The 57,671-nt window shown below is 70.7% G+C and carries 45 protein-coding genes and 3 pseudogenes (1 of these 48 running past the window's edge); 28 read left to right on the top strand and 20 right to left on the bottom strand.

The features are described from left to right. The 5 genes from ACFU53_RS05490 to ACFU53_RS05470 form a co-directional block, all read right to left on the bottom strand. Positions 1-262 carry the 5' portion of an S-4TM family putative pore-forming effector gene (locus ACFU53_RS05490; protein WP_383986305.1) on the bottom strand. Its footprint begins 662 nt before the window's first position, so 262 of the gene's 924 nt are visible here — the first part of the coding sequence; the start codon lies at positions 260-262; its stop codon lies beyond the left edge, outside the window. Positions 263-583: 321 nt separating this feature from the next. Further along, positions 584-1,930 carry a UDP-glucose dehydrogenase family protein gene (locus tag ACFU53_RS05485; RefSeq protein ID WP_383986303.1) on the bottom strand — a complete coding sequence of 449 codons (1,347 nt, stop codon included), beginning with the start codon at positions 1,928-1,930 and terminating at the stop codon, positions 584-586. An 84-nt stretch (positions 1,931-2,014) separates the two neighbouring features. Then, entirely contained in the window at positions 2,015-3,205 is a 1,191-nt protein-coding gene (locus ACFU53_RS05480; protein WP_383986301.1) for a nitrous oxide reductase family maturation protein NosD, read from the bottom strand. Positions 3,206-3,237: 32 nt separating this feature from the next. After that, on the bottom strand, positions 3,238-5,187 hold the full coding sequence (locus tag ACFU53_RS05475) for a right-handed parallel beta-helix repeat-containing protein (protein WP_383986299.1): 1,950 nt from the start codon (positions 5,185-5,187) through the stop codon (positions 3,238-3,240). Then, complete coding sequence (locus ACFU53_RS05470) at positions 5,184-6,434, bottom strand: glycosyltransferase family 2 protein (RefSeq protein WP_383986297.1); 1,251 nt, start codon at positions 6,432-6,434, stop codon at positions 5,184-5,186. Before ACFU53_RS05470 ends, ACFU53_RS05475 begins: the two co-directional genes overlap by 4 nt. Positions 6,435-7,167: 733 nt before the next feature. Here ACFU53_RS05470 and ACFU53_RS05465 point away from each other — a divergent pair. The 3 genes and pseudogenes from ACFU53_RS05465 to ACFU53_RS05455 form a co-directional block, all read left to right on the top strand. Continuing rightward, positions 7,168-7,606, top strand: a pseudogene (locus ACFU53_RS05465) (hypothetical protein); the annotation flags it as partial. Positions 7,607-7,794: 188 nt separating this feature from the next. Continuing rightward, on the top strand, positions 7,795-8,121 hold the full coding sequence (locus ACFU53_RS05460; protein WP_383986295.1) for a trypco2 family protein: 327 nt from the start codon (positions 7,795-7,797) through the stop codon (positions 8,119-8,121). 32 nt (positions 8,122-8,153) lie between these two features. Then, a complete protein-coding gene (locus ACFU53_RS05455) occupies positions 8,154-12,863 on the top strand; it encodes a tetratricopeptide repeat protein (RefSeq protein ID WP_383986293.1) in 4,710 nt (1,569 codons plus the stop codon). 372 nt (positions 12,864-13,235) lie between these two features. Here the strand turns inward: ACFU53_RS05455 and ACFU53_RS05450 are convergent, their stop codons facing one another. From ACFU53_RS05450 to ACFU53_RS05425, 6 genes are all read right to left on the bottom strand, one after another. After that, entirely contained in the window at positions 13,236-15,698 is a 2,463-nt protein-coding gene (locus tag ACFU53_RS05450; RefSeq protein ID WP_383986291.1) for a SpoIIE family protein phosphatase, read from the bottom strand. A gap of 92 nt (positions 15,699-15,790) precedes the next feature. Further along, positions 15,791-16,840, bottom strand: a complete 1,050-nt coding sequence (locus ACFU53_RS05445) for an ABC transporter permease (RefSeq protein ID WP_383986289.1) — start codon at positions 16,838-16,840, stop codon at positions 15,791-15,793. After that, positions 16,833-18,383, bottom strand: coding sequence for a sugar ABC transporter ATP-binding protein (locus ACFU53_RS05440; RefSeq protein WP_383986288.1), 1,551 nt, complete (start codon positions 18,381-18,383; stop codon positions 16,833-16,835). The genes ACFU53_RS05445 and ACFU53_RS05440 overlap by 8 nt, the downstream gene beginning before the upstream one ends. Before the next feature lie 45 nt (positions 18,384-18,428). Continuing rightward, entirely contained in the window at positions 18,429-19,472 is a 1,044-nt protein-coding gene (locus tag ACFU53_RS05435) for a sugar ABC transporter substrate-binding protein (protein WP_383986286.1), read from the bottom strand. A 39-nt stretch (positions 19,473-19,511) separates the two neighbouring features. Beyond that, positions 19,512-20,282, bottom strand: coding sequence for an SDR family NAD(P)-dependent oxidoreductase (locus ACFU53_RS05430; protein WP_383986284.1), 771 nt, complete (start codon positions 20,280-20,282; stop codon positions 19,512-19,514). After that, on the bottom strand, positions 20,279-21,631 hold the full coding sequence (locus ACFU53_RS05425) for an L-fuconate dehydratase (RefSeq protein WP_383986282.1): 1,353 nt from the start codon (positions 21,629-21,631) through the stop codon (positions 20,279-20,281). Before ACFU53_RS05425 ends, ACFU53_RS05430 begins: the two co-directional genes overlap by 4 nt. 130 nt (positions 21,632-21,761) lie before the next feature. Between ACFU53_RS05425 and ACFU53_RS05420 the strand changes: the two are divergent. Both ACFU53_RS05420 and ACFU53_RS05415 read left to right on the top strand, forming a co-directional pair. After that, positions 21,762-21,974, top strand: a pseudogene (locus ACFU53_RS05420) (hypothetical protein); the annotation flags it as partial. A gap of 427 nt (positions 21,975-22,401) precedes the next feature. Beyond that, entirely contained in the window at positions 22,402-22,980 is a 579-nt protein-coding gene (locus ACFU53_RS05415; protein ID WP_383986280.1) for a TetR family transcriptional regulator, read from the top strand. A gap of 49 nt (positions 22,981-23,029) precedes the next feature. Here the strand turns inward: ACFU53_RS05415 and ACFU53_RS05410 are convergent, their stop codons facing one another. From ACFU53_RS05410 to ACFU53_RS05400, 3 genes are all read right to left on the bottom strand, one after another. Beyond that, positions 23,030-23,725, bottom strand: coding sequence for an HAD family hydrolase (locus ACFU53_RS05410; protein ID WP_383986278.1), 696 nt, complete (start codon positions 23,723-23,725; stop codon positions 23,030-23,032). After that, positions 23,718-24,884, bottom strand: a complete 1,167-nt coding sequence (locus tag ACFU53_RS05405) for an acyl-CoA dehydrogenase family protein (RefSeq protein WP_383986277.1) — start codon at positions 24,882-24,884, stop codon at positions 23,718-23,720. The genes ACFU53_RS05410 and ACFU53_RS05405 overlap by 8 nt, the downstream gene beginning before the upstream one ends. A 228-nt stretch (positions 24,885-25,112) precedes the next feature. Continuing rightward, a complete protein-coding gene (locus ACFU53_RS05400) occupies positions 25,113-26,069 on the bottom strand; it encodes a ScbA/BarX family gamma-butyrolactone biosynthesis protein (protein WP_383986275.1) in 957 nt (318 codons plus the stop codon). 182 nt (positions 26,070-26,251) lie between these two features. On the opposite strand from ACFU53_RS05400, the gene ACFU53_RS05395 reads away from it, so the two are divergent. After that, positions 26,252-26,917 carry a ScbR family autoregulator-binding transcription factor gene (locus tag ACFU53_RS05395; RefSeq protein WP_383986273.1) on the top strand — a complete coding sequence of 222 codons (666 nt, stop codon included), beginning with the start codon at positions 26,252-26,254 and terminating at the stop codon, positions 26,915-26,917. 31 nt (positions 26,918-26,948) lie between these two features. On the opposite strand, the gene ACFU53_RS05390 is transcribed toward ACFU53_RS05395, so the two are convergent. Next, the gene (locus ACFU53_RS05390) at positions 26,949-30,437 is read right to left on the bottom strand and encodes a BTAD domain-containing putative transcriptional regulator (protein WP_383986271.1); all 3,489 of its coding nucleotides are present in this window, start codon (positions 30,435-30,437) and stop codon (positions 26,949-26,951) included. Between the two features lie 174 nt (positions 30,438-30,611). On the opposite strand from ACFU53_RS05390, the gene ACFU53_RS05385 reads away from it, so the two are divergent. From ACFU53_RS05385 to ACFU53_RS05365, 5 genes are all read left to right on the top strand, one after another. Next, positions 30,612-31,202: an SDR family oxidoreductase gene (locus ACFU53_RS05385; protein WP_383986269.1), complete on the top strand. Its 591-nt coding sequence runs from the start codon at positions 30,612-30,614 to the stop codon at positions 31,200-31,202. 79 nt (positions 31,203-31,281) lie between these two features. Next, positions 31,282-32,529: an MFS transporter gene (locus ACFU53_RS05380; RefSeq protein ID WP_383986267.1), complete on the top strand. Its 1,248-nt coding sequence runs from the start codon at positions 31,282-31,284 to the stop codon at positions 32,527-32,529. Positions 32,530-32,833: 304 nt separating this feature from the next. Further along, positions 32,834-33,130: a hypothetical protein gene (locus ACFU53_RS05375; RefSeq protein WP_383986264.1), complete on the top strand. Its 297-nt coding sequence runs from the start codon at positions 32,834-32,836 to the stop codon at positions 33,128-33,130. A 328-nt stretch (positions 33,131-33,458) separates the two neighbouring features. Then, positions 33,459-34,655 carry a transposase gene (locus ACFU53_RS05370; protein ID WP_383986263.1) on the top strand — a complete coding sequence of 399 codons (1,197 nt, stop codon included), beginning with the start codon at positions 33,459-33,461 and terminating at the stop codon, positions 34,653-34,655. A 25-nt stretch (positions 34,656-34,680) separates the two neighbouring features. Beyond that, positions 34,681-35,370 carry a response regulator transcription factor gene (locus ACFU53_RS05365; RefSeq protein WP_383986261.1) on the top strand — a complete coding sequence of 230 codons (690 nt, stop codon included), beginning with the start codon at positions 34,681-34,683 and terminating at the stop codon, positions 35,368-35,370. Positions 35,371-35,546: 176 nt separating this feature from the next. Here the strand turns inward: ACFU53_RS05365 and ACFU53_RS05360 are convergent, their stop codons facing one another. Continuing rightward, positions 35,547-36,299 carry an arylmalonate decarboxylase gene (locus ACFU53_RS05360; RefSeq protein ID WP_383986259.1) on the bottom strand — a complete coding sequence of 251 codons (753 nt, stop codon included), beginning with the start codon at positions 36,297-36,299 and terminating at the stop codon, positions 35,547-35,549. 208 nt (positions 36,300-36,507) lie between these two features. Here ACFU53_RS05360 and ACFU53_RS05355 point away from each other — a divergent pair, with 208 nt between their 5' ends. From ACFU53_RS05355 to ACFU53_RS05300, 12 genes are all read left to right on the top strand, one after another. Further along, positions 36,508-37,659 carry an isopropylmalate synthase gene (locus ACFU53_RS05355; protein WP_383986257.1) on the top strand — a complete coding sequence of 384 codons (1,152 nt, stop codon included), beginning with the start codon at positions 36,508-36,510 and terminating at the stop codon, positions 37,657-37,659. A gap of 42 nt (positions 37,660-37,701) precedes the next feature. Further along, positions 37,702-37,887 (top strand): lysine biosynthesis protein LysW, encoded by a 186-nt coding sequence (locus ACFU53_RS05350; protein WP_383986255.1) that lies wholly within the window; start codon positions 37,702-37,704, stop codon positions 37,885-37,887. Between the two features lies 1 nt (position 37,888). Then, complete coding sequence (locus ACFU53_RS05345; protein WP_383986253.1) at positions 37,889-38,749, top strand: RimK family alpha-L-glutamate ligase; 861 nt, start codon at positions 37,889-37,891, stop codon at positions 38,747-38,749. Beyond that, positions 38,746-39,801, top strand: coding sequence for an N-acetyl-gamma-glutamyl-phosphate reductase (gene argC, locus ACFU53_RS05340; RefSeq protein WP_383986251.1), 1,056 nt, complete (start codon positions 38,746-38,748; stop codon positions 39,799-39,801). The genes ACFU53_RS05345 and argC overlap by 4 nt, the downstream gene beginning before the upstream one ends. Beyond that, the gene (locus ACFU53_RS05335; protein WP_383986249.1) at positions 39,798-40,601 is read left to right on the top strand and encodes an acetylglutamate kinase; all 804 of its coding nucleotides are present in this window, start codon (positions 39,798-39,800) and stop codon (positions 40,599-40,601) included. The genes argC and ACFU53_RS05335 overlap by 4 nt, the downstream gene beginning before the upstream one ends. Before the next feature lie 11 nt (positions 40,602-40,612). Beyond that, a complete protein-coding gene (locus ACFU53_RS05330) occupies positions 40,613-41,176 on the top strand; it encodes a type 1 glutamine amidotransferase (protein ID WP_383986247.1) in 564 nt (187 codons plus the stop codon). A gap of 66 nt (positions 41,177-41,242) precedes the next feature. Next, entirely contained in the window at positions 41,243-42,391 is a 1,149-nt protein-coding gene (locus tag ACFU53_RS05325; protein WP_383986245.1) for a Glu/Leu/Phe/Val dehydrogenase dimerization domain-containing protein, read from the top strand. After that, positions 42,388-44,127, top strand: a complete 1,740-nt coding sequence (locus tag ACFU53_RS05320) for an AMP-binding protein (protein ID WP_383986243.1) — start codon at positions 42,388-42,390, stop codon at positions 44,125-44,127. The genes ACFU53_RS05325 and ACFU53_RS05320 overlap by 4 nt, the downstream gene beginning before the upstream one ends. Positions 44,128-44,378: 251 nt before the next feature. Then, positions 44,379-45,662 (top strand): pyridoxal phosphate-dependent aminotransferase, encoded by a 1,284-nt coding sequence (locus ACFU53_RS05315; protein WP_383986241.1) that lies wholly within the window; start codon positions 44,379-44,381, stop codon positions 45,660-45,662. Between the two features lie 27 nt (positions 45,663-45,689). After that, on the top strand, positions 45,690-46,592 hold the full coding sequence (locus tag ACFU53_RS05310; RefSeq protein WP_383986239.1) for a fumarylacetoacetate (FAA) hydrolase: 903 nt from the start codon (positions 45,690-45,692) through the stop codon (positions 46,590-46,592). A 12-nt stretch (positions 46,593-46,604) separates the two neighbouring features. After that, on the top strand, positions 46,605-47,966 hold the full coding sequence (locus tag ACFU53_RS05305) for an NtaA/DmoA family FMN-dependent monooxygenase (protein WP_383986237.1): 1,362 nt from the start codon (positions 46,605-46,607) through the stop codon (positions 47,964-47,966). Beyond that, entirely contained in the window at positions 47,963-49,204 is a 1,242-nt protein-coding gene (locus tag ACFU53_RS05300; RefSeq protein WP_383986235.1) for an LLM class flavin-dependent oxidoreductase, read from the top strand. The genes ACFU53_RS05305 and ACFU53_RS05300 overlap by 4 nt, the downstream gene beginning before the upstream one ends. Before the next feature lie 256 nt (positions 49,205-49,460). Here ACFU53_RS05300 and ACFU53_RS05295 read toward each other — a convergent pair whose 3' ends face one another. After that, positions 49,461-50,030 carry a PQQ-binding-like beta-propeller repeat protein gene (locus ACFU53_RS05295; protein WP_383986233.1) on the bottom strand — a complete coding sequence of 190 codons (570 nt, stop codon included), beginning with the start codon at positions 50,028-50,030 and terminating at the stop codon, positions 49,461-49,463. A gap of 670 nt (positions 50,031-50,700) precedes the next feature. Between ACFU53_RS05295 and ACFU53_RS05290 the strand changes: the two genes are divergently transcribed. Beyond that, entirely contained in the window at positions 50,701-51,003 is a 303-nt protein-coding gene (locus ACFU53_RS05290) for a hypothetical protein (protein ID WP_383986231.1), read from the top strand. Here the strand turns inward: ACFU53_RS05290 and ACFU53_RS05285 are convergent. Then, positions 50,954-53,695, bottom strand: coding sequence for a tetratricopeptide repeat protein (locus tag ACFU53_RS05285; RefSeq protein WP_383986229.1), 2,742 nt, complete (start codon positions 53,693-53,695; stop codon positions 50,954-50,956). The genes ACFU53_RS05290 and ACFU53_RS05285 overlap by 50 nt on opposite strands. A 237-nt stretch (positions 53,696-53,932) precedes the next feature. Between ACFU53_RS05285 and ACFU53_RS05280 the strand changes: the two genes are divergently transcribed. Further along, the gene (locus ACFU53_RS05280) at positions 53,933-54,322 is read left to right on the top strand and encodes a hypothetical protein (RefSeq protein WP_383986226.1); all 390 of its coding nucleotides are present in this window, start codon (positions 53,933-53,935) and stop codon (positions 54,320-54,322) included. Between the two features lie 88 nt (positions 54,323-54,410). Here ACFU53_RS05280 and ACFU53_RS05275 read toward each other — a convergent pair. Together ACFU53_RS05275 and ACFU53_RS05270 are read right to left on the bottom strand one after the other, a co-directional pair. After that, positions 54,411-54,494, bottom strand: a pseudogene (locus ACFU53_RS05275) (IS5/IS1182 family transposase); the annotation flags it as partial. Positions 54,495-54,607: 113 nt separating this feature from the next. Next, the gene (locus ACFU53_RS05270) at positions 54,608-55,039 is read right to left on the bottom strand and encodes a winged helix-turn-helix transcriptional regulator (RefSeq protein WP_383986224.1); all 432 of its coding nucleotides are present in this window, start codon (positions 55,037-55,039) and stop codon (positions 54,608-54,610) included. Positions 55,040-55,151: 112 nt separating this feature from the next. Here ACFU53_RS05270 and ACFU53_RS05265 point away from each other — a divergent pair, with 112 nt between their 5' ends. The 3 genes from ACFU53_RS05265 to ACFU53_RS05255 all read left to right on the top strand — a co-directional run bounded on the left by ACFU53_RS05265 (position 55,152) and on the right by ACFU53_RS05255 (position 57,623). Continuing rightward, a complete protein-coding gene (locus ACFU53_RS05265; RefSeq protein ID WP_383986222.1) occupies positions 55,152-55,787 on the top strand; it encodes an FMN-dependent NADH-azoreductase in 636 nt (211 codons plus the stop codon). 317 nt (positions 55,788-56,104) lie between these two features. Next, on the top strand, positions 56,105-56,785 hold the full coding sequence (locus ACFU53_RS05260) for a DsbA family protein (protein WP_383986220.1): 681 nt from the start codon (positions 56,105-56,107) through the stop codon (positions 56,783-56,785). A 205-nt stretch (positions 56,786-56,990) separates the two neighbouring features. Continuing rightward, the gene (locus tag ACFU53_RS05255) at positions 56,991-57,623 is read left to right on the top strand and encodes an NAD(P)-dependent oxidoreductase (protein ID WP_383986218.1); all 633 of its coding nucleotides are present in this window, start codon (positions 56,991-56,993) and stop codon (positions 57,621-57,623) included. The last annotated feature ends 48 nt before the right edge of the window (positions 57,624-57,671 follow it).

Genomic DNA, 57,671 nt, shown 5'->3' with positions numbered 1-57,671 from the left:
GACGGAATTCGCGCTCCGTCCAAGAGGCGGAGCCGATCGCGTAGACCGCAGCCCACAGCGAGCCCAGGAGCGTCACCGGGGTTCCCGCCGCGGACACGAACACTGACACCAGCGCGGCACCCGCCAGCAGCACCGACACAGCGACATGAGACGAACCCAGTCTGGTGGCGCGTGCGTGCGACGCCGACATGGCACACAGAAGCGTGATCATCTCGGGAGCGTTCTGACGTACGACGATCGGGTCCGATGCCGGTGCGCCCAAGGCCAGCCCCCTAGCAAGACATCGCTACCCAGCAGTCCTTACCGTTCTGCCCTGGTGGGACGACTGTCAAGCATCAGCGCGGCACGAGCCATCGGCGTCGGCACAAGCCACCGGATGTCACTCGCGAGCGCAGCCGTGCGCAACCGCTGCTGTCGCAACAGGCACAGCGTCGGCCGGCGGAGACCGGGGCGGGCGGCGACAACACGTCGAACGCCTCGGCGCAGCAACCGACCGAGCAGCTCAGCCGCGCAATGACGACGTAGCGCGGCGCCCACTGAACGTTCGCCCCGGCAGGCGTACAGCGCGCATCGGGGCGTGCGTTCAGGGTCGGCCCAGCGCGCGGTACTCCCATCCCGCGGCGCGCCACTGTGCGGGGTCGAGGGCGTGCCGCCCGTCGACGATCCGGCGCTGGGACACGACCGCGCCCATGGCACGCGGGTCGATCTCCCGAAACTCGGCCCACTCGGTGAGCAGCACCACCACATCGGCCCCGGCGGCTGCGGTAAGAACGTCCGTGCCATAGGTCAGGTCCGGGTAGGCGCGCCGGGCGTTCTCGGTGGCCGCCGGATCGATGACGGTCACCTGGGCACCGGCCTGGTGCAGGGTTCTGGCCACATCCAGCGCCGGAGCGTCACGGATGTCGTCGGAATTGGGCTTGAACGCCGCCCCCAGCGCGGTCACTCGGGCGCCGGCCAGCTCTCCGCCGGCCAGTTCGCGGACCAGGTCCACCGTGCGTGCCCGGCGCCGCTGGTTGATGGCGTCGACCTCGCGCAGGAAGGAGACGGCCTGGCCGACGCCAAGTTCCTCGGCGCGGTGGCTGAAGGCCCGGATGTCCTTGGGCAGGCATCCGCCGCCGAAGCCGAGGCCGGGCTTGAGGAACCGGCCGCCGATCCGGTCGTCGTAGGCCAGTGCCTGTGCGAGACCGGTGACGTCGGCGCCGGTCGCCTCGCAGACCTCCGCCATGGCGTTGATGTAGGAGATCTTGGTGGCGAGGAAGGAGTTGGCGGCGACCTTGACCAGTTCGGCGGTGGGCAGGTCGGTGACGACCACCGGGGTGCCCTGGGCGATCACCGGGGCGAAAGCGGCGCGCAGCTGTTCCTCGGCCCACTCCGATGCCGTGCCGAAGACCAGTCGGTCGGGTCGCAGGGTGTCGTCCACGGCGTACCCCTCGCGCAGGAACTCCGGGTTCCAGGCGAGTTCGACGTCCGACCCGGCCGGAGCCGTCCGCTGGACGATTTCCGTCAGCCGGGCGGCGGTACCCACCGGGACGGTGGACTTGCCGACCACCAGCGCGCGCCTGCGCAGGTGCTGGGCGAGTTCTCCCACCGCGCTGTCGACGTGGCGCATGTCCGCCGCGTACGAGTCCTGCTGCTGGGGCGTGCCCACGCAGACGAAGTGGACGTCACCGAATTCCCCGGCCTCGGCGAAGCTCGTGGAGAACCGCAGCCGGCCGGTGTCGAGGGCCTTCGCGAGCAGTTCCGGCAGTCCGGGCTCGAAGAAGGGCACCTCGCCCGAGTTCAGCCGCTCGATCTTGACCGGGTCGACGTCCACGCCCAGGACGTCGAAACCCAGGACGGCCATGCAGATGGCGTGGGTGGCGCCGAGGTAGCCGGTGCCTATGACGGTGAGGCGGGGCGCGCTTGTGTGGGTGTCGTCCGAAGAGGTCACGGTGGTCTCCAGAGATGTGTCGGGGCATGTCTGCCCGCCGCACGAGCCGGTGGTGGCCTGCGGAAGCGATGGGGATGGAGGTTGTCAGGAGGCGCAGTCGACGTTGGCGAGGCCCTCGGCCGCGTCGTTCGCCTTGTTGTCGCAGGTGACTTTGTTGCCGTCGGACGTGAGGTGGAAGCCGTAGCCGGGTCCGTCCACGTTCGCGGTGTTGTCCTTGAAGATGTTGCCGGTGCCCCAGCCGTTGACGAGCTTGTGGGTCTGGAAGCCGTCCTCGGGGGAGTGGCTCCCGGTGTTGCCCTGGAGCAGCCAGCCGTTGCCCTTCACGTCGACCCAGGAGTCGTTGTTGTGGGAGCCGCTCAGCTTCGATCCGTCGAAGGTGTTGTCGAGGACCTTGCCGTCGCTGGTGCCTTCCTTGATGTCGATGGACTCGGCGGTCGTGTCGCTGATGTGGTTGCCGAGCACCACGTTGCGGTCGCTGTTGTCCGTCTTGCAGTCGCTCACGGTGCACCAGTTGGACTTGGCGGTGCCGATGTAGATGCCCTCGCCGTACTTCTCGCGGCGCAGGCCGGTGTTGCGAATGGTGTTGTCCCGGACCATGTTGTCCGAGCTGAAGTTACGCAGGTGGACGGCCTCGTCACCGATCTGTTCGACGGTGAGGCCCTGGATGACGGTGCCCACCACGCCGTCCGCCATCACGCCCTTCTGGGCGTTGCGGACGGTGAAGCCCACCAGTCGCCAGTTGCTGACGCGGTCCAGGTGGAAGGCGTAGCCGTCGTCCGTGTCGCCGCCGTCGACGACCGCTCCGGAACCACCGCACAGGAAGATGGGCTTCGCGCCGGTACCGGAGACCTCGGCGGTGAAGTTGCCGACGTAGGTGCCGTTGGCCAGGGCGATGCTGTCTCCTGGTCGCGCCTGGGCGAGGGCCTGTTCGAGCGTGGTGGTGTCGCTCACCTTGACGGTGGCGGCCGGGCAGGTCACCGCGGCGTCGGGTACCGAACCGCTGGTGGCCTGTTCGGTCGGGGCCGCTTCGGTGACCGACCGGGTCGGCAGGGCCGACGGGTCGTCCGCTGTCGGTGACACCTCGGACGTCCTGGGCCCCGCGGTGGTGGCCCCGGCCGTCACCTTCGGTTCCGATCCGCCGTCGCCCGTCACCGCCACGATGAGAGCCGTCAGGGCGAGGAGGAACGCACCCCCCGCCAGCCAGAGGGCCGGCTGCCGTGAGGGACCGCGCTCAGGGGTGGGCGGCGGGTTCGACGTGGTCGGTTCGGAAGACATGGGAAACAACTCCGGTTAGCGGGTACGCGCCGTCATCGGGGCGGACGGGCGGCTGGGACGGACTGGGGAGTCAGGGCGCGCAGGCTGGTGGTCTCCTCGTCCTCCTTGGAGAACCAGCTGCGCTCGGGCGCCTGACGGACAGGGACCTCGACGACGGACGCGCTGTTGGTCACCGACTTCTTGTCCTCGTACGGGTGCCTGCCCAGGCGCTGTCCGCCGCCACGGTGCCCCTTGCGGCTCTGGCGTCGGCCCAGAACGGCCGAGAACAGGATGAGCAGCAGGATGAACGTCCAGAGCAGTGTCATCGGGCTGGCGTAGTGCCGGAACTTGACCCAGAAGGAGCTGGTGTCGTGCCAGGCGAACGTCTGGTTCTGCGTGACGGCGATGTCACCGTGGGCCCGGGTGGTGTCCACGGCGCTCGGGCCGACCCCGGAGATGACGTTGTACGTGATGATCGATTCCTCGACGCCGCCGACGAGGGTGATCCCGTGGTTGGTGCCGTCCTGGATGGTGTTGCCACGTATCTCGCCGACCGAGTCCCGTATGTAGATGCCGGTTTCGGTGCTTTCGACGATGTTGCCGGTGACCGTCGCGGCGGTCACTCCGTCACGCACCGAGATGCCCTGCCGTGACTGGCCGACGAGCCGGTTTCCGGTGATGGCGACCTTGGTGGCGTCCTTGCGGGCCACGATGCCCATGTCGCCACCCTCGACGCGGTTGTTCTGCACGCCGACGTCCTTGCCACCGAAGATCTCGATGCCGTAGTGGCCGTTGTCCCTGGCGACGCTGTCGGACACGGAGTTGGAGCCGTAGCTGCTGATGGACTCGCCGGATGCGGAGGGGCCGCCGGCGAGCGGCCGGCCGCTGAGCGTGAAGCCGTTGCCGCCGTTGCCCTCGGCGGTGGAACCGCTGACCCGGACCTGTTCGGTGGCACGGGCCAGCACGAACCCGTCGCCGCCGTTGTCCTTGGAGACGGTCCGCTCGACCACGGCGTTGGTGACGAACCGGTGCAGGACCAACCCGTGTTCCAGGCTCTTCTGCACGGTGCTGTCGCTGATGCTGACGCCGTTGGCGCCGGACAGGAACAGCCCGAAGGCGTTGCCCGTGAGGGTGGAGTGTCCGATCTCGGCGGAGACGTAGGAGAGGCTGGGCACCGAGAACCGGGTGTCCGGCGTGGCCAGCGAGCCGGAGGGCTGGGCCACCACGCCGCCGCTGCCGCCCTTCGAACCCGGCGCCACCGTCGAGTCCTCGATGTTGCCGGTGTCGGGGCGGTCGGTTCCGGTGAGGCTCAGGCCACCGGTGCGCCCGCTCCAGAACCCGAGATCGCCGACCTTGGCGTACGTCATGGAGAACTGGCCGCCGATGGCGCGGATGTAGGCCCGGCCGTCCCGCACGTCCGTGTCCGGCTTCTTCTTCTTGTCGTTCCAGCTGGTGATCCGCAGGGGCGCCTGCGGGGTGCCCTCCAGGGAGAGCCGGCCGCCGAAGGAGACGATGCTGACGAAGCCCTTGTTGCTGCTGGCCATCCGCAGCGTCAGTCCGCCGGGGTTGGACAGCTTCAGCTTGGCGCCCGCGTTGAGGTAGATGTTCTCGGTCAGCAGGTAGGCGCCGTCCGGCTGGCGGACGAACGTCTGCGGAGCCAGTTCGAGCAGGTCCGAGACGGTGTAGGCGTTGCTGCGCTGGGTGAGGACCAGGGTGTAGCCGTCCCCGGTGTCCAGCCGGTACGGCTCCTTCCACTCACCGCCCTTCAGGGGGGCGACGGCGGCGACCGCGCGGACCTGGTCGAGACGATGGTCCTCAGCGGCCACGAGCGCGGTCTCGTTCTCCGCATCAGCGGCATTGACCTGCGGCTTGTCGTCTCCGTCGGCGGCCGGGGCGCCGGCCGCCGAGGCGAAGAGCAGACCGGCGGAGAGGGACAGCACTACCGCGCCGCCCCGAAGCATCCGCGGTACGGAACCGACGGGCGAAAGGTGATGACGCGTCATGACTGCTGCACCTCCGGCCACGAGGCCGTGGCGGTCCGCGCCGCGCCGCCGAGGGACGCCGAGTTCTGTCCCTCGCCGCCGATGCTGTTGCTGGTACGGGTCAGCCAGCCCTGCTTGTTCATGGTGACGAAGGCGAACAGCTTGATCGGCAACGAGATCATGATGACGACGAGGGACAGCAGCGGCAGCAACAGCACCTCCTGCGGATGTCTGCGCAGATGGGAGTATCCACGGATGCCTCGTCCCACGAGGAGCCAGATCAACACGAGGACCACGCCCCGGCCGGTCAGTTCCAGGCGGCTGAACACCAGATACCCCAAGGCCATGCCCATCGTCACCGGCGTCAGCAGGATCTGCAGCACGGTGATCTTGGTGACCAGGGGGACCCTCCAGAGCCAGCCCTTGTACAGCGCGGTCAGATAGCAGCGGTAGGAGTTCCGGCTCCAGCGCACCCGCTGCTTGACGAAGGCGCGGAACGAGGAGGGGAACATCGACATCGCCCGCGCGGAGGACTGGTGCACGGTCTTGTAACCGGATGCCAGCACCAGCCAGGTCAGCCGCCCGTCGTCGCCGGCGACGCAGCGCCGGCCCAGGAAGAACTCGTTCTCCAGGTTCTCCAGCACGGGCTCGATCGCGGCCCGTCGATAGGCCGCCGTACGACCGGACAGGCAGGCCACGGCGCCCGCGCGACCCATGGCCGGGACGTAGTCGTAGTAGCGGAGGTTGACCAGCCAGTCGGCGATGCGCCGCCAGACGCTGGTCCCGCGCTGGTAGACGTTCTGCTGGGTGCCGACGCCGCCGACCGCGGGGTCGACGAACGGCATCTGGACGGCGGCCAGCAGGCCCGGCTCCCAGCGGGTGTCCGAGTCCACCAGCACCACGAGTTCGCTCGTCGCGGCGCGGATGCCCACTCCCAGCGCCGACCGCTTGCCACGGTGCTCGAACGCCAGCACCCGAACCCGGGGATCCTGCACCTGCGCCAGCCTGCGCAGGACCTCCTTGTCCTGCACGTCCGGGACGATGATGACCTCGGTGGGATCCTGGGCCAGCCAGGTGTCCAGGCAGTCCACCAGGATGTCCGCGTCCTCGCGGTACGCCGGAACCACCACCGACACCGTGGTCCGGTAGTTGTTCACCACGGGCTTGGCGAACCGGGAGAGCACCGCCCGATAGAGCCACAGCCCCCAGACGAAGATGCCGGCGATGCCCAGCGGCATCAGCTCGCGCCATGACGTCTCGGCGGACACCGTGACTATCCATGACCAGAAATCGTCGAAGAAGCTCGACACGAACCCAGACCCCCCAGCCGGAGCGTTGCCCAAACACATGGGCGAAATGTGCGATGTTCGCGGTCTACACGGCGAAATCTAGGGCCGAAAGGACCCCTCTCGACACACAGGCAACACAAAATTCACCTGCCCAAGCCACAAAACGTTCACAGAATGACCGGGCCACGGCGAACAGCCCCCGCCGTAGCACACAAAGCAGGCCGCAGCCCAATGACCTGTTTTATCGTCACATACGGTCCGCCGTACGGGCTTCGACCTCACCCCGGGCGGACTTCACCCCCCTCCGCCACCCCTCACGACCAAGCCCCCACTGTGTTCACAGAAGCAAAGCATACGTGATGTACATCACATGCCCTGGATCCGAGCTGGTGACCACATGTCACCCACAGCTCATCGAACCGCCATACCGCGCAGAGCTCCTGGCAAGCCGAGGACCGGGGGCCGGAACCGACGGCGTCGGCCGCGCCGAGCGGGAAGAGCGGCCACGGCGCTGATTCGTCGCCATGGCGATTCGCCCCAGGGCAGCGGGCGCCAGGAAGCCGAAAGTGGTCGCACGGTCGTCGTGGTCGATACCGACGTGAGCCGACGGAGGATGCCCACGTCGCCGCACACCGTCACCGGCCTTCCGCACGCATCCGCGCCACCACGCCACCACGCCATGGCGGGCCGTCAGGCTGGTCAGCGGGGAAACATGGACATACCGCCGTGCCTTTCAACGGGCTTCCTGAACTTCGTGACCGATACCGGGATACGCGAGGTCATCGTCATCGGCTCCGACCCGTCGGATGCACCGCCACCTCTCCACACCGCCCGCGCCGAGCTCAAGCCGCTCGTCTTCGGCGGCGCGAGCTTCGTCGTCGGCACGCTCACCACGACCGCCGAGATCGCGACCTTCCCCTAGGACATCGGCGGCCCGGATCGGATGACGAACATGCGGGCTCCGGCAGAAGAATCCGGTGCCGAGATCGTCGAGGACGAGACCGTCTCCGTCGACCTCACCGACGACATACGAGGGAGGAGGCACCTTCCTCACCCGCTTCGCCGGGTCCGTCACCGTAGTACACCGGCGCTCGACGCTGCGGACCTCGCAAGTCATGCGGAACAGAGCCTTCGCCGACGGCGAGATCTCCCGTCGACGTCCATCTCGATCGAGTCGGTACGGCCTGACAGTCCGGGTCTTCCCGGCATCGTTGTTCTGGGTGAATTCAGGCGAAGTAGCCCACGCTCTCAAGATCTTCAACCTATCGTCAGGCGTTCCCGCAGGGGCGGTCCGCGACGTGGCGTCGTCTCAGCCGGGCTGACAAAGGGGGCGGGGTCCATGGACATCGAGCTGGCAGATGCAGTGGCCGTACTGCGCGATGGCTTGCTGGCGGCGGTCGCTCAAGGGGCGGATCAGGATCTCAGCTTCGAGGTGGGGCCGATCGAGCTGGAATTCCTTGTCGAGCTGCGGCAGGACGTAAAGGTGAAGTCCGGCTTCAAAGCGTGGGTGATCACCGGTGACGCCGAGGCCGGCCTGGCACGGGGACGTACGCACCGGGTGAAATTCGCCCTGACCCCACTACACCGGGGACGCGGGCCCGTGTGGGTCGCCGCTGAACCGGACCGTACACGGCCGAGTGACACGACCGAATCCATCGGCCGCTGACCACGCGGACGTACGACAGCAGGGGGCCACAAGTGAAGATTTTCAAGCGTCCGCGAATAGTGGGAGTCTCGGCCGGCACCGCACGCGGGTCGGGTTTTGTGATCGCACCGCGTCTGATCCTGACCTCGGCTCATGTGGTGGGGCAGGCGGGGACAGCGGTGCAGGTGTCCTCGCTCGTCCAGAGGGGACACCAGGAGGGTGTGGTCGTGTGGCGTGGCACGCCCGGCGCCCGGGACGACGCGGCTCTGGTGCACATCAAGGACACAACCTGGACCGCCCCCGAGGGCGTAGTGCGCTGGGGCCGCATCGCCACGGAACGCCCGGGCCTGCCGTGCGAGGCCTGGGGCCACCCCCGACTCGCATCGGAGTCGGGAGGGCTGGAACACGCGTCCGGCACGCTGAACCCGGGGAACGGGCTTGTGACCGACCGGTATGTGATGAGCCTGGGCCAGCATCCGCCCGAGGAACCGAGTGCCCAGCAGTCACCGTGGGGTGGGATGTCGGGGGCCGCGTTGCTCTGCGGTAATGACGGTGAGTTCCTGGTCGGTGTGGTCGCCGGCGACCAGAGAGGCCGCCGGCATACCCAGTTGGAGGCGACACCCGCCTATGTCCTGCACCACGATGATGCCTTCCGCGCCGCGCTCGACCGCTACGGCGGGGCGAAGGCACGGGTGCTGGAGCCCGTGGAATACGCAGGCCTGGCTGACCCCGAGCAGACTCCGAACGGGTATCCGGCGCCCGGCTCCCCAGCTGAGCTGCTGCACCCGCGCCGTGAGGTCGTACCCTTCCATGGCCGAACCGGACTCCTCGATGACTTACGGGCCTGGGCGACACGGCCGGGTCCCGGCGTACGGCTGGTCCACGGCCCGGGCGGGCAGGGCAAGACCCGCCTGGCCCGGCAGCTGGCTCACGAGTTGGCCGGGGATCGCTGGGCCGTCATGTGGCTGCGGCCCGACGCCACGGTGGACGAATTGCGGAACATACCGACGCCTGCGGTTCCCCTGCTGATCGTCATCGACTACGCCGAGGCCCGTGTCGAGCAGACCACCGCCGCCTTGAACTTCGCCGACAGTTGCCGACTCACCCAGGTCAAGGTCCTGTTGCTGGCCCGTGCCGCTGGGACGTGGCTGGACCGTGTACGCGAATCATCAGACACCGCCGGAAACCTCCTCGACGGTGCCCGGTTGACCGCCCTGCCGGCCCTGGAACCGGAGGCAGCAGGCAGGGAACGGGCCTACCGGGAGGCGGCCCGGGCCTTCGCCTCTGCGCTGCCTCAAGTGGACGGCCCGCAGCCGCATGCCTGGACCGCTCTCGCCGGGAGTCTGCCCGGACCCGCGACGCGTGATCCGGGTCTGGGTTCCGCCCTGACCCTGCACATGACCGCGCTGGCCGACCTGCTCGATGCCGCCGTCAAGGCGTCCGGTGCCGCTGCTGATGCTTCGGCCGCGGGCGGCAACGCGTATTTCGGCGCGCGGGACGTCGAAACCAGGCTGCTGGATCACGAGCGCGGGTATTGGACGACCGCGGCCAGGGCTCGTCACCTGTATCCGGCCCTGAGCACGGAAACCCTCGTCGACGCGATGGCTGCCGCCGTCCTGCTGGGCGCGGACGATCGGGCTCAGGCCGCCGACCTGCTGCGGCGGGTGCCGGGCCTGGCCGACCAGAGTTTCGACCGACGCCGCAACGTCCTCATCTGGATCCAGTCCCTCTTCCCTACCGCCACCGGCCGACCCTGGGGCACTCTCCAACCCGACCGGCTGGCCGAACGGTTCATCGGCCTCCATCTGCACACCGAGCCCGAACTCGCCGACGAACTCCTGCCCGGGACCACCCCTGCTCAGGCATCCCGATTCCTCACCCTCGTCACACGAGCAGCCGACCATCCCCCGCTGCGCGGTCTCCTCGACGACGACCTGGCGGCCCTGTGCGCACGCCACCTGGACATCCTGGGCCTGCCGGCCATCGGTGTCGCCACCCAGGTGGAGAACCCCCGGCCCTTGCTGGAAGCCCTGCGCAAGGTGACCGACTCCCACGACACCCCCCTGGCCGATCTCGAACGGCTGGCCGATCATCTCCCGCGGGCCACGTACAACCTCGCTCCCTGGGCCCTGCACCTCGCGCAACGCCTCACCGATATCCATCGCACCCTGGCCGAGGACAACCCCGGCCACCTACCCGAACTCGCCGTGCATCTTCGCCAACTCTCCAACCGCTTGGGGAACATGGGGCAGCAGGAGGAGTCCCTGAAGGTGATCAGCGAAGCCATCGGCCTCTGGCGTCCGCTGGCCGAGGACCGCCCTGACAGCTTCCTTCCGGAACTGGCCGCCTGCTTGAACAACTACTCCCTTCGCCTCGGCAGTCTTGGGCAGCGGGAGGAGTCTCTGGCCCCGGCCACCGAAGCCGTCGAGATCTACCGGAAACTGGCCAGGTCCGACCCCGATGGAAACCTGGTCAATCTCGCACGCGCGCTGACCTCCCTCTCCAACGCCACAGGGGAGCTGGGGCTGCCGGAGAAATCCCTACGGGCCATTACGCAGGCCGTCATCGTCCAACGCCGTCTTGTCCAGGACTATGGGGACGACTTTCTGAGCGACCTGGCGGCAGGCCTGAGCAATCTGGCCATCCGCCGACTTGCACTGGGCCGACGGAACTGGGCGTTGAAAGCTGTCCAACAAGCCGTCGACATCTGCCGGCCGCTGGCCGAGGCCCGCCCCGACGCGTTCCGTCCCCTGCTGGCCACGAGCCTGGGCACCCTCTCCAGCTGCCTGGGGGACATGGGACGGCGGGAGGAAGCCCTGGACGCGATCGAGGAAGCGGTCGGCGTGGAGCGGCAGATGGCCGAGGACCGCCCCACGGTCTTCCTCGCCGGCCTGGCCATGAGTCTGAACACGCTGGCTATCGATCTCGGGAACGTCGGGCGGCAGGAGGACGCGCTGAAGGCCATCAAGGAAGCCGTCGAACTCTATCGCCCGCTGGCCGATGAACACCCCGCCGTCCACCGCCCCCACCTGGCCATGAGCGTGCATACCCTCGCCAACAAGCTCGGGGACGCGGGGCTCGTCGATGACGCTCTGGAAGCTGCGAGTGAGGCCGTTGGCATCTACCACTCGCTGGCCCGGGCCAGCTTCGACACCTTCGGTCCCGACGTGGCCATGAGCCTTCACACGTACTCCAGTTGCCTGGTCGACGTGGGGCGGCAGGAGGAAGCCGCGGAACCGATCCGCCGGGCCGTCGACATCTACCGCTCGCTGGCCGAGCACCGCCCCGACGCGATCCGCCCCCACCTGGCGAGGAGCCTGAACAATTTGTCTCTCCGTCTGGACGCCACAGGGCGACCGGCGGAAGCCCTCGACGCGATCAACGAGGCCATCGGCATACACCGCGAACTGGCCCTCACCAATCCTGGAGCATTCCATCCTCTACTGGCCCTCAATCTGGGCATCCAGGCCTCGTTCCTGCTTGCCACGGGCCGACGGGAGGACGCCGTACTGGCCCTGGAAGAGGCACTGCCCCTTCGCCGTCGCTTGGCTGAAGCCACACCCGCTGTCCACCGTCCTCAACTGGCCGGGGCCCTGACCGCTCTTGGAGCCGTTCTCGGTCAGGCGGGACGGCGAGACGAAGCCCTGCGCGCCACCGAAGAAGCAGTGCCCATGCGTCGTCGGCTGATGCAGGAGAATCCGACCGCCCATGAACACCCCCTCGCTGAGGCGCTGGACGTCCTCGGCGGCCAACTGTCCTGGGCAGGCCGACGTCATGAAGCGGTGATGGCCTCAGAGGAGTCGGTGGCCCTTCGGCACCGAATGCTGATCCGGACCGATTCCGCCGCGCACCGTGCCGAACTGGCCATGTCACTGGTACACCTTGCCCTTCGCCTCATGGAGGCAGGACGACGTCCGGAAGCCCTGTCTGCCATCGCCGAAGCAGTCACTTACCAGCGCGGACTCGCCGACGTCGATGCCACCACGGACGACCCCACCCTGGCGTTGTCACTGACCCTCCTCGGCATGCTGCTGTTCACCGCGGGGCGAAGCGACGAAGCGTTGAAGACCGGCGAAGAGGCCGTGAAGATGTACCAGCGCCTCGCCCAGGCCGACGCCGCACACCAGCCCGGCCTGGCCACATCACTCAACAGCCGCGGGATCCACCTGGCAGAGCTGGGACAGCTCGAAGAAGGACTGCTCGCCCTCAGACAGGCAGTGGACATCCATCGGCCTCTCGCCCAGGTCGACCCCCTCACCCACCAGCCCACGCTGGCCGGGTTCATCAACAGCCTCGGCTACTACCTGGCAACAGAGAAGGAACGGCACAAGGAGGCTCTGCCGGTCGTCGAAGAAGCGGTCGAGATCCATCGTCGGCTCGCCCAGGCCAACCCCACCGTCCACGAACCCGGCCTGGCCCTGTCACTACCGAACTACGGCCTCCGCCTGGCCGAGGCGGCACGGCATGACGAGGCCTCAGCCGCCACCAGAGAGGCTGTCGACCTCAGCCACCGCCTCGCCAGAGCCCACCCCGCCGCACACCAGCTCCACCTCGCCTTCTCCCTCTACTCATACGCCAAGGTCCGGTTGCTCGGGGACCGCCGGCTGACCGAAGCGTTGAAGGCCGTGGATGACGCGCTGACCATCATCCGGGCGCTCGCTGATCACGAACCAGGCCTCGTCGACCAATACCTGCGCGACGCCCAGGAGACCCGCGCCCGGCTGAGGGAGAGACTCGGAAACGATGACGCCGCCGCTTCCTGACGCTGCTCCTCTGCTGACCTCAAGCCCTGGACCGGACCAGCGTTGCGGCTACCTCCTGAGTCGAATTCTCCGTCCGACCCCGGCCGCGGCCTGTTCCGCGCACCGCCGACTCTTATGTGGTCTCGGCGTTCCCGGAATGTCCCCATTCGGGGCAACGCCTTTCACGCAGGGCGTTCACCTGCGAAAACACGGATTCGGGCGATGCCGTCCAGCACCGGTCCAGCACCGGTCCCGCACAGGTCCAGCACAGGTGGCCACGGCATCTCGGCATGCGCGGGGTGTGGGGCTCGAGAAGTCCTCGCCTCAGGTCGAGCGGCGTACGGGTATTCGTTGACAGCGCCGCCGAGGAGGGGCTCGCAAGCACCCGGGCCGTCAGCGCCCGCCCCCGTTGCCCACCCGCCCCGGGAGGTCCTGCTCGGCCCAGATGATCTTTCCGGCCCGGGTGTAGCGCGTACCCCAACGGCGGGTCAGCTGGGCGACCAGGAACAACCCCCGGCCGCCCTCGTCGGTGGTCCGGGCATGGCCCATCCGGGGCGAGGTGTTGCTGGCGTCGGACACCTCGCAGATCAACTTGTCATGCCGGATCATGCGCAGCCTGACGGGTCCGGTGCCGTGCCGGATGGCGTTGGTGACCAACTCACTGACTACCAGTTCCGTGGTCATCACCAGGTCGTCCAGCCGCCATCCGAGCAGCTGGCGGACAGCCAGCTCCCTGGCGCTCGCGACGATCGCCGGATCCGTCGGCAGGTCCCACGAGGCGACCCGGTCGGCGCCCAGCGCATGCGGCCGGGCCAGGAGCAGAGCGACGTCGTCGGTCTGCGGGCCGGTCAGCAGATTGTTCACGACCGCCGAGCACAGCTCCTCCGGCGGCAGGCCGGACTGCGCGAGCACATCGCTGAGGCGGGACAGCCCGACGTCGATGTCCTGGTCGCTGGTCTCGATGAGGCCATCGGTGTAGAGGGCGATCAGGCTTCCCTCGGGGAGGGACATCTCGGCGGACTCGAAGGGCAACGAGCCGAGGCCCAGCGGAGGGCCCGCCGGAAGGTCCGGGAAGGCGACCTTGCCGCCCGGGGTGACCACGGCGGGCGGCGGATGTCCGGCCCGGGCCATGGTGCACAGCTGGGTGACCGGGTCGTAGACGGCGTAGAGGCAGGTGGCGCCCAGTACCGCGGTGGCGATGGGCTCGTCGTCGCCGCCCTTCTCCTCCGTCAGACGGATCACCAGGTCGTCCAGGTGGGCCAGCAGCTCATCGGGCGGCAGGTCCATGTCAGCGAGCGTCTGTACGGCGGTACGCAGCCTGCCCATGGTCGCTGCGGCGTTGAGGCCGTGCCCGACGACGTCACCTACGACCAGGGCGACCCGGGCGCCGGACAGCTGGATCACATCGAACCAGTCGCCGCTCACCCCTTCCCGGGCGTCGGCCGGCAGGTAGCGCGAGGCCACCTCCATGGCGGTCCCGCCATTCAGCCCCTGCGGGAGCAGACTGCGCTGGAGGGCCAGCGCCGCAGCGTGCTCACGGGTGTAGCGGCGGGCGTTCTCCACCCACACCGCGGCCCGGCTGACAAGCTCCTCGGCGAGCAGCAGATCGTCCTCCTCGAACGGCTGCGGATGCTCCGTACGGATGAAGGTGGCCACTCCCAGCACGGTGCCGCGCGCGGACATCGGCACCCACATCGCCGAGGGCGCCCCGAACTCCTTGATGCTCGCGGCCCGGGCCGGGTCCTCAGCGACCCACGGAGTGGTGTCGGGGTCCAGGCACGGTTCCAGAATCGAGGTGCCGTTGACCATGCTCTGGATGTACGGCGACGACATGGGGGCGGCGATCGGGTCACCGGTGGCGATCACCGATTCCGGACAGCCCTCGTGGATCGACTGCTGCCCGGCACGCCGCGCCGGATAGGTGCTGTCGGGCGGCCGCGAACCGGGTTCCTCACCGTGCAGCACCGCTTCCAGAAGATCGACGGTCACGAAGTCGGCGAGCCTCGGCACCGAGAAGTCGGCCAGCTCCTGGGCGGTCCGCATCACGTTCAGCGTGCCCCCGATACAGGCGCTGGCCTCGCTGAGCAGGGCCAGGCGCTCCCGGGCCCGCCATCTGTCGGTGACGTCCATGCCCATGTAGCACACGCCCAGCGGGCTGCCGTCCGGAGCGTCGAGCCGGAAGAAGGAGGTGGAGTAGGCGTGTTCCCGGTGCGGATCCGCCCAGGTCCAGCCCCGGTACTCGTAGTCGATGACCGGCACGCCGGTCTCCAGCACCCGCCGCATCTGTGCTTCGAGCGCCTCGGTGTTCAGGCCCGGCAACGAGTCCGACATCCGGCGCCCGAGCCGCTCTTCGCGCGGCACACCGCCGTAGCGCTCCAGGGTGTCGTTCATCCACACGTACCGCAGGTCCGGGCTGAGCACGGCCATGCCGAGCGGTGAGCGGGTGAGAAAACCTTCCAGCACCTCCCCGCTGACCGCCCAGGTCGGAGCCTTCGACACGTCGATCGCCGATACGAGCCAGGCCTTGCGGTCGTCGGTGTCGGACATCGCGGTCACCCGCAGCCCGACCTCAAGACGGCGGCCGTCACGATGCCGGGCGCCCACCAGGCCGCCCCAGCTCTCCCGGGTCCCGCACTCCTCGGCGACCTCGGCCGCCCGTGACGCGTCTTCGGGCTGCGCCAGCAGAGTGGCGGCGGAGCGGTCGAGGACCTCCGCCGCGCCGTATCCCAGGAGCCGCTCAGCGGCCCCCGTCCAGCCGATGACCGTGCCCTTCGCGTCGATCACCGCGGCAGCCACGTTCGCCATCTCGAACGGTCCATGCGTTCCGTCCGGTGTTGCCTCCTTGGGGAACATCATGGCGGCCGTCCCATCTGGCGGATGGCATATGGGTCATTCTATGAGGTATCGACCGGCGCTGCTCCCCCCTCGGACCGCTCCTGGGCCTCGCTCTACTCCTGGCCCTCGCCGGTGGTGAGCCGGGCGATCATCAGCGCCACCAGGATGATCGCGCCGTAGATGGCCTGGATCCAGAAGGACGACACCTGCGCCAGGGTGAGCAGGTTCTCCAGCATGCCCAGCAGCAGGACCCCGAGCAACGCCCCGGCCAGGGATCCCTTGCCGCCGTTCAAGCTGATGCCGCCGATGACGGCGGCCGCGAACACGGTGAAGATCAGGCCCTGTCCCTGATTGGCGTTGATCGCCCCGACCCGTCCGGCGATCACCAGACCGGCCAGCGCGGCCAGCGTCCCGCCGATGACCAGAACCCCCCAGGCCACCCGGTCGACCCGGATGCCCGCCGCCCGCGCCGCGGGGGCGTTGCCGCCCACCGCGTATACCGCGCGTCCCAGCCGGTGGTAGCGCAGCGCCCACCCGGCGACAGCGAAACAGGCGCCGGTCACCCACACGGAGACGGGGACGCCGAGCCAGGTGTCGGACCCGAGGGCCAAGAACGCGGCGGGGGCGTCGAACAGGGTCTTGCCGGACACCATGCCGACCAGGACTCCGCGCAGCACGATATTCATCGCCAGGGTCACGATGAATCCGTTGAGCTGCAGCTTGACGATCAGCAGACCGTTGACGGCCCCGATCAGCGCCCCGGTGAGCGGAATGATCAGCAGGCCGAACCAGGTGGGCAACTCGCTGCCGAACCCCGCCGAGGCGGCCGGGATCACGGCCATGAAGCCGAGGGCCGGGGCGAGCCCCGCGATCGACTCCAGCGAGAGGTCCATCTTGCCGCTGATCAGGATCATCGCCTCGGCGAGCACCAGCAGTCCGAGCGCCGAGGAGGCGCTGAGCACATTCAGCAGGTTGTCCCGCTCAAGGAAGCTCTCGTTGCTGACCGCACCGATGACCAGCAGCAGGAGCACCGCGGGCAGCAGTGCCAGGTCGCGGATCCGGCCCAGGGCGATCGCGCGGACGGGGCGGCGCACCGGTCTGTCCGGCCCGCCACCGGGCGTCGGGCCTCCGTTCGTCAGGCCGTTCGGCGCGGTGTCATTCATGGCCGGTGCCGACCCCTTCGATCGAGGCCACCAGTTCTTCGTCGGTCCAGCCGACGGTGTACTCGGCGGCGAGAGAGCCGTTGAACATCACCAGGACGCGGTCGCAGGTCCGCAGGTCGGCCAGTTCGTCCGAGACGACGAGCGCCGCGCGTCCCGCGGCCCTGGCTCGGTCGACGACCGACAGCAGCGCCCGCTTGGACTGCACGTCGACGCCCGCCGTCGGATTGATGAGCACCAGTACCCCCGGGTCGGTGGCCAGCGCCCGGCCCATGACGACCTTCTGCTGATTACCGCCCGACAGGTCCTTGACCGGCTGGTCCGGGCCGTCCGTCGTGATGTCGAGACCGGTGATCGTCCGCCGGGCGAAGGCGTCCCGGGCCGGGCGCGAGATCACGCCCAGCCGCCCCAGCCGGTCCATGATGGTCATGGAGGCGTTCTCAGCCACCGACAGTTCCGGTACCAGCCCTTCATGGTGCCGGTCGCGCGGCACACAGCCCACGCCCGCCGCGAGCGCCGAGGGGACGCTGCCCGGCCGCGTCGGACGGCCGAGAACCTCGATCCGCCCGCTGTCGGGCCGGTACAGCCCGGCCAGCGCCTCGGCGACCTGATGGCTCCCGGAGCCCGCGAGTCCGGTCAGCCCCACCGTCTCGCCGGACCGGATGGCGAAGCTGACGTCCGTGAAATGCGGGCCGCCCAGCCGGTGCACCCGCACCGCCACGGGCGCGTCCGACGACCGCGACCGGATCGCGCCGGAGCCGGGGGCCGCACCCGCGCCCCGCCCTCCGGTCATCGCCTCGACGAGTTCGGTCCGGCCCAGCTCGCCCACGGGCGCCGTGGTGATCCAGCGGGCGTCCCGCAGGACGGTGACGACCTGGCAGACGGCGTAGACCTCCTCCAGATGGTGGGAGATGTAGAGAAATGTGATCCCGGCCCGCTGCAACCGCCCGATATGGGTGAACAGACGGTCGATCGCCCGGCTGTCCAGCTGGGCGGTCGGCTCGTCCAGAATGATGAACCGGGTTCCGCGCGAGATCGACCTCGCGATCTCCACCATCTTGGCGTCCTCGACGGTGAGCCCGCCGGCCGGCACGTTCTCGTCGACCTCCACACCCCATTCGTCCAGCAGCTCGCGGGCCGCCGCGCGCATCCGCCGCCAGCTGATCACCTGGCCGCGTCCCGTGGGTTGCCGGTTGACGTACAGGTTCTCGGCGACAGTGAGATCAGGGATGATCGTCGACTGCTGGTAGACGCAGGCGACCCGCCGCTGCCACGCCTCACGGTCCGCCAGGCCGGGCGCGGGTTCGCCGTCGAACAGAACAACGCCACGGTCCGGCCGCTGCAGTCCGGTCAGGACGGCCACCAGGGTCGACTTGCCGGCCCCGTTACGGCCGACCAGGGCGTGCGACTCACCGGCCCGGACGGCGATCCGCACGTCGTCCAGGGCCACGGTGGGCCCGTAGCGCTTACGGATCCCGTGGGCCTCGGCCACCGCGCGGCGGCCGGCGGCATCGGCGCGGGGGTCGGTCAGTGGCGTCTGGTTCATCGCGGTCTCGCTTCCCGGGGGCCGGGGAGACGGTCTCCCCGGATGTCAGGAGCTCTTGCCGATCCGGTTGCCCCACAGCGACGCGTCGTCGACGTTGTCCTCGGTCACCAGCGGTGCCGGGAGCTGGTCCTCCAGGATTCCGCTGGGCAGCCGGACGATGGTGCTGTCGTGATCGGTCGGGCCCGGGTGGAAGGTCTCGCCCTCCATCGCCCGTTTGATGTAGTAGATGCCGTATTTGGCGTACTGGTCGGCCGGCTGGGAGACGGTCGCATCGATCAGGCCCTCGCGGATCGCATCCAGCTCCTGCGGGATGCCGTCGTTGGAGACGATCACGACGTGCCTGGGATCACCGGCCGCCACCAGCGCGTTGTGCCGCCGCAGCGTGCTCAACGTGGGGGCCAGATACACGCCGCCGGCCTGCATGTAGATGCCCTTGATATCGGGGTTGGCGGTGTACAGCGCCTCCAGACCGGCCGCCGCCCTTTCCGCCTTCCAGACGGCGGGAATGTCCAGCACCCTGATGCCCGGGTAGTTCTTCTTGATGCACGCGCTGAACGCCTCCGACCGGTCCCGCCCGTTGACCGACGCCAGATCGCCCTGGATCTGTACGACCTTGCCCGTCTTCACCGCGTCACCGATGTGCCGACAGGCCTTCTCCCCATAGGCGCGGTTGTCGGCCCTGACCACCATCGCGACCTTGCCCTTGTCCGGCGCCACATCGACGGCGACCACCGGCACGTCCTTGCGCTGCGCGGCATTCAGCCCGGCGACGATCGCCGCGGAGTCCAGCGGCGAGACGACCAGGCCCTTCACGTCCTGGGCGAGCAGATTCTGGATGTCGGTGATCTGTTTGCTCGGATCGGAGTCGGAGTTCACCGTCTGAAGCAGGCGGACGTCCTGGGCGGCGGCCTGCTCGGGGATGTAGGAGTCGTACGACTCCCAGAACGGTGAGGTGAGCAGCGGCAGCACCACCCCGGCCTTGCCCGAAGCGGTGTTGTCGGTGCTGCTCGTGCCCCCACCGCAGGCGGTGACGGCCGGCCCGCAGCCGAGTGCGAGGGCTGTTCCGACAGCGGCGATGCGTCGCTTCATGGTGCTCGGCTCCGAGTCAGTGGTCAGTAGGTGGTCATGTCAGTGGAAGGAGTCCGGACGTCTGCGGCGGATGCCCTGTATCCCTCCGTCCACGGCGAGTGCCGTCCCGGTGGTGGCACCGGCCAGCGGCCCGGCGAGATACGCGATGGCATCCGCGACCTGCTGGGCGGTGACCAGGCGGCCGGTGGGCTGGCGGGCGATGAGAGCGGCGCGTTCGGCCTCCGGGTCGTCGGAGTGTTCGAGCAGGCGGCGGACCCAGGGGGTGTCCACGGTGCCCGGGTTGACGCAGTTGACCCGGATGCCCTCGCCGATGTGGTCGGCGGCCATCGCCAGGGTCAGCGCGAGCACCGCGCCCTTGCTGGCCGCGTACAGCGCCCGTTGTGGCAGCCCGGCCAGCGCCGCGACCGAGCAGGTGTTGACGATGGCCGCGCTGGGAGACCGGCGCAGATACGGCAGTGCCGCCCGGCTGGTGCGGACGATGCCGAGCACATTGATGTCCAACACGTGGTGCCATTCTTCGTCCGCGTTGTCCTCGACGGTGCCCAGCGCGCCGATGCCCGCGTTGTTGACCAGCACATCCAGGCCTCCGAACAGGTCCGCCACCCGGCTCACGGCGTCGGCCACCGATACGGCGTCCCCGACATCGGCCTGTACCGGGTGCAGCCACGCGGGCACGGGCCCGGGAACCCGGTCGAGCACCGCCACCCGGCACCCCCTCGCGGCCAGGGTCTCGGCGGTGGCCAGGCCGATCCCGGACGCCCCGCCGGTGATGACCGCGGCCAGCCCCTGGAATTCCTCCCCGGGGTTCATGCCGGGGGGCCCTCGGCCGGGGGCACGTCGTACGGGGCCTGCCAGGCGGCGCCGCCGGGGAACGCGTACGCGGCGAGCGACTCGGGTCGCATCGCCGAGCTGAAGCCGGGGGCGGTCGGGGCTGCGTACCGCCCCCGGACGATCACGACCGGGTCGAGGAAGTGCTCGTGCAGATGATCCACGTACTCGATGACCCGGTCCTGGAGGGTGCCGGAGACCGCCAGATAGTCGAACATCGCCAGATGCTGCACGAGCTCGCACAGACCCACCCCGCCCGCGTGCGGGCACACCGGGATCCCGAACTTGGCCGCGAGCAGAAGGATCGCCAGGTTCTCGTTGACTCCCCCGACCCGGCAGGCGTCCAGTTGCAGAAAGTCGATCGCGTCCGCCTGGAGCAGTTGCTTGAACATCACCCGGTTGTGCACATGTTCGCCCGCCGCCACCCGCACCGGCGCCACCTCCCGGCGGATCGCCGCGAGACCGAGAATGTCGTCGGGGCTGGTCGGCTCCTCGATCCAGTACGGGTCGAACTCCGCCAGCCGCCGGATCCACCCGACCGCCTCGGCGACCCCCCAGCGCTGATTGGCGTCCAGCGCCATCCGCACCCCGGGGCCGATCGTCCCCCGCGCGGTACGGCACCGCCGCTCATCGTCCTCCGGATCGGCGCCGACCTTGAGTTTGATCTGCCCGAACCCACTGTTCACGGCCTCCCGGGCCAACCCGGCGACCTTGCTGTCCGGGTAACCGAGCCAGCCAGGAGACGTGGCATACGCCGGATACCCCTCAGCGAGCAGCCGCGCCTCCCGCTCCCCGATCCCGCCTCGCGCCCGCCGCAGAATCGCCAGCGCCTCATCGGGGGTCAGCGCGTCTTCCACATAGCGGAAGTCGATCAACGCGACCACCTGCTCGGGTGCAAGGTCGGCCAGCAGCTTCCACAGCGGCTTCCCCTCCCGCTTCGCGTACAGATCCCACACGGCGTTCACCACGGCCCCGATGGCCATGTGCACGACGCCCTTCTCCGGCCCCAGCCATCGCAGCTGGCTGTCGCCGACGAGCGAGCGACTGAACCCTCCGAGGTCGGACAGGACCTCTCCCAGCCGCAGCCCCACCACATGCGGGCGCAACGCGTTGATCGCCGCCACCTCGACCTCATTGCCCCGGCCGATGGTGAAGCAGAAGCCATGCCCCTCCAGCCCGTCCCCGGCATCGGTTCGGATGATCACATATGACGCCGAATAATCCGGATCGGGATTCATCGCGTCCGACCCTTCAAGCCGACGAGACGTGGGAAACCGGATGTCGTAGGCGTCCAGCGCCGTGATCCGCCCCCGCGTCGGGTGGGGCCTCATGACAGGCGGCTCATCGACGTCATCGGGAGGACTCCAGAGAATCAGGCCTGACGGCAGGCATGGACACCCAAATGACTGTATATCGCCCAAAAGCCCCGGCGCGCTACCGCACGTCTGTGTCTCCGAGGGCATGGCCCTGCAAAGGTGCTTGTCGCACTGCTGGCCTGCTTGGTCATTGGTGTGGTTATGGGTCGGAACCTTGCCGATGCGGGAAGACCCACGTCGGTCGGCGTTCGCCCACGTTCGGAACCGGATCGAGCGGGACGCCGACGAGGTCCTGGACGACACACGCGGTTACGCCGTCGAGCCCCTCGGAGACCGCGATGCCGTTCTGACCGTCGATGCGCCTGCACCGCTGCCGGTCAAAGAACAGATCGGAACAGGCGTCCCAGTCGAAGTCGTCGCGGTGCGCGGGCAAGTGACTGTGCGCGGTATCGCTCGTGGCGATGTCGTCCAGTTAGCCGGGCGCATCCTCGATCGCCAAGTGCAAGCCCATCTCCTCTGTGTTGCACGAGGGTTGGGGCCACGCCGTGCTCCAGAGGGATGGCCCCCGACGCCACGGGGCTGAAGTTGCCCGGCGTGTTCCGCGCATCCGCGAACTGCGCCTCGTAGGGCCGTAGGGCCGTAGGGCGCACCGTTCCTGCCACAGCGCCACGGCCATGTGAGCCTCTCCCTCTCCCAGACTTGTAAGCGGCCCACCAACAGGAAAAGATTCGTTAGCGACTGTTATTGCGATAGTGCGAGTGCCCAAGCGTCGACGGAGGACAGGCATGGCGAAACAAGAGAGGGCATCGCGGACTCACGAGCGGTTCCTGGACGCGTCGGCCGAGGAGTTCTCGCGCTATGGCTACACGGGCGCCAATCTCCAGCGCATCGCGGCCCATGTCGGCATGACCAAGGGCGCGCTGTACGCCCACTTCCCGTCCAAGGACGCCCTCGCCACCGTGTTCACCTCGTCGTTCGACCGGGTGGGGCACGAACTGCTGCAGGAGATCGGTGAGGGGGATCCGCCGCTGACGAGCCTGCGTCATGTCACGGTCGGCTTCGTGTGCCGCATGCAGTCGGACCTGCGGTTCCGCGCCGGCCTCCGGCTCGCCTTCGAGGAGGCCTGTACTCGGGGATGCGCGCCGGCCGTCATCACCGACCTGTCAGTGGCCCTCGCCCGGCTCGTCGGTGACGCCCAGGAGAGGGACGAACTGACCACCCTGCAGCGTCCGGAACTGATCAGTTCCCTCGTTGTGGCCCTGATGTGCGGGATGTACTACACCGCACCGTCGGACGGGCTCGGTGACGGCGCCGAACAGGTCGGCCAGTTCTGGCAGTTGTTCTCCTCGCGCGGCACGGAGTGAGAGCGCGACGACGACAGCCACCGAACGCCGCCCGCAGGGTCCCACGGGTTCAGACCGGCCCGGTCGCCGGCAGCACACGGGCGCCGGAGATTTCCGCCACCAACTCCCGGCTGCCGCCGACGACGACCGGGTGTCCGACCGCCGACAGCATCGGTAGGTCCGACACGTGGTCTCCGTAGCCGTAGCAGTCGGACAGGCTGATGTCCGGGTAACACTCGGCCAGTTTCCGTACGGCCCTTCGCTTGCCCTCTCCGATGCAGGGCTCTCCGACCACGGCACCGGTCAGGATCCCTTCCCGCGTCTCCTGGCGGGTGCAGAGCACATGGTCGGCTCCGATGTCGACCGCGACGGGATCCACCACCGCGGGGAAGGAACCCGACACCAGGACGACAGCGTCACCGGCCTTCCGGTGCGCGCGCAGCGCCGCGCGCGTGGCAGGCACGTAGAAGCCCGGCGTGCCGCTTCGCCGGGCGAACCAATCGGTCCCCCAGGCCGTCACGTCGTCCAGCCGTTCGCCCTTCCACGCCTCGTAGTACACGCGGTTTCCCACCTCGCGCGGGGCGCCTGCGGCCACCAGGGCGGCGATGCGGCGTCGGGCCCTCGCCGCGTGCCGGGCTCCGTCGGCGCCGTGCAGCCCGGCGAAGTAGAAGTCCAGGAAGTCGAACAGGCTCTTGCCGCTGAGCAGCGTCTCGTCGACGTCGCTGAACACCAGCCGTCGGGGCGCCGGCCCGGACGGGTCAGGCATCGTCGGCTCCGCCGGTGTCGAGGGAGCGGGCGAAGGCCTCGGCGGCCGGTTCCAGACGCAGTGCGCCGTGGGAGGCGACGGCCAGGACGTCCATCCAGTGGTGGTGCAACTCGCCTTCCGGGTCACGGAGATGGGCTCCACCCGTACGGACGAGCCGGTCGACGGCCGTGGCCAGCCAGTCAGCGGCCACAGCGGCATCCCGGCGGTTGGCGGCGACCAGCTCCGCAGTGACCGGCTCCGCGTCCGCCCGTCCCGCGGCCGTACGCAGCATCAGCTCGGCTGCCTGGATCTCGGCGGCCGAGCGGGCGAGACGCTCCTGCACCGACGGACGGTCCAGGGGCCGTACAGCATCGAGGGCGGCCGTCCTGGCCCAGCGGGTCCAGAGGGCCAGGGCCCGGCGGGCGGCGCCCACCGCCGGCGCGCAGAACATGAGCCCGCCCGCGAGATGGGCGGGCGCCGAGTGACACCGGGGCAGGCCCTCCGCGCCGGTCAGCAGCGTGGCGAAGGAAACGCTGCGGCTGTCGGGCACCACGGCCCGGTCGAGGACGACCGTGTTGCTGCCGGTGGCGCGCAGGCCCGTGGCGTTCCAGGTGTCGCGGACGGTCACCAGGCTTCGGGGGACGGCGAAGACACGTGCCGGACGACCCGGCCCATCGGCTTCCGGCGCGGCCAGCAGCACCCAGTGGGCATGGTGGATGCCGCTGGCCAGATTCCACTCACCCTGGAGCAGCCATCCTCCGGGCACCCTGGACGCGCTCCCCGACGGCATGAGGACGGCGGCGATCCGGACGTCGGGGCCTTTGCCCCAGATCTCCCACTGCCCCTTCTCGGGCAGCAGCGCGGCGAACCGCCCGTGCGCCGCCCACAGGACGGCACACCACGCCGCCGAGGCACACGCCTCCCCCACCGCGACGGATGCCCGGAACACCTCGCCGAACGACCCTTCGTCGCCGCCCCAGCGCCGCGGGACGAAATGACGCGCGAAGCCCGCCGTCTCCAGGGCAGCGACCGTCCCGGCCGTCAACCGCCGCTCGCGCCGAGCCTCGCTCGTGTCCTGAACGGCCAGGTCGGCCGCCCACCGCACGGCTTCCGCCCGCAGCCCCTCGGGCCGGCCGCGCGGCGTGGCCGGAACTTGTCGCACTTCAGCCTGAGTCATCATGACTTCCCCTCAGTTGCCGACGTCGCGTGTGCCGATGAGTGGCGCCACCTGCACGGAACGTGCGCCTGCGGGACCTTCGGGTTTTCGCCATCCTCCAGTATCATTCCTTCTCGAACGTATATAAGCGGCCGAAATGCCGACCCTGCCCGGAACGACAGAAGGAGGCGGGGCATGGGATGTTGTCGCATCCCCGCGTCGGACGGCGGCGTCGGCCCTCAGACTCTGGCTCTACGCACAGGGCACGGGCAGACCGACGGGCCGTTCCCCTGCCGTCGCGAGCCGCACCGGAGCCCACACCGAGGCGCAGCTCGCGATCAGCGTGTCCCCCTGGAGCGCGTCGAGCCGCAGCCGGCGCCCGGCCCGCTCCTCCCCGGCGGTCTCGTCCTCGAGTACGGCGAGGCGGGTGGGCAGGTCGAGTTCCCCGAAGGCCAGACAGTCCACGGCCGCCGACACGAGGGTGAACGCGGGGCCGCCCGGCCGCGGCGCCGCCGGATGCGTCGTCAAGTGCCCCAGCTGGCGGAACCCCTCGAGCAGCACCATCAGCGGCAGATGGTCGGTGGGGTGGTCGAACAGGATGGCGTGATCGGGATCCGGCCTCAGCAGCCACTCGCCGGCCGTCGGACCCGGCTCCAGCACACTGTCCTTGTTCCGCAGCCGGCCGACCCGGCCCGGCTCCACGCACCTGCGTGGTTCCTCGGCGACGGTGGACTCGGCCCGGCCGACACGGCCACGGATGATCCGATAGCTGCGCTCGTCGAGCGCCACGACCCGCAGGCTGCCCCGGCCACAGCTCCGGCCGCCGACGGAGAGCGCGACCTCGATCCGGGCGCCGTAGCGGCGGGGCGGTCGGCGGTCGGTCCACTGCCAGCGCGCCTCCATCTCCACCGGCATCGGCAGGCCGCCCACGCACAGGGCACCCGGGTCGGTGATCTCGAAGTCCATGTCGTACCCCACGAAGCGGTGGGTGAGCGGAACTCCGTAGTGCCAGTGGGCGAGGTAGACGAGCGCTTGCCTGATCGTCTCGGAGAACAGCAGGGGGTCGCTCCTGCGATGGGTGTCGGGATGGTAGAGCGCGTGGTCGCGCGGCCACTGGCTGCCGACCAGGAAGTGGTCCTCGCTCAGCACCATCGCGTCCGTGACGAAAACTTCGGCCACGGCGGCCCGGTGCACGAGCCGTCTGGACACCGTCCGCTGGAAGTCGAACTCCGGACCCGGACGGAGCGGGTCGCCAGAATTGCCTCTCCGCAGTGGGCGTTGATGCATCGGCTCTCCCCATAGAGCTCAGGGCAGGCGTGATGCCTTCCCCTGCATCAAATATACCTTCGAGCAGGTTTCTTAAGAAGAGCGGAAAGTGGATCACCATGGGAATGGCCGGTAAAGCCCTCACCCCTCAACTCCCGGCGGGCGCACGGGAGCTGAAGCAAGAACGAGCGGTACGGACGAGGGAGCGCGTGCTCTCGGCCGCCGCCCAGGCGTTCGCGGCAAAGGGCTATCCCGCGGTCACCATCCTGGACGTGGCCGAAGCGGCCGGGATGACGAAGGGCGCCGTCTACTTCCACTACGAGAACAAGGACGCGCTCGCGCTCGCGGTGACGGAGCAGTTCTACCGCCGGATCGGCGAAATCGCGGACGCCGTGGAGCAGTTGACCCTCCCTCCCGTCGGCGCCGTCGCCGAACTCCTGCTCCGGACCGCCACGGCCTTCCGGGACGAGACGGTCATCCAGGCCGGCGCGCGGCTGCAGCTGGAGCGGCAGCTGATCGATGTCCGGCTCCCGCTGCCGTACGAGGCGTACACCGAGCGGATCACCTCATGGCTGGCCAAGGACCATGCGGCGGAGGCGCGGGTCGACCTCCCGCCGGCCGACACGCTCGCCACCGTCCTGGTCTCCGCGTTCTTCGGCGCCCAGCACATCTCGTGGGTGCTCGGCAACCGTGCCGACCTGGTGGAGCGCACCACCGACCTGGTGCGGACGATCCTTCCGTCGGCCGAGGAGGACATCGAGCTGTGTCCGTCCGCGCCACGCCGATGTTGAGGCTCCGGACGGCGCCACCACGGACGGGTTCTCAACCGGTCGGCCGGGCGTCCTTCGGCCGGCCGAGTGCCGTACGAGCGTGCCGCACCGCGTCCTCCGTGGTCAGCCGCGCACCCCGATCGAACGCCTGAGTGAAGGCGGGGCCGCCCAGGGCCGCCCGTGCCGCGGCCGTGACCCGGTCGACGTCGCCGCGCTCGGCGGGCGGCAGCGGGGCGCCCGCGCCCCGGCGGGCCGCGTCCGCCGCCCCGAGCAGCAGCGCGGCACACTCGGCGGCCGGCCCGCACCCTCGTAGTGCCGCCGCGCCCGCCAGGCCCTCCAGGGACAGGGCGAGCGCGCGTGGCTCGGCGAGGGAGCGGGCGACATCCAGGCCTCGCAGGTGATGACGGACGGACCGGTCGGCGTCGCCGCGGAGTTCGGCGATGAAGCCGAGCTCGGCGAGGAGCAGATGGTCGCCCGCCTCCGAGGAGACGTCGGCGTAGCCGTCACGAAGGTGCCACAGGTGGGCCTCGGCCGCGTCGAGGTCGCCGGAGCGGCGTGCGCCGAGTGCGAGACCCATCTCGGAGTGGATCTCGCCGTACTTGTAACCCTGTTCGGCTGCGATTCGGCGGGCCTGCTCGTGCAGGGCGCGGCCCTGTTCCCAGTCGTGGGCGAGCAGCGCGAGGCGGCCGAGCCCGGACAGTCGCGCCGACACCTCCGCCTCCAGGCCCAGTTCCCGTGCCATGCGCAGCCCTTCCCGCTGCAGGCGGGCCGCCTCGTCGTACTCGCCCTTGATCTCGGCGAGCGCGGCGAGCGGTGACACGGTCTGCAACTCACCCCACTGATCACCCAGTTCACCGAAGAGTCCGGCGCTACGCAGCCCGTCCCGGCCGAGCGCGTCGAGGTCGCCGCGGACCAGGGCGAGGGTGGCCCGAAGGCCGAGCGCGGCGGCGGTGCCCCACTGCTCGCCCGCGGTGTCGAAGAGGGCGAGCGCCGTTGCGTTCAGCTCCGCGCTGGCGGTCGCCTCGCCCGCGCTGAACAGGCCGTACGCACACAGCCAGAGGGCGCGGGCCCGGCGTACGGGATCAGAGACGGCGTCGGCCGCCACGACGGCCGCCGCGTCGGTGTGGTCGCCGGTGAGGAGCGCGAACGCGGCGTGCAGCAGGGCGAGTTCGGGGGCGGCCGCGTCGGGGGTGGCGGCGAGGACGGTCGACAGGTTGCGGCGCGCCTCGGTGAGACGGCCGCGCAGCAGCCACCACCAGGACAGGGCGGTGGCGAGTCGTACGGCCTCGTCGGTCCGTCCGGCGACGGCGCGACGCACCGCCTCGTCGAGCGCCGCGCGCAGATTGCCGGTCTCCGCGTCCAGCCGGGCCAGCCAGGCCCGCTGGCCCGCACAGCGCAACCGGGACTCGGCACACTCGGCGAGCGCGAGGTAGTGGTGCAGATGGCGGTCGCGTACGGCGGTGAGATCCTGCATCTCGTGCAGCCGTTCCGTGGCATACGCGGCGACGGACTCCAGGAGCCGGTAGCGAGGCCCGGTCGTGCCTGCCACGACCACCACGAAGGACCGGTCGACGAGCCGCGTCACCAGGTCGAGCACCTCCTCGCGGGCCACGCCGTCGCCCGCGCACACCGCTTCGGCGGCGGCCAGGTCGCAGCCGTCGCTGTGCACGGCGAGGCGGCGCAGCACGATGCGTTCGGGCGCGCTGAGCAGCTCCCAGCTCCAGTCGATCATCGCCCGCAGGGTCTGCTGACGGGCGGGCGCACCCCGCTGCCCGGCGGTCAGGATGCGGAACCGGTCACCGAGCCGGACCGCCAGCTCTCTTACACCCAGGGCGCGTACGCGGGTGGCGGCGAGCTCCAGGGCGAGCGGGATGCCGTCGAGGCGGCGGCAGATCTCGGCGACGGCGGAGCGATCGGCCGGGTCGGCGGCGTCCGGGTCGGGCGGGAAGCCGGGGGCGGAGGCGGCGGCACGCTCGGTGAACAGCCGCACGGCGGCGTCGGTACGGAGCGGTTCCACGAGGAACACGGCCTCGCCCGCCAGGCCGAGCGGTTCCTGACTCGTGACCAGGACCCGCAGGCCAGGGGCGGTGTGCAGCAGCAGCTCGGCGAGTTCGGCGGCGCCGTCGACGACGTGCTCGCAGTTGTCCAGGACGAGCAGCACACGGCGGTCCCGCAGGACGTCGGCGAGGCGGTGCGCCGGGGAGGGTGCTCCTGCCCCGGTTCCCGGCGGTGCGGACGGGGCGTCGTCCCGGATGCCGAGGGCGGAGGCCACGACCTGGGCGAGGTCGGCAGCGGTACCGGCCCGGACACCGGAGAACTCCACGAGCCAGACACCGTCGGGAAGTTCGTCCGCCTTCGCCGTGTCGGCCGCCGCCACCGCGAGCCGCGTCTTGCCCACGCCGCCGGGGCCGGTGAGCGTCACCAGGCGGGCGTGGGCGAGGAGTTGGCCCAGGTGGGTGAGGGCTTCGCTGCGGCCGATGAGGGGGGTGAGGGGAACAGGGAGGTTCGAGTGGGGGGTTCTGGTGGGCGGATTCGGCTCCGTGGCGGGCAGGGCAGGGGGCGTCGCGGTGGTACCGGGCACGGTCGCGGGCGTGTGGGGTCCGGGCACGGCGGTGCCGTGGGCCGCTCCGCCGCCGCCGGGAGCCGCCTCGGCGGTGGCGGTCGCGGCGGTCGCGGGACCGGTCGCCGCCGATGCCGGACCGGTCGCGGCCGAACGGTGCGCCGTCGCACCCGAACCGGATGCCGCCGCAACCGTGCCGGTCACCGCCGATGTCGACCCAGCCGGCACGGTGGGGAACGTCTGGTCCAACCCCGGGTCCTGGCGCAGCACCGCCCGGTGGAGGGCGCTCAGCGCGGGGCTCGGGTCGACGCCAAGGTCCTCGGCGAGACGGGAGCGCAGGGCCTCGTACGACGAGAGGGCCTCGCTCTGGCGGCCGGCCACGTAGAGCGCCCGCATCTGAAGGGCACGCAGGCGTTCCCGCAGGGGGTGCCGGGCCACCAGGTCGGCCAGTTCACCGGCGAGGAGCACATGGTCCCCGGCGTCGAGGCGGGCCTCGGCCTGCTCCTCCACCACGGACAGCCGCTGTTCGGCGAGGCGCCGCGCGGCGCCTCGTACGAACTCCTCGTCCGCGAAGTCCGCGTACGCGGGCCCCCGCCACAGGTCGAGGGCCTCGGTGAGCAGTGCGGCCCGTGCGCGCGGGTCCCGGGCAGGACGGGCCTCGGCGACGAGGGCATGGAACCGGTCGGCGTCCACCTCGTCGATCGCGGGGTCGAGCCGCAGGCGGTAGCCAGGAGCCTGCCGTACGACACGGTCCCGGCCGAGGACCCGGCGCAGTTGGGAGACCTTGGCCTGGAGGGCGCCGGCCGGCTTGCCCGGCAGGTCGTCGCCCCACAGGTCGTGGACGAGGCGGTCGGCGGAGACCGGCTTCCCGTCGTGCGCGATCAGATCCGCGAGCAGTGCCCGGACCTTGAGCTCGGGGACCCTGACCGCCTCCCCGTCGTCGTCCCACACCACAAGTGGCCCGAGCACCCCAAACCGCATGCGAGCAACCGTACAGGGCCGGGTACGGCCGCCCCGGGCGCAGGGAGCTGACGGTCGGCCGTCAGCGGACCGTCAGCGGCTCCGAAGTCTTCCCGAAGCGCCGGCGCGCAGAGTCGTTCCCGCCGGATGACGTGGAACGCCCGGCGGCGGCGCCATCAGGAGGGAGCGGTAGGCATGACCAGGTACGCGGGCAGAAGGGCCGTGGTCGTCGGCCAGGGCACCGGGATCGGTCTGGCCATCGCCAAGCGCCTGGTGGAGGGCGGCGCGGAGGTGCTGCTGGCCGCGGGCACCGCGCAGGAGCGGGCGCGGGCGAGCGCCGAACTGGGCTCCGCCGCGCGGGTGGTTGACCCGGATGCCATCGAGTCGGCCCTCGGGCCCGGCGGCGGCATCGCCCTCGGCCCCGGCGGCGGCATCGCCCTCGGGCCCGGCGCCTGCCTCGACCTCGTGTTCGCCGATGCCGTGCCGACGGTGCGTCCGTTGCTACCGCATCTGGAGGACGGAGGCGCCGTCGTACTCACCGCCGCCGCCCCGACCCCGGCCTCCGTGCGGGCGCTGGCCGCCGAACTCGTCTCCCGCGGCATCCGTGTCAACGCCGTCGCCCCGAGCTGTATCGAGGCGCCGGCGGGCGCCGCCGCACCCCTGCCGCCGCTGGGCCGACTCGGGTCCGCCGAGGAGGTGGCCCGAGCCGCACTGTTCCTCGCCACGGACGCGACGTTCACGACGGGCGCCCGGCTCCCCGTCGACGGCGGCCTCGGCCACCCCTAGTGCCTGACGTCCAGGTACGCGCCGACCGCACCCGAAGCCCCGGACGCACCCCGTCCCCAGAAGATCCGGAGTTCATGACATGAGCACCTCACCAGACACCACGGCCCCGGCCGGCAAGGACACCCGAGCCGCCCCCGATGCGAAGGCCGGCGGAGAGGAGCGACAGAAGCTCCCGCTCTTCGCCCTGCTGGCCCTCGCCACCGCTGTCTTCATCACCAGCCTGACCGAGACCCTTCCGGCAGGTCTGCTCCCCGCGATGAGCGACGACCTCCAGGTGAGCGAGTCCGCGACCGGCCAGACGGTGACGATCTACGCGATCGGCACCGCCCTGACCGCGATCCCGCTCACTGCGGCCACCTCGGCCTGGCGGCGCAAGGCGCTGCTACTGACCGCCATGGCGGGCTTCGCCGTGGCCAACACCGTCACGGCCGTGTCGTCGGACTACGGCCTGACGATGGTGGCGCGATTCGTCGCGGGTGTCGCCGCCGGTCTGGCCTGGGCCCTGCTCGCCGGGTACGCGCGGCGTATGGCACCCGTCCCGCTGCAGGGCAAGGCGATCGCCGTCGCCATGGCGGGTATTCCGGTGGCGCTCTCGCTCGGCGTCCCGGCCGGCACCTTCCTCGGCGAGACGCTCGGCTGGCGCACGGCGTTCCTGGCGATGACAGGGCTCACAGTGGTGCTGCTGCTGTGGATCTTCGCGGCCGTGCCGGACTACCCCGGGCAGGAGCGCGGCGAGCGTCCGAAGATGCTGGGCGCGCTGCGCGTCCCGGGCGTGGTCCCGGTCCTGTTCGTCACGCTGGTCTTCGTCCTGGCCCACACCATCCTGTACGCCTACGTCGCCACGTTCCTGAAGGACTTGGGCCTGGGCGGCGACACCGACCTGGTGCTGCTCGCGTTCGGTGGCGCCTCGCTGCTGAGCATCTGGATCGTGGGCGCCCAGATCCACCGCCGACTGCGCGCGCTGACCATCGCCAGCACCCTGCTGGTCGCCGTGTCCGCGGCGCTGCTGGCGGTACTCGCCGACAACACCGCCCTGGTCTACCTCGCCGCACTCCTGTGGGGCCTGGGCTGGGGCGGCGTGCCCACGCTGCTGCAGACCGCCGCGGGCGACGCCGGCGGCGACTCCGCCGACGCGGCCCAGGCGATGCTGGTCACGCTGTGGAACGTCGCCATGGCGGCCGGCGGCATCATCGGCGGCGTCCTGCTCGACCAGATCGGCAGTGACTCCTTCCCCTGGACCATGCTGCTGCTCCTGTTGCCGGTGCTCGCGGTCGTCGTCCTCTCCCGCGGCCACGGCTTCCCCGCGAAGCGGCCCGGCGACGCGTAGGACGTCGGACGGCCCTCGGACATCCCTCCGCCACGGGGAGTTCGGGGGCCGTCGGGGTGCCGGCGCCCGTCCGCCCGGAGAACGGATCCGATCGGCAGACCCGCGGGCCGGAAGAATCCCCATACGCGTCGGTGGGCTCTCGGAGCGCGCCGGCACCGCCTTCTCACCGCCGCACGGCCACACCATCGGCCACCGGCTCCCGCCGGCCCCCGAACCCGTCCTCGCCGAGCGCCCGGCGTCGGCGCACGGATGACTCACGCGCGACGAGGCTCTCTGGAGTCCCTCCGCGCGGCGGACCGCGAGGTTGTTCGCCGGCATCGCGGCGGGCAGGGACGAGACGGTCGGGCACGCGTTCCGGGACCACGCGCTACCGAGGTTCCGCACCAACCACCGCGAGGATGCGAACACGCCACTGAGGGCGCGCACGCCGCCCGAGACCCCGGAGCCCCGCTCCGGCCCGCACGCCGGCCCGCACTGCCAGGCCGCACGCCTGGCCCGCACGCCGGGCCGCACTGCCGGGCCGCACTGCCGGGCCACACCTGACGTACGCGCCGGTGGACGGCACCTGACGTACGCCCCGGTGGACGGCACCAGCCGGTGACGCGCCTGACGGCCGGGCCCCGGACCGGCCGCCGAAGGTACCTCCCCCGGCCTTCGGCGGCCACGGGCCCGTTGTTCACGAACTGTTGACGTCGCTGCCGCGATCCTCTTCCCTCGCACTGACAACACGCCTGCCCAGGCCCGTTCCGGGCGCTGCGCCCGCCTCCGCGCCCTCCGGGCCACTCTTCGCACTGGTCAGAAGGCGAAGTCGCGAAGTCGCCGATCAGCCGGTGAAATTTTCCTTCGAGACGGTATTTTTATGGCCGCGAGGATGCTCCGTACACCTGATCCGGGTGCGGGCGATCTACGACGAGGGGGCATGACGTCAGATGTCGTCAGGAGAGATACGCGCGGCCGATACGAGCGAAGAGGCGCGCACGCAGACGTTCCTCGAGGAGATCTTCCGGCCGCTTCACCGGGTGGAACAACGCCGTTGGGCCCGGGCGTATCTGCGGGGCCTGCTCCACGTCACCGGCAGGAAGACGCCGCGGCGCATGGCACGCACCGAGTCGCTCCCCCCGGCCGCGGCGCAGGGGCTGCACCAGTTCATCAACGCCAGCCCATGGGACTGGGAGCCGGTCCGCCGCAGGCTCGTCCTGGGAATCGCCGGGAGCACGACGCCGTACGCCTGGACCGTCGCCGAACTGATCATCCCCAAGCGCGGCGAGCACTCGGTGGGCGTGCACCGCCGTCCGGACCCCGTCACCGGACTCACCGTCAACTGCCAGCGGGCGGTGGGGCTCTTCCTGTCCGCGGGCGCCCACTGCTTCCCCGTGGACTGGAGTCTGGTGCTGGACGCCACCTGGGGACGGGAGCGGCGGCGCAGACTCCGGGCGCGCATACCGGAGACGGTGACCGCGCGCCCCCTGGGCGGCCACGTCCTCGACTTCGCCGCCGGCGTCGCCGCCGAGCCCAGGCTGCCCGAGGTGCCCTGGGTGCTCGACCTGACGCGGTACGACGACGCCGGCGGGGTACTGGCCGGGCTGGCCCGGCAACGGCTCGACATCGTCTGCGAGGTCGAGCCGGGCCAGGTCGTGTTCACCGACGACCACTTCCCGACGGTCATCACCGTCGGCGAGCTGATGGAGGGCCGGTACGCCCGGCAGCCACCGGTGATCACGCAGGCGGCAGACAGCGCGGCCAAGGCGATGCCGATTCACACCTACGCCGGTACGGTGCGCCTGCCCCGGCGCACCACCGGCCGGGACGACTCGGTCAGGTACCAGGTTCTGAAACACCCGGCCCTGAACGGACGCCAGCCCGCACGGTACTGGATCACCAGCCTCACGGACCGGCCCGTGAAGGAGGTCATGGCGTCCGTGCGCAGCCGCACAGCCGTACGAACCGCCGTCGCCACGCTGCGCGAACACTTCGGCGTGCTCGACTTCGAGGGCCGCTCGTTCCCCGGCTGGCACCATCACATGACCATGGCCTCGGCCGCGTACGCCATCCGGCATCTCCCCGGCGGCCCCGGCCCGGTCCCCTCGGTGCCCGCCCCAGCCGCCCCGGCAGAAGCCGCGAGCTGACACGGCGCGAAGAGGAGCCTCGCACGTGAGCAACGTACTCGTGGTGGAGCAGGACGCCTCCGCCGCCGAAGCCATGGTGCGTGATCTGCGCCGGCAGGGCTACACCGCGCTCAGCGTCGACACGGGCGCGCGGGCCCTGCGCATCTACCGCGACGCCGATCTCGTCCTGCTCTCCCTGGAACTGCCCGACATCGACGGCCTGGAGGTGTGTCAGTCCTTACGGGCCGAGAGCGACATTCCCATGATCGCCTTCACTCGCCTCGACGAGGAACTGGAACGGGTCCTCGCCCTCAAGGCGGGCGCGGACGACTGTGTCACGAAGACCTGGGGATTCCGGGAGATAGAGGCCCGCATCGCAGCGGTGCTGCGCCGCTCCCGGCCCCGGTCGGCCGCCCCCCAGATCATTTCCCTGCGCCCGCTGCATATCGACCCGCGCACCCGGGAAGTACGCCTGCGCGACCGGCTCGTCGACGTCACCTCGAAGGAATTCGACCTGCTGTGCATGCTCGCCGCGAATCCGGAAACCGTGGTGTCCCGGAAGGAGCTGATGGCGAAGGTCTGGGGCATCAACTGGTCGCAGACCAGCCGGACCATCGACACGCATGTGAGCAGCCTGCGGACGAAACTCGGATCCAGTGGTTGGATCATCACGGTCCGCGGCGTCGGATACCGTCTCGGCCACGCCGGCCGGGCACCGGAAACATTCACGGACTGAACCGCTGCGGGCGAACCGCCGTTCGGGAATCACCGTAGCTGAACCGTCATTCCAGAAAAGCCGCTCGAAACGAGGTCCCACCAACGCCGCGAGCCATTTCAGAAATTCCGTACCGCACATACCGAGGGCCCAGGGCCGTACGCGCCCCGGGCCCTCCGCCTCGTCACGCCACCGGGTCACTCCACCCGGTCCTCCAGCCGCCTCAGCAACGGGTGGGCGGCACCCGTGCCGGCCCCCGCCGCGCGCCTGGCCCACCAGGCGGACGCCAGGTTCGAGGACAGCAGGGGGCGGCCGGTGTCCTCCCGGGCGAGTTCCGTGAGGGCGGCGAGCGTGCCCATGCCCGTGCCGGTGAACAGCAACGCGGTGCCGCCGGGACTCCGGCGCTCCCGTATGCGCCGGAGGATCTCCCGCGTGGTCACCTCGTAGGGGTCGTAGAGATCGCCGCCGTCCGGGTTCCGCGCCGCCGGGACGAGCACGACGTCGTCGACCTTGAGCCCGGCCCGTTCCCAGAAGGCGCGGGACGTGTCGGTGAGCCATGGCTCGTAGGGCGAGACGAGTGTGAGACGGGTCTCGCCGAGTGCCTCGCACAGCGCGAGGATCGCCTGCGTCGAGGACACCACGGGGTAGCCCACGTGTGCCGACAACTCGTCGCACAGCGCGCGATCGCCGTCAGGGTTCAGCAAATAGTGCGAGGCACTGCAGGCCACCACGGCGGCGTCCAGGCGCATCCCGCCGAAACCGCCGAGGGTGTCGGGGAGCACACGGTTGTACGTCTCCAGCATGGCCCTGAGTTCCGCGCCAGGAGTTACCGGGAAACGCGCGGTGTACACATTCATTCCGGCACCGAGCAAACAGTTGAACTCCGGTTCCGCGGTGGGGTTCTCCGGCGGGACGACGACCCCGACTCGGGGCAGTGAGAAAAGGTCCATGCCAGCACCGTAGGACTCGCGTCACGACAACGGCAGACACCGCCGCCTGAAATGACATCGGACGCACACCGGTCTTTCATTTCTTTTCCTGCTTGACACTTCTTGACACTCCCCCACAGAGCCCTGACCCGAATTCTCTTGATCCGCCCCGGGGTTCGGGAGAGCGTATGGACCACGACCTGCCGAACCCTTTGAAGGAGTGAAGGCAATGACCACAGAGTTAATCCCCGAGGAAATACCGGCGCTGCCCCATGTCTCCGACGCGACCCTGCGGGATTCCGCGCACATGGCCGGCGTCGAGTTCGGCCCGAAGGACGCGGCGACCATCGCCCGGCTGCTGGTGAAGACCGGCGTCGACCTGGTCGAGGTCGGCATGGTGTCGGGCCCGGGCGCCAAGGACGCCGATCTCGTTCTCGCCACCCATGAGGCCGTCGGCCCCGAGCGCAGCATGACGCTCGTGGTGGTGCGGGACCGCCAGCAGGTCGCGAAGGCCCTCGACGAGGCCGAGCGGCTGGGCGTGCGCCACGTCATGTACTCGATCCCCACCTCCGAGCAGCACGCCAGGCTGAAGCTCGGCTCGCCCAGCGCCAAGTTCCTGCAGACGCTGGCCCGTTCGGCGATCACGCAGGCCAAGGAGCGCGGCTTCCACGTCACCTTCAGCGGCGAGGACGGCGCCCGCACCCCCGAGGAGCGGCTCGTCCCCTATGTCACCGCGGGCTTCGAGGCCGGGGCGGACCGGTTCCGGCTCGCGGAGACCGTCGCGTATCTGTCGCCCTGGCAGATGGAGAAGGTGATCGCCGATCTCACCGCGATCGACGGCTCCGAGATCGAGATCCACTCGCACAACATGCTCGGCATGGCCGTCGCCAACTCCCTCGCCGCCGTCCGCGCGGGAGCCCGGTGGATCTCGGCGACCGTAGGCGGCATCGGCGAGCGCGGCGGCAACGCGCCGCTGGCCGAGCTGCTCACCTCACTGCGTGTCATCCACGGCGACACCCGCTTCGACCTGACCCATCTCACCGAGCTGTCACGGGTCGCGCTCAAGGGCGCCGGCCTCGGTGAGGCGTTCCAGTCGGGGCCGACCACACCGCACGCCTTCGCCTACGAGCTGCCGGGTCAGCTCAACCATCCCGAGGCGTACGAGACGCTGCCCGCCGAACTCGTCGGCAACGCACGTGAGTTGAAGGTTCGCAGCCGCCTCACCCCCGCACTCGTCAAGTGGGCGCTGGACGGCTCGGGCGTCTTCGTCGACGTCGACGCGTTCACGCCGTGGCTCGTCGAACGCCAGGAGCGCGGCGGTGCCCCGCTGCTCGACCGGGACGCCATCCGCAAGGCCGCCATCGACTTCCAGGCCGCCTGACCCTTCTCCCTCCTTTCCCGCACCACGTAACGGAGTTGACTCATGCCCACCGCCACCCTCAACGGCAGCTGCCCCGAGTGCGAGACCGATCTGACCGTGCCGCCGATCGACCGAGGGGAGACCCTCTCGTGCCCCGAGTGCATGCTCACGCTGCGCGTCGAGCACGTCCAGGACGGCCGGCTGAGCCTGCAGATGGTCGAGGTCCAGCTGCGCGACTGGGGTCAGTGAGATGACGGAGCCCTCAAGGTCTGTCGCCCTCGTCGCGGACCGGATCAGCTGGGAGGAACGTGAGCTGATCAGGATCGGGCCGGACTTCGGCCTCGCCATCGAGTGGGTCAACGACGAGTCCCTGTGCCTCGGTCACCCGGACGCCCCGTCCGTGCGCGACTACGACGCCCTGCTGCTGCGCAGCCGCAGCTACACCCGCGGCGGGCTGATCGCCACCCTCGCCGAGGCGGCCGGAGTGCCGGTCCTCAACACGGCGAGGGCGGTGCACGCCTGCGAGAACAAGGCGGTCCTGCGCACCGTGCTGCGCACCGCCGGCGTGCCCGTGCCGGACCACCGGCTCGTGCTGTCCCGCAGGGACTTCGAGAAGTCCCTCGAAGAACTGGAGCTGCCGCTGGTCCTCAAGCCGGTCTACGGCGGCATGGGCAAGCGCGTCACACTGCTCCGGCACACCGACACCGCCCAGTCCGTGTACGACTACGTCGAGGACCTCGGGCACGCCTTCGAGCAGGCCTGCCTGGTCGAGCCATACCTGGGCGGCGGCACCTCGGTGCGCTGCCTGGTCGTCGGAAACGAGCTGGTCGGCGCTGCGGAGTTCGCCTCCGGCGGCACCGACTGGCGCAACAACGCGGCGCTCGGCAACAGCAGCCGCGCCGTCGCCCACGACCCCGACGTACTGAAAATCATCGACGGAGTGGTGGCCGAACTCGGGCCCGGGTTGTACGGGGTCGACCTCTTCGGCACCCCCGACGGTTACGTCGTCAACGAGGTCAACCACGCCCCCGGATTCCGGGCGGTGGCCTCGGCGACCGGGGCGGACATCCCGTCGGCCGTCGCCCGTCACGTCCAGGAGCTGATCGCGTGATCCGTGCAGGAGTCGTCGGCGCCTCCGGGCTCGCCGGCGGCGATCTCATCCGGCTCATCACCCAACATCCCGATCTGGAGCTGACCTTCCTCGGCGGCTCCTCCAACATCGGCCGCCGCCCCGCCGAACTGCACCCGGGGCTCCGCCTCGACCTGGGCCTGACGGTGCAGCCGGTCACCGAGGAGGTCGCCGACCAGGTCGACGTCCTCTTCCTGGCCACCCCGGCGCCGGTGTCGGCGGAGCTGGCCGCACTGCTCGCGGACCGGGTGCCGGCCGTCGTGGACCTCAGCGGCGCGTTCCGTATCCGCACGCCCGAGCTGCACGACCGCTGGTACCCGAAGGTCAAGCGGCGCACCGACCTCGCGGACCGTTTCGTGTACGGCGTACCAGAGCTGATCGGCGACCAGCTGGCGGACGCGGCGCTCATCTCGCTGCCCGGCTGCTACGCCACCGCGATCACGCTGGGCCTGGCCCCGCTCACCCTCGGCCTCGGGCTCGACCTCAAGACCGTGGTGGTGGACGGCAAGAGCGGCTCCAGCGGCGGTGGACTGCAGCTGCGCACCCCCGACCTGCACCCGTTCCGCAACGGCGCCATCACCCCGTACTCCCCGACCGGCCACCGGCACGCCGCCGAGGTCGGTGACTTCCTGGAGCGCAGCAAGCCCGGCGCGGTCGGCTCGCTGAGCATGTCCGCGTACGGCGTCTCGCATGTGCGCGGCCTGCTCACCAGCTCCTACGTCTTCACGGACGACCCCGTCGACCAGCGCGAGCTGCAGCGGGCGTATGTCCGCTTCTACAAGGAGCACCGCTTCGTGCGGGTGCGCCGGCACACCGAGACGCTGATCCCGGTGCCGGACCCGCAGGCGGTGCTGGGCTCCAACTACTGCGACGTGACGGTGCTTCACGATGACGAGGGCGGCCGGATCGTCGTGCTCGCGGCCCTCGACAACCTGGTCAAGGGCGCGGCGGGCCAAGCCGTGCAGGCGGCCAACATCCGGTTCGGACTGCCCGTGGAGACGGGCCTGACGATGCAACCGGTGATGCCGGCATGAGCGAGAGGGCACCCGAGCGCACGCCCACCGTGGTGAAGCTGGGCGGCAGTTGCCTGGACGATCTCGCCGGCGACTGGTGGGACGACCTGGCCCGGCACGGGCAGGAGCGGCCGCTGGTCCTGGTGCACGGCTGGTCCAAGCCGCTCAGGCAGCTCAGCCCGCGCTACAGCGAGCCGTCCGCGATCCTCCGCGACCGCTACGGCAACCAGAGCCGCTGGACCACCCCCGACGTCATCACCGACATCAAGACCGTCAGTGCCCGGCTCGGCGAAGACGTCCTCGGCCGCCTCGAGAAGCGCGGCATCACCGCGGAACGTCTCCTCGGCAGCGACGGACTGGTCACCGCCGGCGAGGGCGAGCGCTGGTGGTGGCAGAACAAGCAGCTCGTCGAGCTGGAGAACCTCGTCGGCCCGATCACCGGGGTGGACCCCTCGGCGCTGAAGAATCTCCAGCCGGGCCACGCCTATCTCGTGACCCCGCTGGCCAGGAACGCGGCGGGCCAGGAGGTCAACACCGACGCCGACCGGGCCGCCGCCGCGATCGCCGGCGCCACGGGCGCCACCGACCTGGTGCTCGTCACCGACGTCGCCCATCTGCTGATCGACGGGGAGCCGGTGCGCCGGATCACCGCGAAGGCAGCGGCCGCCTTCCGCGACAAGGGCGCCACCGGCGGCATGCGCAAGAAACTACGCGCCGCCGGCGAGGCCCTGGACGCAGGCGTGGAGCGCGTCGTCATCGGCAGCGCGGCCGTCACGGACCTGCTCGCCGCCCGCACCGGCACCGTCATCACACGCAGCTGAGGAGCAAGTACGTGGCGCACTCCCGTGTACTCGTCGTCAACAACGGAACGCTGTCGCTGAAGCAGCTCCGCAAGCGGTTCGAGGAGCTGGGCTCGGACACCGAGGTGGTCGACGCGGCGTCCGTGCCCGCCCGGCTCGACGGCCGTTACCAGGCGATCGTCCTGAGCGGCACCAAGGTGCGGGCCTACGACCGCGACCACTACAGGCCGCTGGTGGACCTCGTCATGGGCTCCGACGTCCCGGTCTTCGGGATCTGCGGCGGCATGCAGATCCTCGCGGTCGCGGCCGGCGGCCGGCTCGCCGAGGGACCGCAGCGGGTCGGCGGCCATGAGGCACAGGTCGACAAGTCCGAGCCGCTCTTCACCTACGTGAAGCCGACGGTGACGGTCTTCCACCGGCACACCCTCTACCTCCGGGAAGCACCGGAGGGCTTCCGCTCCATCGGCCGCTCCGAGCACGCGCCCGTGGAGTTCCTGCGCTCCGACGACGGCCGCGTCTTCGGCGCCCAGGCGCATCTGGAGTTCCGCAGCGACGGCCTGGAGATCCTGCGCGGCTTCGCCCAGCTCTACCAGTGACGACGCGCCGAGCACACCCCCGACTTCATCCACGTACTCCCCGTACTCAAGGACTTGGACTTGGCAATGAGTGAACTGGCATCGAGTGAACCGGCATCGACTGAACCGGAAGAGCCTCAGGACCCCGCGTTCACGGTCCACCTGAACGGCAGCGGCGGCACCCTCAAGGGCTGGGTGGTCGTCGACTCGCTGTACGACGGCCTGGCCATGGGCGGTGTGCGGATGACGCCGGGGGTCACCGAGGAGGAGGTGGCCGACCTCGCCCGTGACATGACCCAGAAGTTCACGCTCGCCGGGCTCCCCATCGGCGGCGCCAAGGGTGGCATCGTCTCCGACGGCAGCGACCGCGAGGAGACCTTCCGCACCTTCGGCCGCACGGTGAAGCCGCTGCTGCACGGCGGTATCCACCTCGGTATCGACATGGGCGTCACCCCGGCGGACCGGGCGGTGTTCTTCGCCGAGGCCGGCTACGACCCCCGGTACCGGCTGGGCGCCCCGGACATGCCGATCGACTGGCGCACCTACTACGAGCCGCTGATCGACTGCACCGGGCACGGCGTCGGGGTCGCGGCGGTCACCGCCCTGGAGGAGAGCGGCCGTACCAGGTCGGCCCGGGTCGTGGTGCAGGGCTTCGGCGCGGTGGGCCGGGCGGTGGCGCGGTTCCTGGAGGACCGGGGACATGTGATCGTGGGCGTCGCCGACGTCGAGGGCACCATCAGGGCCGACCGGCTACCGGTCGCCGATCTGGTCGCGATCACCGACGAGTTCGGGCGGATCGACCGCTCCCGGCTGCCGCAGCACGCCACCGTCACCGCCGAGCCGGACGCCTGGCTCGACATCGACGCCGACCTGCTGGTCCTGGCAGCGCAGAAGTACGCGCTGAACGCGGACAACGCGCACCGGCTGCGCTCCGGCCTGGTGGTCGAGGGCGCCAACATCGCCTCCACCGCCGAGGCGCGCGAGAAGATACGGGCCTCGGGCGCCTTCGTGGTGCCGGGCGTGATCGCCAACATCGGCGGCGCCGGCTCGGCCGCCCTGGCCGTCACCCGCGTCGTGCCCTTCGACCTGGCGGCCAAGGCCCGCAAGGCGTGGGTCTTCGACTGGGTCGGCGACCGGGTCCGCCAGAACACCCGGGACCTGCTGGAGATCGCCGCCGGACGTCCGGGCGACCCGCTGCCCGAGCTGCTCCACGTCCGTGGGAAGGAGCGCGGATGAGCACGGCGGCGACGAGTCGCGCCGCCACGGGCCCGACCCCGCACGCCGACCCGGCGGGCCTGTCCCCCGAGGAGCGGGCGGCCGAGTACCGGCGCCGGGGCTGGTGGCGGGACGAAACCTTCCTCGACGACCTGCACCGCCAGGCACGGACACGGCCGCACAAGCTCGCCATCGCGGGCCGTCGGATCGCCGAGTCCCGCACCGACACCCTCGACTACGCCGAACTGGCCCGGCTGACCGACCGATTCGCGCTGGCCATGCTCGAACTCGGTGTGCGGCGCGGTGACTTCGTCGCCGTGCAGCTGCCCAACCGGTGGGAGATGGTGGCGCTGATGTTCGCCTCCCTGCGGGTCGGCGCCGTCATCTGTCCGATCTCCCCGATCTGCCCCGAGGACGAGCTGCGCCACCGCCTCGTCCTCACCGAGGCCCGGGTGTGCGTCACGCTCCCGGAGTGGTCGGGCACGCCGCTGGCGGAGATCGTCACCGGTTTGAAGGAGGAACTCCCCTCCCTGCAGCATGTGTTGGTGGTGGACGGGCAGGCACCCGAGGGCGCCCTGTCCTTCCACGACCACTTCGTGGCCACGGCCCGCGAGGAGCACCGGGTCCGCGACCTGGACGGCCTCGCGCTGACGGCCGACGAGCCGTTCGTCGTCCTGTTCACCTCCGGCACGACGGGCGAGTCCAAGGGGGTGCTGCACAGTCAGAACACGGTCCACTCGGCCGTACGCGGCTACGTGGACGCCTTCGGACTCGGCGACGACTGGGTCGCCGCCGTGTCCACGCCGCTCGTCCACTACTCGGGCTTCGCGCAGGGTGTCCTCGCGGGCGTCATGCTCGGCGGCACGGTGGCCTTCCAGGACATCCGCAGGAACGAGACGCTGCTCGACCTGGTGGAGCGCTACGGCGCCACGCTCCTGTACGGGCCGCCCGCCACGCTCGCCGACGTGGCCGCCTCGCAGCGGGCCGAGCGGCGGGACACGAGCTCGCTGCGGCACGTGGTGATCGGCTCCGCGCCGGTTCTCGCGGACCTGTCGGCCGAGGTCCACGAGACTCTCGGTGCCCGTGCCCACTCCCTGTGGGGCATGTCGGAGAACGGTCCGGTGACCATGACGCGGCCCACGGACCCCGACGACTGGGCGGCGCACAGCAACGGCAGCGCCATCGACTCCATGGAGACCCGTATCGACCCTCCCCCACTCTCGGCTTCGCTCGAACGGGGGGACCCCCATGGCATCGACGGCGAGAGCGATCACGTGGGCCGGCTGAAGGTGCGCGGCGCGTCCCTGGCGCTCGGCTACCACCGGCGCGAGGAGGCGTTCGCGGCGGAGCTGGGCGCGGACGGCTGGTTCGACACCGGGGACCTCGCGCGGGACGACGGCCGAGGTGGCATCCGCATCATCGGCCGGGCCCGCGACGCGATCGTCCGCGACGGCTCGGTGGCGCCGATGACGGAGCTGGAGGCGCTGATCGGCAGCCACCCGAAGGCGGTGGAGGCCGCGGTGGTGGGCCTGCCGTCGGCGACGGCGCCGGGCGGGGCCACGATCTGCGCGGTGGTGGTCCCGAGCGGCGGCGCGAACCCGTCCCTCGACGACATCCGCACCCACCTGCGGGAGTCGGGCCAGGGCGACCGCTTCCTCCCGGACCGCCTGGAACTGCTGCCGGCGCTCCCCAAGACCCTGACCGGCAAGGTCCGCAAGGCGGAGCTGCGTCAGCGGTACGCAGCGCCGACGAGCTGACCGAACCGGCAGACCGGCGAGCCGGTGGTCCGATCGCCCGACCGGCCGTGCCCCTGCCCCATCGGCCCACCTGCTCACCTGCTCACCTGCTCCTGCTACCTGCTCACCTGCTCACCTGCTCACCGCCCGCTGATTGGCCGATCGCTGAGCCACCAAGCCACCAACGGCGCTCAGCCGCCTCCCCGACAGACCGGCCGCCCCTCTCCCCCCTCCTCCGACCCGCCCTCTCCCCCTTCCCGTTGGAGCCTGAAATGCCCGAACCCGCACCGGTCTCCATGTCGGCGACGCTCGCCGCCGACGAGGCCATGGCCCGGCGGCGCCTCGCCGGGGAACAGGTGCTGTCGATGACCAGTGGCGAGATCGGTCTGCCCGTGCACCCCGCGCTGCGGGAGCGGCTTGTCGCCGCCGCGGATGAGAACGCGTACGGCCCGGTGCCCGGCAGCGAGGCGCTGCGTGCGGCCGCCGCCGGGTACTGGGGGCGGCGCGGCCTCGGCACGGACCCCGGGCTCGTCGTCGCCGGGCCGGGCAGCAAGCCGTTGCTGTTCGCGTTGCTGCTCGCCATCGGCGGCGACGTGGTCGTGCCCGTGCCGAGCTGGGTGAGCTATGCCGCGCAGGCCAGGCTCGCCGGGGCCCGCCCCGTCGCCGTACCGACCCGGCCGGGCCAGGGCGGCGTACCCGACCCGGAGCGGCTGCGCGAGGCGGTCACCGCGGCACGCGCCGCCGGGCAGGACCCCCGGTCCGTGGTCGTGACGGTGCCGGACAATCCGACCGGCACCGTCGCTTCGCCCGGAACAGTGCGGCGACTGGCTGCGGCAGCCCGGGAGTTGGACCTGGTCATCGTGTCCGACGAGATCTACTGCGACCTCGTGTACGACCCCACGGCACCCGCCGAGTCCCCGGCCCTGCACGCCCCCGAGCGCACCGTCGTCACCACCGGACTCACCAAGAACCTGGCGCTCGGCGGCTGGCGCACCGGCGTCGCCCGGCTGCCCGACGGCGACCTCGGGCGGGCGCTGCACGGTCGGCTCGTCTCGATCGCCAGCCAGATCTGGTCCAGCCCGACGGCACCCGTGCAGACGGCCGCCGCGTACGCCTTCGGCGAGCCCGCCGAGATCACCGAGCACATCGCGGCGAGCCGTCGGCTGCACGAGGCGGTGGTGCGCGCGGTCGCCGACCGCTTCATCGCGGCCGGCGCCACCCTGGCCCCGGTCCGCGCGACCTCCTACCTCTACCCCGACTTCGAACCGCTCCGGGACCACCTGTCCCGGGCGCATGACGTCCGCGACGGCGACGACCTGGCCCGCTTCCTCAGTGAGCGCCACGGCCTCGGCGTACTCCCCGCGAGCGCCTTCGGCGAAGTCCGGCACGCGCTGCGCATCCGGGCCGCCACCAGCCGCCTCTACGGCGACACCGAAGAACAGCGCCGAACCGCCCTCGAGGCACCGAACCCCCTCGAACTGCCCTGGATCCGAGAGGCGGTCGACCGCGTCGGCACGATCCTGACCGACCTCACCGGCACTCCCGTGGCCCCCTGATCCCGACAAGAGCTGGAGACCTTCACCATGTCTGACCCGATCCTCTTCGAGGCCCTCTACCAGGGCGAACGTCACGTCGGCTTCGACCGTCCCGAACCGGGCACGGAGCAGACCCTGTACCGGGTGTCCGACGGGCAGCTCGCGTCGGCCTTCATCGCCACCGATGGCTCGGCGGCCGCGATCAGGGCCGCCGTCACCGAGGGCGCCGAGGCGGTCACCGTCACCGCCGGCGACCCGGCCGTACGCCCGCTGCCGCTGCTGCTGCCGACGGCCACCGGAAACGCGCTGCTGAGCGGTTTCATGGGCACGCACAAGAAGAAGTGGGGCGGGAAGACCGCCCCGGAGGGCGAGTTCACGCCGCCCAAGTGGTTCTTCAAGGGCTTCGGCGACTGGGTGCGGCTGCCGGGCGAGACGCTCAACGTGCCCGCGAACCCGGTCGCCCTCATCGAGGAGCCCGAGGTCGCCCTCGTCTACGTCAACGACGCCGACGGCACCCCGCACTACGCCGGCTACACCTTCGGCAACGACCTGTGCGACATCGGCCTGCACCGCCAGGACCCCGGCTACAACCCGTACTGCAAGCTGTGCGACACCGCCCTCGCGCCCTGGCTGTTCCTCGGCGAGCCGCCGGCCTCGGTCACCGGCCGGGTCACCATCGAGCGGGACGGCGCGACCGCCTGGGAGGGCAGCTTCGACTGCGGCGGCGACGCCCTGTACTTCCGGATGCGGGACATGGCGGCACACCTGTTCTCGTTCCCGGCGGTACGCCGCCCCGGCCTCGTCAACTACGTGCTCCTGGGCGCCGACGAGGCCAGCTTCCACGACGGTTTCCGGATCGCCGACGGCGACAACATCGCGATCGACGTCAAGAGCCACGGCGTGGCCTTCGACAACACGGTGCGGTACGTCTCCCCCGCTCCCCTCGTCTGAGAGGCAGGCTCCATGACCGCCGTCGTCAGAAAACAGGTGCACCTCGCGGCGCAGCTTCCAGGCGTCCACAACGTGACCGTCTGGTCCGACCCGCGGTCACGGAGCCAGATCGCCATCGACTCCTTCGTACGGCTCGCGCGGACCGCCGAACGCGGCAAGTTCGACTTCTTCTTCCTCGCCGAGGGACTGCGGCTGCGCGAGCACAAGGGCGAGTTCTACGACCTGGACGTCGTGGGCCGCCCGGAGAACCTGACGATGCTCGCCGCGCTCTCCGCCGTCACGCACCGCCTGGGACTGGCCGCCACCGTCAACGCCACCTTCAACGAGCCGTACGAGGTGGCGCGCAGGCTCGCGACCCTGGACCACCTCAGCGGCGGGCGCGCGGCCTGGAACGTGGTCACCAGCTTCGACGCGTTCACCGGCGAGAACTTCCGCCGGGGCGGCTTCCTCGCGGAGGCCGATCGCTACACTCGGGCCGCCGAATTCCTTTGTACAGCCCGAAAGTTGTGGGACAGCTGGGCCGACGACGCGGTGCGCGCGAACGTGCGGGCCGGGGAGTTCACCGACTCCAGCGCCGGTGTGTTCGCCCACCGGGGGCCGCACTTCGACATCGCGGGGCGGTTCAACACACCGCGCGGCCCACAGGGGCATCCCGTGATCATCCAGGCCGGGGAGTCCGAGGCGGGCCGGGAGTTCGCCGCGGCGGACGCCGACGTCATCTTCAGCAAGTACAACAGGCTCGACGAGGCCCGCGCCTTCTACCGGGACGTCAAGGGACGCCTGGCCCGGCACAGCCGCTCCCCCGACGACCTGTTGGTCATCCCCACGGCCACCGCGGTCGTCGCCGAGACCGACGAGGAGGCCGCAGCGTACGCCGACGAGATCACCCGCGCCCAGGTGAGTCCGCAGACCGCGATCGCCCACCTGGAGGCCGTGTGGGGCCGCGACCTGTCGGCGTACGACCCGGACGGGCCGCTGCCCGATGTCGACCCCGAGCCCGACTCCCAGCTCCTGAAGGGGCATTCGGTGTTCCGCAAGGGCCGGGAGGAGACGGCACGGCGATGGCGCAAGCTCGCCGAGGAGCGCGGGCTGAGCATCCGCGAGCTGGTCATCGAGGTCCACGGCGGGCAGACCTTCGTCGGCAGCCCGCGTACCGTCGCCGACGCCATCGACCACTTCGTGCAGACCGACGGCGCCGACGGCTTCGTCCTCGTCCCGCATCTGACACCCGACGGCCTCGACGACCTCGTCGACCGGGTGGTGCCGCTGTTGCAGGAGAAGGGCGTGTTCCGCGAGGACTACACGGGGACCACACTCCGGGACCACCTGGGCCTGCGCCCCCGCACCCGCACATCCACCGAGGAGGACGCGTGACCGGCACCCCGCTGCACCTCGCCGTCGCCCTGGACGGCGCGGGCTGGCATCCGGCGGCCTGGCGGGCCGAGGATGCCCGGCCCGCCGAACTGTTCACACCGGGGTACTGGGCGGACCTGGTGGCCGAGGCCGAGCGGGGCCTGGTCGACTTCGTCACCCTGGAGGACGCCCTGGGCCCGCAGTCCGCCGCCTTCCACCGTCCGGACGACCGCGTCGACCAAGTCCGGGGCCACCTCGACGCGGTGCTGCTCGCGGCCCACCTGGCCCCGCTCACCGCACACATCGGCCTGGTCCCCACCACGAACGTCACGCACACCGAGCCGTTCCACGTCGCCATCGGCATCGCGACCCTCGACCACGCCGCCGAGGGCCGTGCCGGATGGCGCCCGCAGATCTCCTCGCGCGCCGCCGACGCCGCCCACTTCGGCCGCCGTACGACACCGCGGCTGACCGACGCCGACGTACGCGACCCCGAGCTGATCGCGGCGCGGCTGCGGCCGCTGTTCGCCGAGGCCGTCGACGTGGTGGAGGTGGCGCGGCGGCTGTGGGACAGCTGGGAGGACGACGCGGAGATACGGGACGCGGCGACAGACCGCTTCATCGACCGCCGCAAACTGCACCACATCGACTTCGAAGGCACGCACTTCGCCGTCAAGGGCCCCTCGATCACCCCGCGTCCGCCGCAGGGCCAGCCACTGGTCGTGAGCCTGGCGCACGCCTCCACGCCGTACGAGTTCGCGGCGCGCGCCTCCGACGTCGTCCTGGTCACCCCGCACGACCGCGCGGGCGCCCTGGCGATCCTCGCGCAGGTCGACGAGGCCGTGACGGCGGTCGGCCGGGACCTGAGGACCCGTCCGCTCAGGCGATTCGCGGAACTGCTCGTCTTCCTGGACGACGAGCCGGGCGCCGCCGCCCGCCGCAAGGCCCGCCTGGACGCCCTGAACGGCGCCGAACTCGCCTCGGACGCCGAGATCTTCACCGGAACCCCCGGCGACCTCGCCGACCTGCTGCTGGACTGGCGCACCGCCGGCCTCGAAGGCTTCCGCCTCCGCCCCGGCACCACGCCCCACGACCTCACCGCGATCACCCGCGGCCTGGTCCCCGAGCTCCAGCGACGCGGCGCCTTCCGCACCGCCTACGACGCCACGACCCTGCGCGGCCACCTGGGCCTGCCCCGCCCCGACAGCCGCTATGCGAAAGCCGGTGGACCCTCACACCCGTGTGAAGGTCGGCCCTGAACCAACCGCAGCATGTGCAGGACTCGGACCACGACCACCCCGACCCGACCCAGTGGCTCCGCACATCCACCCGCTGGCTCCCCGGCTCGCACGCTGGAGGAGTCGTTCCAGAGGGGGCCGGGGCTACGACAGCCGTAGGCAGCGCGTCGTCGACACGGCGGACTGTGGTGGCGGTCGGCCGCGCCCTCGCGGCTCACCCGCGCCATCTGCCGAGGCGAGTGTCGGTGCGGTCGGGGTTGACGGGGCCCGGAAGTCCTCACCACGCAGGGCCAGAGCCACCACACGGGGCATCCGCGGATGACTGTGGCCTCCACCGGGGCGAGGCCGTGGACCCGCAGCCACCACTGGGCCGGCCCCGCGAGGAACAGTCGCGGCGACGGGGTCCGGCGCGGTGTTTCGTACTGTACGTAGGCGTCCCACCGGCCCGCACGCCGGTCGCGGCGTCCACCGCGTACAGGTTGCCGTCCTGGCTCCCGACATACACCACACCGCCCGCCACGGCCGGCGACGAGAGCACGGCGCCGCCCGTGCGGATCTTCCACCGCTGCTCGCCGGAGGCGGCGTCCACCGCGTACAGGTTGCCGTCCCTGCAGCCGACGAACACCACACCGCCCGCCACCGCCGGTGACGAGGACACGGAGTCACCGGCGCGGAACAGCCATCGCTGCTTGCCGGATGCAGCGGAACCTCTGCCGCGCATCTTCCAGCCGACGAAGCCGAGTCCTGCGGCGGTGGTGCTGCCGAGGCCGAGCAGGGTCTGTCTACGGGTGATCCCGGCCGGGCGTGCCCCAGCCTTCGTGGGCGGCCGGGACGGGAGCCGCGCCATGGGCGGCGGGAGGTCGACGTCGCGCTGTTCCCCCGGCCGGGCCGGCGCCGGGCGCTCCGGCGGGGCGGCGGGGCGGCACCGGGTTCCGCCGGCGCCGGCTCTGTGGGCGGGGGCTCGTACGTCTCGGGCGATGCGGGTGGTGGAGCCGGGGGCGGCGGCGCACCGACGGTGCGCGAGTGCACGGTCGCGGCGACCGGCTCGGGGAGCCAGTCGGCTGGCCGCCGAAGGTATCGGCCAGCTGGTGCAGCAGCGTGGTCACCGTGGGCCGCCGGTCGGGCTCCTTGGCCAGGCAGCAGGCCACCAGGATCCGTAGGGCTGGCGGAAGTTGGTGCAGGTCGGGTTCTTCGTACACGACGCGGAAACTGAGGGCGTGCGCCGAGCCGGTCCCGAACGGCCCGATGGCTTGTCCACCGGCCGGACGATCACCAGGAGGCGCCGCCGTGTCCTGGAGAGGCCCAGCCTTCCAACACGCTTCAGCACCCCGGCGCCGACCGGGGGCACCGTCCTCCCGCACCGGGCCGGAGCGGGGGCCGCGATCCTCCGTCCCGACCTGGTCCGATGTAGGTGCCGGCGGGTTCGGCGAGGGACAGCGAACGGGCCCCGGCCCTAGGTTCGGCAGCCTCAAGGCACGGCAGCGGCACCATGCCGACCGCCGCCATCAGGAGGCATCATGCGCAGGACCATGTCCGTAGTGGGCGTACTCATGATCGTGGTGGGCGTGGCGTTCGCCGTGCTGAGCCTGCTGACGTATGTGAACAAGGACGAGCGGATCCAGGCCGAGCATTACGTCTATGACCTCCAGCTCTCGCCCGAGCGCGAGGCGGTGGCGAGGGAGCACCTTCGGAGCGTCGAGGACCGCGAGCGTCTCAACATCACGGTGGCGATCGGCGGTACGTCCGCGGCCGTAGCGGGAGGCGCGGTTGTCAGGACTGTCCGTCGGCGGGGGCCCGCGGTGCCTTCTCCGTCGCGTTGAGGTCCTGCGGGACCGTGACGGCCCGTTCCTGCGACCACCGCGTCAGCAGTTGGCCGGCTTCTCGGGTACGCGGATGGTTGGCGCCCTGGACCCGGATCATGTCGGCCAGCAGAGTGGTGAGCCGGTCTGCGGCGGTGGCGTGGTCACCGCCGCGGTGCAGGAGTTCGGCCTGCTGCTGCCGGGCCCGCAGGGTGCGCGGGTGGTCGGCGCCGAGGACCCGTTCCAAGGTCCGCCGGAGCCGCTCCAGTCGGCCCGTCGCGACGGCGGTGTCGCCGGCGACGCCACGCCAGAAGGCCAGGTTGACCTGGTAGGTCAGGGTGGTGGGGTGCTCGGCGCCAAGCGCGAGTTCGGCATCGTCGGCCGCTGTGACGAACTGCTCGATCGCCCCATCGAGGTCGCCGGCGATTGCGTGCCAGTAGGCGAGGTTGTGCCGGGCTACGAGGGTCTCGGGGTGCAGCCGGCCGACGACGGAAGCCAAGCCGTCCACCGCCTGCTGATAGGTGGTGACAGCCAGCCGCACGTCACCCGTCTCCCCGATCCACCGGCTGAGGTCGGTGAGGACCTTCAACGTCGCCGGATGCCGGGGCCCGAGGTCCCGCTCCAGTTCCCGGGCGATCGAGGCGTACGCGACGCGCGCGCCGTGGGCGTCCCCGGAGAGTCCGCGGCACAGCGCGACGTATTCGTCGGCGGCGGTCACCAGCGGGGCACCGGCGCCGAGCGTCGCCCGCGCCTCGGCGGCCAGGGTGACGAAGTCGGCCAGCGCGGCGTCGATGAGGCCCGACTCCATCCGGAAGCGCGCCTCGTGCAGCCGGATGGACAGCGTGTCCGGGTCCGCGCGGCCGAGGCTGTCCTCCGCCTCGCGCCTGATCTCCGCCAGCGACCGGACGGCCGCCGTGGTGTCCCCGAGGTCGCCCCCGGCCTGGGCCGCCTGCGAACGCAGCGTCAGAACGTCCCGGTGGCCGTCGCCCAGCCGCCGCCACGCCTGATCGGCCAGGCCCTGTGCCATGTCCCGGGCCGCGGCGGGACGGCCCAGAGCGCTCAGATGCGGCCCCAACCGGCGGAGCAGGGGATGCAGGCCGCCGCCGTGCCAGAGGTTCCCCCCGGCATTCGCCAGCAGCACTTCGGCGCTGCGGTAGAGGGCGGTCTCCGTCTCCGGTTCGCAGTCCGGCGCGGACCACACCTCCTCCAGCCCGTCGGCCGCGGCCGTGGCGAGCCGTTCGCGGCGGTCGGCCGGTACACCGTCGCGAATCGCGCGCTGGACGAGGGAATGCACCTCGACGACCGCCGGGCCGGCAGGCCCCTGGTGGGTGACCAGACTCAGCCGGTGCAGTGCCCGCAACGCCAGCAGGGCGCCCCGTTGCGGGACAGGGTCACCGCCGAGCCAGTCGCGCGCCGCCGAACCGAGCAGTACGGCGTCGGGAATGCCGTCGGGCGCGTACATCGAGATCAGTTCGAGCATGGCACGGGCGGTCCCGGGCGGTGCCAGCGACTCCGCCCGCCCGAGGGCGAGTTGCAGGGTGCTCGTCACCGTGCCGCCATGCTCGTCCGCGGGGGAGGAGGGCGGGAGCAGACCGGCGACGCTCTCCCGCCGGTCAGCCAGAAGGCTCAGGTACACGGGCAGGTCCATGCCGGTGTCGATGAGGAAGGCAGCCGCCTGCGACAGGGCGAGCGGAAAGTGGCCGAGGACTGCGGCAAGGGCCGCCAGATCCTCGCGGCGGTGGGCCTGGGACCCGTGGTGCCCGGCGGCCGGACCCAGGTCGAGCAGCAGCCGGTCGGCCAGGTAAGCAGTGGCTTCGTCGGCGGTGAACACGCCGACGGGAATCACCCGGACGCCCGGGCGCAGCAGCGTGGCGTCCCGCCGGCGGGTGGTCTGGACGGTCCGGCCGACGTCACCTGCGGGCCAGAGCCCGGCCAGTTCGCCCGGGTCGTCGATGTCGTCGAGGACCACGAGCCAGGGGGTGGCGGTTGATCTCAGCCAGGCCAGGAACAGGTCGGCCTGGGTCTCGTCGTCGCCGCCCGGGTCGACGCCGGGCGCGGGGGCTTCCCCCGCGATGCTCGCGAGGCGCGCCGCGGACAGCGCCCGCCACGCGCGGGCGTAACTGCCCAGAACCGAGAGGCGGTCGCCGGCGGGCACCCAGAGCAGGATCCCGGCCCGCTGCTTGGCGCGGTGGAACGCCGCGGAGGCCAGTTGCGACTTGCCGACGCCGCCCGCGCCCGTGAGCAGGATCTGCCGGACGGATGCGTCTCGCATGCCCGCGTCGATGCTCTCGGCCAACCCGTCACGCCGCCGCAGTGCGGCGGCATCACTCGGCGGACGGCCGATCACGATCTGCGGTTGAGCCTGCGGCTGCGGCTGCTGTCCAGGGGCGGGGCTGCTCCGGTAATCCCGCGCGGCACGCCACAGCCGCTGCCAGTGCGCCACCGTGGGCTGATCGGCGGACGCGCCTCCAGCCGCCCTCTCGACGGCCTGTACCAACGCCATGACGACTTCGAACCTGCGCGGTACCGACTGACCGCTGGCCCATTCGCCGAGCCTGCGCGCGTTGACAGCGACCCGGCGCCCGGACGGCAGCTCCACCGCGCTGGCCCGCCGGGCCAGGGTCTCGTCCGACACGTCTGGCAGCCGCCGACGCAGCCGGGTCAGCGCCTCCGCAAACCTGACTCTGGGATCACCGGCTTCACGATCGTCCACCCGTGCCTCCCCCACCCGCCACGCTGGTCACCCGAGTCTATGCGACGGCACCGCCCCCGGTCCGGCCCGCAACGGAGACCGGTTTGCCGTCACAGCAGCCTCAGTTGACCTGCTCGGACAGCCCGCGCCGGCTGCCTGGGACGGACTGCTGGGACGGTCACCGGCGCCGCACCGCCCGTACCGTGGACCTGCTGTTGTGGGGCGTTGGTGCCGGCACTGAGAAGAAGGGGCCTCCCCTTGGCCGTTGAACGCGCACATCCCGAAATGATCCGTGATGAGCATTACGTTCGGTCCTTCGATGGCCGGCAGGGCTACGCGCATGTGCGGGCATGGCGGCCGGCACCGGATCAAGTGACTGTCATGATCAGCGGCCTGCACGGCGGTTCCACTCTGAAGAAGTTGCTTCCCTTGCTGCGCGACGAGTACCCGGACGACACGTTGGAATTCTTCTTCCACGTGCCCTCGGACTGGACAGCGCTGGGGTACTACGCAGCGCTGACGGTGGGTTCCGACGGCACAGTCGTCCAAACGCGTATGGCTGGAGACACGCTGGCCGCACGCCTCGGGCCCACCCTGTACGCGACCGAGGACCCGGACGACGATTCGGTCGGCGGGGACAGCCCCTGAGTCACAAGCGCCGTCTACGCGCGGCTTCGCGGCACCCAGGACCGGATCGCGTCATCCAGGATGCCGATCCGCGCCCTGACCTGTTGGGTTATCCGCCGAGGGCCAAGTTGTGGAGTCGGGCGATGCCGAGCATGGCCTGGTGAACGCCATTGCCCTTGAGTCGGCAGTCCCGCCATCGCGACTCTCCTCAGGCGTGCTGTGCTGGTGTGACCGGCCACGGCAGTCTGCGAAGAGCCGCAGAGATTGACGAATATTGCCTGCCGACCACTCGGGGCCTGGAGAGGGTCAGCTTTTCGCGTTCGTGGGTGTCGGCTTCGTTGTCGCCTGGCCGGCGTGCGCGCGGTGCTCACGGATCTCGTCGTGATGGGTCGAGGCCCAGTCGATCAGGGAACCGACGATGTCGAGGAGGCTGATCCCGAGGGGGGTAAGAGCGTACTCGACGCGTGGGGGGACTTCGGCGTATGCGGTTCGGGTGACGAGGCCGTCCTGGACGAGCTGCCGCAACGTGAGGGTGAGCATGCGCTGGGAGATCCCCGGCACGGTGTGGTGCAGATCGGAGTAGCGACGCACGCCCTGTTGCAGAGTGGCGATCACGAGCAGTGTCCACTTGTCGCCGACACGCTCGAGAATCTCGCGGATGAAGGCGGACTGCCCTGCAGGAATACGGGCGCACGGCCCTGTCGGCATCGTGTCGGTGGTTACGCCGGCGGTGTCCATGACGCACATACCCCTTCGGTACAGACATGAATGTGCCTTTTGTAGGCGTCTCCATACTGTCGCATGATGGCGCTGCGCACAAAAGATAAGTTTCGGTTCCGGAGGTACTTTCATGTCCTATCTGCTGCACATCGATTCCTCCTCCCTGGACAGCTCGGTGTCCCGGAAGGTCGCCCAGACCTTTCGGGATTCCTGGCAGGGGCCGGTCGTGCACCGTGACCTCGGAGCCGCACCGGTGCCTCACCTCAGTGCCGCCGGCATCGCTGCTCGCGGCGCGGACCAGGCCGCTCGCACCCCGGAGCAGGCCGCGGCCGCGGCGATCCAGGAAGAGCTGATCGGGGAGTTCCTCGGTGCGAGCGCCTACGTGTTCACGGTGCCGATGTACAACTACTCGATGCCCTCGGTGTTCAAGGCATGGCTGGACCAGGTCATGACCGTGGGTGCCACGATGGCACTTCCCGACGGGCCGCCGGCCGCCGGCCGCCCTGCCTTGGTTGTATCCGCCCGTGGCGGCGGCTACGGCCCCGGCACCCCCAACCACGGCATGGACCATGTGATCCCCACCCTGGAAACCGTCCTGGGACATCAGCAGACGCTCGGCCTCGACGTGAGCGTCCTGACCCCCGAGCTCACCCTCGCCCCGGTCGTCCCCTACATGTCCGAATTGGTACCGCTGCACGAGGCGTCCCTGGCGGACTCCCATGAGCAGGCCCGCAAGCTCGCCGAAACCTTCCAGGCCGCCCTATAGGGCCTGAAAGGGTCGCTCTCGGCTGCACACACGCCCGGCGCGGGACGGTCTTCCGGATTGACCCGAGGCCCGTACGGCGCCGGGACTCGCCGTCATCCGCGGTGTCTGGCTCCCGACCCGGACCAGCCCGAAGTCCCGCCTGCGATGACGGGACGAAAGCCGCACTCGCGGCAGATCGATCGCCTGCTCCTCCAGCGGGTCGCCGACACCTGTCCCTTCAGCCACGTAGCCGCACATCGGCGATCCACCCGCCATCGCCGGCCGTCTCCGTGCCCCGCCCCCGATCGGAAAGACCCGTGCACAGGAATGAGGCTTCCATGACCACGTTCACCGCGCCGGAATCATCGACGCCGGACACCGGCTCCCCTCTGGTCATCGAGTTGTGGACCGATCTGGGCTGCCCCTGGTGCTACATCGGCAAGCACCGGCTCGAGCAGGCCATCACCACAGCTGCAGCCGGGCAGGTACAGGTAGTCCTTCGTTCCTTCCAACTGGATCAGGACATGGCCTCAACACCGGTATCGGTGCCGGAAGTGTTCGTCGCCAAGCACGGAGGCACGGCCGAGCACGCCCGCCGGATGGAATCGCAGATGGCCGCACTGGCCCGCGCCGAGGGCCTGCCGTACAGCGTGGACCGCCCGGCCGCGAACACCTTCGACGTCCACCGGGTTCTGCATCTCGCCCGCGCTCACGGCGTGGCCACACCGATGTTCTCGACGTTGCAGCGCGGCTACTTCGCCGGCGAGCTCAACCCGTTCGACGACGACGTGCTGGTCCAGGTCGCCGCCGACGCCGGAGTTCCGGCCGAGGAGACCCGTGCGCTGCTGTCCGGGGACACCTGCGCACAGGCCGTCCGCGACGAACAGGCGGCGGGCCGGGCGCTCGGCATCACGGGGGTGCCGTTCGCGGTCTTCAACGGCACTCACGCCGTTGCCGGCGCCACCCATGTCCAGGGCTACGCAACCGCCATCGCGCAGGCACGGGGAGCGTCCGCATGACTGCACCCACCACGCGTCACTCCGAGTCGGCCGACTGCGACACCCTCGTCGCGGCCGGCGACGTCGAGTCCCACGACACGCCTCCACCCGCGCTCACGCTCATCAGCGCTCCGGAAGGCGCGTTCTGCGACGCCCAAGGCCACTGCTCGGATGGAGTTACGGAGATGAACCCTGCCCTGTGGCCCGGTCCCCTAGAGGTGAACCCATGCGCATAACCGTCTTCGGCGGTACCGGCCCCACCGGTCTGCTCCTGATCAACCAGGCCCTGGCCGAGGGCCACGAGGTCGTCGCCTACGCCCGTACGCCCGCGAAACTGCCCTCCCACCAGCGGCTCACGGCGATCCAGGGACAACTCGACGACGCATTGGCCATCGGCGAGGCGGTGCGCGGCAGCGACGCCGTGCTCAGCGTGCTGGGCCCGGGCAGCAACAAGGCGGACATTCCCCCGCTGGTCTCCGGCTACCGCAGCATCATCGCGGTGATGCGGGAACACGAGGTCGAACGCCTCGTCGCGCTGGGCACCCCGAGCATCACCGACCCGGCCGACCGCAGGGAGCTCAAAGTCGGGCTCATGGTCACCGGCATCCGGAAGTTCCAGCCCGTGGCCTACGACGCCATCGTCCGCATCGGACAGACCGTCCGCGACTCCGGGCTGAAGTGGACCATCGTCCGCGTCCCGCTGCTGACCAACGGCCCGAAGACCGCCGCGATCAACGTCCGCGCGGTCGGCGACAAGGGCGGTGTCCGCCTCTCGCGGACCAACGCGGCCGCGTTCCTCCTCCAACAGGCCACCAACTCAACCCATATCGGCACAGCACCGTTCATCACCGACAAATAAAGGAATGGTGCGGCTCCTTTTGAGTGAGCCTGACCCTCAGGCTCACTC

Source organism: Streptomyces sp. NPDC057474, from assembly GCF_042802555.1.
Taxonomy (GTDB): Bacteria; Actinomycetota; Actinomycetes; order Streptomycetales; family Streptomycetaceae; genus Streptomyces.
This window is presented reverse-complemented; position numbering and strand designations above follow the sequence as displayed.

Coding starts and splice junctions, on each gene's coding strand:
- ACFU53_RS05480 (WP_383986301.1), bottom strand. CDS start 3,205: ATGTCTTCCGAACCGACCACGTCGAACCCGCCGCCCACCCCTGAGCGC.
- ACFU53_RS05475 (WP_383986299.1), bottom strand. CDS start 5,187: ATGACGCGTCATCACCTTTCGCCCGTCGGTTCCGTACCGCGGATGCTT.
- ACFU53_RS05460 (WP_383986295.1), top strand. CDS start 7,795: ATGGACATCGAGCTGGCAGATGCAGTGGCCGTACTGCGCGATGGCTTG.
- ACFU53_RS05450 (WP_383986291.1), bottom strand. CDS start 15,698: ATGATGTTCCCCAAGGAGGCAACACCGGACGGAACGCATGGACCGTTC.
- ACFU53_RS05445 (WP_383986289.1), bottom strand. CDS start 16,840: ATGAATGACACCGCGCCGAACGGCCTGACGAACGGAGGCCCGACGCCC.
- ACFU53_RS05440 (WP_383986288.1), bottom strand. CDS start 18,383: ATGAACCAGACGCCACTGACCGACCCCCGCGCCGATGCCGCCGGCCGC.
- ACFU53_RS05435 (WP_383986286.1), bottom strand. CDS start 19,472: ATGAAGCGACGCATCGCCGCTGTCGGAACAGCCCTCGCACTCGGCTGC.
- ACFU53_RS05430 (WP_383986284.1), bottom strand. CDS start 20,282: ATGAACCCCGGGGAGGAATTCCAGGGGCTGGCCGCGGTCATCACCGGC.
- ACFU53_RS05425 (WP_383986282.1), bottom strand. CDS start 21,631: ATGAGGCCCCACCCGACGCGGGGGCGGATCACGGCGCTGGACGCCTAC.
- ACFU53_RS05415 (WP_383986280.1), top strand. CDS start 22,402: ATGGCGAAACAAGAGAGGGCATCGCGGACTCACGAGCGGTTCCTGGAC.
- ACFU53_RS05410 (WP_383986278.1), bottom strand. CDS start 23,725: ATGCCTGACCCGTCCGGGCCGGCGCCCCGACGGCTGGTGTTCAGCGAC.
- ACFU53_RS05405 (WP_383986277.1), bottom strand. CDS start 24,884: ATGATGACTCAGGCTGAAGTGCGACAAGTTCCGGCCACGCCGCGCGGC.
- ACFU53_RS05395 (WP_383986273.1), top strand. CDS start 26,252: ATGGCCGGTAAAGCCCTCACCCCTCAACTCCCGGCGGGCGCACGGGAG.
- ACFU53_RS05390 (WP_383986271.1), bottom strand. CDS start 30,437: ATGCGGTTTGGGGTGCTCGGGCCACTTGTGGTGTGGGACGACGACGGG.
- ACFU53_RS05385 (WP_383986269.1), top strand. CDS start 30,612: ATGACCAGGTACGCGGGCAGAAGGGCCGTGGTCGTCGGCCAGGGCACC.
- ACFU53_RS05380 (WP_383986267.1), top strand. CDS start 31,282: ATGAGCACCTCACCAGACACCACGGCCCCGGCCGGCAAGGACACCCGA.
- ACFU53_RS05370 (WP_383986263.1), top strand. CDS start 33,459: ATGTCGTCAGGAGAGATACGCGCGGCCGATACGAGCGAAGAGGCGCGC.
- ACFU53_RS05360 (WP_383986259.1), bottom strand. CDS start 36,299: ATGGACCTTTTCTCACTGCCCCGAGTCGGGGTCGTCGTCCCGCCGGAG.
- ACFU53_RS05355 (WP_383986257.1), top strand. CDS start 36,508: ATGACCACAGAGTTAATCCCCGAGGAAATACCGGCGCTGCCCCATGTC.
- ACFU53_RS05350 (WP_383986255.1), top strand. CDS start 37,702: ATGCCCACCGCCACCCTCAACGGCAGCTGCCCCGAGTGCGAGACCGAT.
- ACFU53_RS05345 (WP_383986253.1), top strand. CDS start 37,889: ATGACGGAGCCCTCAAGGTCTGTCGCCCTCGTCGCGGACCGGATCAGC.
- ACFU53_RS05335 (WP_383986249.1), top strand. CDS start 39,798: ATGAGCGAGAGGGCACCCGAGCGCACGCCCACCGTGGTGAAGCTGGGC.
- ACFU53_RS05325 (WP_383986245.1), top strand. CDS start 41,243: ATGAGTGAACTGGCATCGAGTGAACCGGCATCGACTGAACCGGAAGAG.
- ACFU53_RS05320 (WP_383986243.1), top strand. CDS start 42,388: ATGAGCACGGCGGCGACGAGTCGCGCCGCCACGGGCCCGACCCCGCAC.
- ACFU53_RS05315 (WP_383986241.1), top strand. CDS start 44,379: ATGCCCGAACCCGCACCGGTCTCCATGTCGGCGACGCTCGCCGCCGAC.
- ACFU53_RS05310 (WP_383986239.1), top strand. CDS start 45,690: ATGTCTGACCCGATCCTCTTCGAGGCCCTCTACCAGGGCGAACGTCAC.
- ACFU53_RS05305 (WP_383986237.1), top strand. CDS start 46,605: ATGACCGCCGTCGTCAGAAAACAGGTGCACCTCGCGGCGCAGCTTCCA.
- ACFU53_RS05295 (WP_383986233.1), bottom strand. CDS start 50,030: ATGGCGCGGCTCCCGTCCCGGCCGCCCACGAAGGCTGGGGCACGCCCG.
- ACFU53_RS05290 (WP_383986231.1), top strand. CDS start 50,701: ATGCGCAGGACCATGTCCGTAGTGGGCGTACTCATGATCGTGGTGGGC.
- ACFU53_RS05270 (WP_383986224.1), bottom strand. CDS start 55,039: ATGGACACCGCCGGCGTAACCACCGACACGATGCCGACAGGGCCGTGC.
- ACFU53_RS05265 (WP_383986222.1), top strand. CDS start 55,152: ATGTCCTATCTGCTGCACATCGATTCCTCCTCCCTGGACAGCTCGGTG.
- ACFU53_RS05260 (WP_383986220.1), top strand. CDS start 56,105: ATGACCACGTTCACCGCGCCGGAATCATCGACGCCGGACACCGGCTCC.
- ACFU53_RS05255 (WP_383986218.1), top strand. CDS start 56,991: ATGCGCATAACCGTCTTCGGCGGTACCGGCCCCACCGGTCTGCTCCTG.